The 56593-nt window shown below is 59.8% G+C and carries 52 protein-coding genes, 1 tRNA gene and 1 other RNA gene (2 of these 54 running past the window's edge); 21 read left to right on the top strand and 33 right to left on the bottom strand.

The features are described from left to right. Positions 1-852: the 5' portion of a 4-hydroxy-3-methylbut-2-enyl diphosphate reductase gene (gene ispH / locus GCM43_RS09320; protein WP_152243671.1), read on the bottom strand. Its footprint begins 102 nt before the window's first position; the window shows 852 of its 954 coding nt (coding positions 1-852); it begins with the start codon at positions 850-852; its stop codon lies off the left edge, out of view. Between the two features lie 22 nt (positions 853-874). Continuing rightward, on the bottom strand, positions 875-1330 hold the full coding sequence (locus tag GCM43_RS09315) for an FKBP-type peptidyl-prolyl cis-trans isomerase (protein ID WP_152243453.1): 456 nt from the start codon (positions 1328-1330) through the stop codon (positions 875-877). Positions 1331-1704: 374 nt separating this feature from the next. Between GCM43_RS09315 and radC the strand changes: the two genes are divergently transcribed. The 3 genes from radC (at position 1705) to rpmG (ending at position 3019) form a co-directional block, all read left to right on the top strand. Beyond that, entirely contained in the window at positions 1705-2379 is a 675-nt protein-coding gene (radC, locus tag GCM43_RS09310; protein WP_152243451.1) for a RadC family protein, read from the top strand. 213 nt (positions 2380-2592) lie between these two features. After that, positions 2593-2829 carry a 50S ribosomal protein L28 gene (gene rpmB / locus GCM43_RS09305; protein WP_026637479.1) on the top strand — a complete coding sequence of 79 codons (237 nt, stop codon included), beginning with the start codon at positions 2593-2595 and terminating at the stop codon, positions 2827-2829. A gap of 22 nt (positions 2830-2851) precedes the next feature. Continuing rightward, a complete protein-coding gene (rpmG, locus tag GCM43_RS09300; RefSeq protein ID WP_093384732.1) occupies positions 2852-3019 on the top strand; it encodes a 50S ribosomal protein L33 in 168 nt (55 codons plus the stop codon). Positions 3020-3221: 202 nt separating this feature from the next. Here the strand turns inward: rpmG and GCM43_RS09295 are convergent, their stop codons facing one another. The 5 genes from GCM43_RS09295 to GCM43_RS09275 form a co-directional block, all read right to left on the bottom strand. After that, entirely contained in the window at positions 3222-4430 is a 1209-nt protein-coding gene (locus GCM43_RS09295) for a DesA family fatty acid desaturase (protein WP_152243449.1), read from the bottom strand. Positions 4431-4566: 136 nt separating this feature from the next. Then, complete coding sequence (locus GCM43_RS09290; protein WP_152243447.1) at positions 4567-5919, bottom strand: mechanosensitive ion channel family protein; 1353 nt, start codon at positions 5917-5919, stop codon at positions 4567-4569. A 91-nt stretch (positions 5920-6010) separates the two neighbouring features. Further along, positions 6011-7327, bottom strand: coding sequence for an RsmB/NOP family class I SAM-dependent RNA methyltransferase (locus GCM43_RS09285; RefSeq protein WP_152243445.1), 1317 nt, complete (start codon positions 7325-7327; stop codon positions 6011-6013). Positions 7328-7345: 18 nt separating this feature from the next. Next, complete coding sequence (purN, locus tag GCM43_RS09280) at positions 7346-7954, bottom strand: phosphoribosylglycinamide formyltransferase (RefSeq protein WP_152243443.1); 609 nt, start codon at positions 7952-7954, stop codon at positions 7346-7348. A gap of 156 nt (positions 7955-8110) precedes the next feature. After that, on the bottom strand, positions 8111-8509 hold the full coding sequence (locus GCM43_RS09275) for a barstar family protein (RefSeq protein WP_152243669.1): 399 nt from the start codon (positions 8507-8509) through the stop codon (positions 8111-8113). A 388-nt stretch (positions 8510-8897) separates the two neighbouring features. Here GCM43_RS09275 and GCM43_RS09270 point away from each other — a divergent pair, with 388 nt between their 5' ends. The 5 genes from GCM43_RS09270 (at position 8898) to GCM43_RS09250 (ending at position 12808) form a co-directional block, all read left to right on the top strand. Then, a complete protein-coding gene (locus GCM43_RS09270; RefSeq protein ID WP_152243441.1) occupies positions 8898-9410 on the top strand; it encodes a glycine zipper 2TM domain-containing protein in 513 nt (170 codons plus the stop codon). 101 nt (positions 9411-9511) lie between these two features. Then, positions 9512-10300: a spermine/spermidine synthase domain-containing protein gene (locus GCM43_RS09265; RefSeq protein WP_152243439.1), complete on the top strand. Its 789-nt coding sequence runs from the start codon at positions 9512-9514 to the stop codon at positions 10298-10300. Between the two features lie 48 nt (positions 10301-10348). Continuing rightward, positions 10349-12130, top strand: a complete 1782-nt coding sequence (locus GCM43_RS09260; protein WP_152243437.1) for a GspE/PulE family protein — start codon at positions 10349-10351, stop codon at positions 12128-12130. 89 nt (positions 12131-12219) lie between these two features. Further along, positions 12220-12295: transfer RNA gene (locus GCM43_RS09255), tRNA-Lys, on the top strand. Between the two features lie 126 nt (positions 12296-12421). Then, positions 12422-12808, top strand: coding sequence for a hypothetical protein (locus tag GCM43_RS09250; RefSeq protein ID WP_152243435.1), 387 nt, complete (start codon positions 12422-12424; stop codon positions 12806-12808). A gap of 12 nt (positions 12809-12820) precedes the next feature. Here the strand turns inward: GCM43_RS09250 and GCM43_RS09245 are convergent, their stop codons facing one another. Continuing rightward, positions 12821-13324, bottom strand: coding sequence for a hypothetical protein (locus GCM43_RS09245; protein WP_152243433.1), 504 nt, complete (start codon positions 13322-13324; stop codon positions 12821-12823). Continuing rightward, on the bottom strand, positions 13324-14355 hold the full coding sequence (locus tag GCM43_RS09240; protein WP_193315578.1) for a lysozyme inhibitor LprI family protein: 1032 nt from the start codon (positions 14353-14355) through the stop codon (positions 13324-13326). The genes GCM43_RS09245 and GCM43_RS09240 overlap by 1 nt, the downstream gene beginning before the upstream one ends. Before the next feature lie 150 nt (positions 14356-14505). Here GCM43_RS09240 and GCM43_RS09235 point away from each other — a divergent pair, with 150 nt between their 5' ends. After that, positions 14506-16650 (top strand): dipeptidyl-peptidase 5, encoded by a 2145-nt coding sequence (locus tag GCM43_RS09235; RefSeq protein ID WP_152243429.1) that lies wholly within the window; start codon positions 14506-14508, stop codon positions 16648-16650. A gap of 221 nt (positions 16651-16871) precedes the next feature. On the opposite strand, the gene GCM43_RS09230 is transcribed toward GCM43_RS09235, so the two are convergent. The 7 genes from GCM43_RS09230 to GCM43_RS09200 all read right to left on the bottom strand — a co-directional run bounded on the left by GCM43_RS09230 (position 16872) and on the right by GCM43_RS09200 (position 26576). Continuing rightward, entirely contained in the window at positions 16872-17603 is a 732-nt protein-coding gene (locus GCM43_RS09230; RefSeq protein ID WP_152243427.1) for a BON domain-containing protein, read from the bottom strand. Between the two features lie 111 nt (positions 17604-17714). Then, positions 17715-18386, bottom strand: coding sequence for a hypothetical protein (locus GCM43_RS09225; RefSeq protein ID WP_152243425.1), 672 nt, complete (start codon positions 18384-18386; stop codon positions 17715-17717). 145 nt (positions 18387-18531) lie between these two features. Then, entirely contained in the window at positions 18532-20250 is a 1719-nt protein-coding gene (locus GCM43_RS09220) for a dipeptidyl-peptidase 3 family protein (RefSeq protein WP_152243423.1), read from the bottom strand. Positions 20251-20310: 60 nt separating this feature from the next. Beyond that, positions 20311-22050, bottom strand: a complete 1740-nt coding sequence (locus GCM43_RS09215; protein WP_152243421.1) for a methyl-accepting chemotaxis protein — start codon at positions 22048-22050, stop codon at positions 20311-20313. A 231-nt stretch (positions 22051-22281) separates the two neighbouring features. Further along, positions 22282-23742, bottom strand: a complete 1461-nt coding sequence (locus GCM43_RS09210) for an efflux transporter outer membrane subunit (protein ID WP_152243419.1) — start codon at positions 23740-23742, stop codon at positions 22282-22284. Between the two features lie 26 nt (positions 23743-23768). Then, entirely contained in the window at positions 23769-25367 is a 1599-nt protein-coding gene (locus tag GCM43_RS09205) for a DHA2 family efflux MFS transporter permease subunit (protein WP_152243417.1), read from the bottom strand. Positions 25368-25373: 6 nt separating this feature from the next. Next, positions 25374-26576 carry an HlyD family secretion protein gene (locus tag GCM43_RS09200; protein WP_226929414.1) on the bottom strand — a complete coding sequence of 401 codons (1203 nt, stop codon included), beginning with the start codon at positions 26574-26576 and terminating at the stop codon, positions 25374-25376. A gap of 134 nt (positions 26577-26710) precedes the next feature. Between GCM43_RS09200 and GCM43_RS09195 the strand changes: the two genes are divergently transcribed. Together GCM43_RS09195 and GCM43_RS09190 are read left to right on the top strand one after the other, a co-directional pair. Beyond that, the gene (locus GCM43_RS09195) at positions 26711-27445 is read left to right on the top strand and encodes a TetR/AcrR family transcriptional regulator (RefSeq protein WP_152243413.1); all 735 of its coding nucleotides are present in this window, start codon (positions 26711-26713) and stop codon (positions 27443-27445) included. A gap of 177 nt (positions 27446-27622) precedes the next feature. Further along, positions 27623-28267 (top strand): hypothetical protein, encoded by a 645-nt coding sequence (locus GCM43_RS09190; protein WP_152243411.1) that lies wholly within the window; start codon positions 27623-27625, stop codon positions 28265-28267. Positions 28268-28332: 65 nt separating this feature from the next. Here the strand turns inward: GCM43_RS09190 and lpdA are convergent, their stop codons facing one another. From lpdA to aceE, 3 genes are all read right to left on the bottom strand, one after another. Continuing rightward, positions 28333-30129 carry a dihydrolipoyl dehydrogenase gene (gene lpdA, locus GCM43_RS09185; protein ID WP_152243409.1) on the bottom strand — a complete coding sequence of 599 codons (1797 nt, stop codon included), beginning with the start codon at positions 30127-30129 and terminating at the stop codon, positions 28333-28335. Between the two features lie 9 nt (positions 30130-30138). Next, complete coding sequence (gene aceF / locus GCM43_RS09180) at positions 30139-31812, bottom strand: dihydrolipoyllysine-residue acetyltransferase (RefSeq protein WP_152243407.1); 1674 nt, start codon at positions 31810-31812, stop codon at positions 30139-30141. Between the two features lie 71 nt (positions 31813-31883). Next, the gene (aceE, locus tag GCM43_RS09175) at positions 31884-34580 is read right to left on the bottom strand and encodes a pyruvate dehydrogenase (acetyl-transferring), homodimeric type (protein WP_152243405.1); all 2697 of its coding nucleotides are present in this window, start codon (positions 34578-34580) and stop codon (positions 31884-31886) included. Positions 34581-34871: 291 nt separating this feature from the next. Here aceE and folD point away from each other — a divergent pair, with 291 nt between their 5' ends. From folD to GCM43_RS09155, 4 genes are all read left to right on the top strand, one after another. Continuing rightward, a complete protein-coding gene (gene folD / locus GCM43_RS09170; RefSeq protein ID WP_152243403.1) occupies positions 34872-35717 on the top strand; it encodes a bifunctional methylenetetrahydrofolate dehydrogenase/methenyltetrahydrofolate cyclohydrolase FolD in 846 nt (281 codons plus the stop codon). Positions 35718-35880: 163 nt separating this feature from the next. Next, a complete protein-coding gene (locus GCM43_RS09165) occupies positions 35881-37956 on the top strand; it encodes a M3 family metallopeptidase (RefSeq protein WP_152243401.1) in 2076 nt (691 codons plus the stop codon). Positions 37957-37973: 17 nt separating this feature from the next. After that, a complete protein-coding gene (locus GCM43_RS09160; RefSeq protein WP_152243667.1) occupies positions 37974-38399 on the top strand; it encodes a DNA polymerase III subunit chi in 426 nt (141 codons plus the stop codon). Beyond that, positions 38396-38863 (top strand): hypothetical protein, encoded by a 468-nt coding sequence (locus tag GCM43_RS09155; protein WP_152243399.1) that lies wholly within the window; start codon positions 38396-38398, stop codon positions 38861-38863. Before GCM43_RS09160 ends, GCM43_RS09155 begins: the two co-directional genes overlap by 4 nt. Before the next feature lie 6 nt (positions 38864-38869). Here the strand turns inward: GCM43_RS09155 and GCM43_RS09150 are convergent, their stop codons facing one another. The 6 genes from GCM43_RS09150 to GCM43_RS26380 all read right to left on the bottom strand — a co-directional run bounded on the left by GCM43_RS09150 (position 38870) and on the right by GCM43_RS26380 (position 44126). Continuing rightward, positions 38870-41005 carry a peptidase domain-containing ABC transporter gene (locus tag GCM43_RS09150; RefSeq protein WP_152243397.1) on the bottom strand — a complete coding sequence of 712 codons (2136 nt, stop codon included), beginning with the start codon at positions 41003-41005 and terminating at the stop codon, positions 38870-38872. Between the two features lie 31 nt (positions 41006-41036). Then, positions 41037-42215, bottom strand: a complete 1179-nt coding sequence (locus tag GCM43_RS09145; RefSeq protein WP_226929413.1) for an HlyD family secretion protein — start codon at positions 42213-42215, stop codon at positions 41037-41039. A 178-nt stretch (positions 42216-42393) separates the two neighbouring features. After that, a complete protein-coding gene (locus GCM43_RS09140) occupies positions 42394-42897 on the bottom strand; it encodes a hypothetical protein (protein WP_152243393.1) in 504 nt (167 codons plus the stop codon). 67 nt (positions 42898-42964) lie between these two features. Then, complete coding sequence (locus tag GCM43_RS09135) at positions 42965-43147, bottom strand: hypothetical protein (protein WP_152243391.1); 183 nt, start codon at positions 43145-43147, stop codon at positions 42965-42967. Positions 43148-43789: 642 nt separating this feature from the next. Further along, the gene (locus GCM43_RS09130) at positions 43790-43969 is read right to left on the bottom strand and encodes a hypothetical protein (protein WP_152243389.1); all 180 of its coding nucleotides are present in this window, start codon (positions 43967-43969) and stop codon (positions 43790-43792) included. 22 nt (positions 43970-43991) lie between these two features. Continuing rightward, entirely contained in the window at positions 43992-44126 is a 135-nt protein-coding gene (locus tag GCM43_RS26380; RefSeq protein ID WP_264372644.1) for a hypothetical protein, read from the bottom strand. Positions 44127-44532: 406 nt separating this feature from the next. Between GCM43_RS26380 and GCM43_RS09125 the strand changes: the two genes are divergently transcribed. Continuing rightward, on the top strand, positions 44533-45675 hold the full coding sequence (locus GCM43_RS09125) for a branched-chain amino acid ABC transporter substrate-binding protein (RefSeq protein ID WP_152243387.1): 1143 nt from the start codon (positions 44533-44535) through the stop codon (positions 45673-45675). Here the strand turns inward: GCM43_RS09125 and GCM43_RS09120 are convergent. Next, entirely contained in the window at positions 45668-46567 is a 900-nt protein-coding gene (locus tag GCM43_RS09120; RefSeq protein ID WP_152243385.1) for a LysR family transcriptional regulator, read from the bottom strand. The genes GCM43_RS09125 and GCM43_RS09120 overlap by 8 nt on opposite strands. A gap of 91 nt (positions 46568-46658) precedes the next feature. Between GCM43_RS09120 and GCM43_RS09115 the strand changes: the two genes are divergently transcribed. Then, positions 46659-47615 (top strand): NAD(P)H-binding protein, encoded by a 957-nt coding sequence (locus GCM43_RS09115; RefSeq protein ID WP_152243383.1) that lies wholly within the window; start codon positions 46659-46661, stop codon positions 47613-47615. A 57-nt stretch (positions 47616-47672) separates the two neighbouring features. Here GCM43_RS09115 and GCM43_RS09110 read toward each other — a convergent pair whose 3' ends face one another. Beyond that, positions 47673-47984: a c-type cytochrome gene (locus GCM43_RS09110; protein ID WP_152243381.1), complete on the bottom strand. Its 312-nt coding sequence runs from the start codon at positions 47982-47984 to the stop codon at positions 47673-47675. A gap of 214 nt (positions 47985-48198) precedes the next feature. Then, complete coding sequence (gene ilvD, locus GCM43_RS09105; RefSeq protein WP_152243379.1) at positions 48199-50064, bottom strand: dihydroxy-acid dehydratase; 1866 nt, start codon at positions 50062-50064, stop codon at positions 48199-48201. Between the two features lie 184 nt (positions 50065-50248). Between ilvD and GCM43_RS09100 the strand changes: the two genes are divergently transcribed. Continuing rightward, a complete protein-coding gene (locus tag GCM43_RS09100; RefSeq protein WP_226929412.1) occupies positions 50249-51151 on the top strand; it encodes a LysR family transcriptional regulator in 903 nt (300 codons plus the stop codon). A gap of 21 nt (positions 51152-51172) precedes the next feature. After that, positions 51173-51997 (top strand): prolipoprotein diacylglyceryl transferase, encoded by an 825-nt coding sequence (gene lgt, locus GCM43_RS09095; protein ID WP_152243377.1) that lies wholly within the window; start codon positions 51173-51175, stop codon positions 51995-51997. Between the two features lie 48 nt (positions 51998-52045). Here the strand turns inward: lgt and GCM43_RS09090 are convergent, their stop codons facing one another. The 5 genes from GCM43_RS09090 to GCM43_RS09070 all read right to left on the bottom strand — a co-directional run bounded on the left by GCM43_RS09090 (position 52046) and on the right by GCM43_RS09070 (position 54303). Next, entirely contained in the window at positions 52046-52513 is a 468-nt protein-coding gene (locus GCM43_RS09090) for an EVE domain-containing protein (protein ID WP_152243375.1), read from the bottom strand. A 77-nt stretch (positions 52514-52590) separates the two neighbouring features. Next, positions 52591-52768: non-coding RNA, 6S RNA (ssrS, locus tag GCM43_RS09085), on the bottom strand. 77 nt (positions 52769-52845) lie between these two features. Continuing rightward, positions 52846-53157 (bottom strand): cell division protein ZapA, encoded by a 312-nt coding sequence (locus GCM43_RS09080; protein ID WP_152243373.1) that lies wholly within the window; start codon positions 53155-53157, stop codon positions 52846-52848. Further along, positions 53157-53420 carry a DUF904 domain-containing protein gene (locus GCM43_RS09075; protein WP_152243371.1) on the bottom strand — a complete coding sequence of 88 codons (264 nt, stop codon included), beginning with the start codon at positions 53418-53420 and terminating at the stop codon, positions 53157-53159. The genes GCM43_RS09080 and GCM43_RS09075 overlap by 1 nt, the downstream gene beginning before the upstream one ends. A gap of 154 nt (positions 53421-53574) precedes the next feature. Beyond that, positions 53575-54303: a hypothetical protein gene (locus tag GCM43_RS09070; RefSeq protein WP_152243369.1), complete on the bottom strand. Its 729-nt coding sequence runs from the start codon at positions 54301-54303 to the stop codon at positions 53575-53577. A 536-nt stretch (positions 54304-54839) separates the two neighbouring features. Here GCM43_RS09070 and groES point away from each other — a divergent pair. Both groES and groL read left to right on the top strand, forming a co-directional pair. Continuing rightward, positions 54840-55130, top strand: a complete 291-nt coding sequence (gene groES, locus GCM43_RS09065; protein WP_065307519.1) for a co-chaperone GroES — start codon at positions 54840-54842, stop codon at positions 55128-55130. Positions 55131-55180: 50 nt separating this feature from the next. After that, positions 55181-56593, top strand: partial view of a chaperonin GroEL gene (groL, locus tag GCM43_RS09060; RefSeq protein WP_152243367.1) — the 5' portion only. 237 nt of this gene lie beyond the right edge of the window; only the first 1413 of its 1650 coding nucleotides appear in the window; its start codon is at positions 55181-55183; its stop codon lies off the right edge, out of view.

Here is a 56593-nt window from a genome sequence, read left to right as displayed (position 1 = left end):
GCACTCTTTTAGACGGTCGATCACGGCCTGCACCAGCACTTCAGGCGCCGAAGCGCCGGCGGTCACACCCACGCGCAGCTTGCCTTCCAGCCATGCCGGGTCGATCTGAGTGGCATTGTCGACCATATAGGCCGGCGTCCCCATCTTCTCGGCCACTTCGCGCAGGCGATTGGAGTTCGAGCTGTTCGGGCTGCCCACCACGATCACCAGTTCCACCTGTGGCGCCATGAATTTGACGGCTTCCTGGCGGTTGGTGGTGGCGTAGCAGATATCGCCCTTTTTCGGCTCCGAAATATTCGGGTATTTCTGCTTCAGTGCGGCGATAATGTCGCGCGTGTCGTCAACCGACAACGTAGTCTGTGAAACATAGGCCAGCCCATCGGGATTGACGACCTGCAGTGCAGCCACATCATCGAGCGTTTCCACCAGATGCATGCCCTGCTCGGCCTGGCCCATCGTGCCTTCCACTTCAGGATGGCCGTCGTGGCCAATCATGATGATCTCGAGCCCTTCGCGGCGCATCTTGGCCACTTCCATATGCACCTTGGTCACCAGCGGACAGGTGGCGTCATAGATGCTCAGGCCGCGCGCTTCGGCTTCGGCGCGCACCGCCTTCGATACGCCATGGGCAGAGAACACCAGCGTATTGCCAGCAGGTACATCGTCGAGCTCGTCGATAAAGATCGCGCCCTTGTTGCGCAGGTCGGCCACCACATAAGCGTTGTGCACGATTTCATGGCGCACATAGATGGGCGCGCCAAACTGCTGCAAGGCGCGCTCGACGATCTCGATGGCGCGGTCGACGCCGGCGCAAAAGCCGCGCGGCTGGGCCAGCAACAGTTCCTTGTCCATATTGTTATCCATGCGCTACTCCTTACAACACCGAGATCAGTTTGACTTCAAAGCGCAACGGCTGGCCTGCCAGCGGATGGTTGAAGTCGAACAGGGCGGAATCGTCGCGCATTTCGCGCAACACACCGGCAAAGCGCCCGCCGCCCGGGGCGGCAAAGTCGACCAGGTCGCCAACCTTGTAGTCGGCGCCAGGCACCGAGTTTTCATCGAGCGTGGCACGCGATACCGATTGCACCATATCCGGGTGGCGCTCGCCAAAGCCTTCGCCGGCAGCCAGCTCGAAAGTCGTGTGCGTGCCTTCGGGCAAGCCCAGCAGACGCTGCTCGAGGAACGGCGCCAGCTGCCCCTGCCCCAGCATCAAGGTGGCAGGATTGCCATTGAAGGTGGTCACGATATCGGTGCCGTCAAGCTTGGCAAGGCGATAGTGCAAAGTAAGGTAAGCCGCTTCGGTGACGACTGCTGGTTGCGCGTTAGACATAATGATTTTTCAGGTGGCCGATACAAAGCGATATTGTAAGCCACCCTGAGCTTGCGCGCCCCATCGCCCTGTCAAAGAAGCGGCAAGAGCGCGCAGTGCCTGCCATGCGCCTTAATTGGCGGCGACGGTCTCGGCTACATTGGGCAAGCTGTCCAGCAAGGCCAGCACATCCTCGCGCGTCTCGCTGGAAAAGCCCATCTGGGCGGTAACATTGATCTTGCCATTGGCCTCATAGGCGCTTTCAAACGAATCCTCAGATCACTTTTGTCAATTTGCTGTGCTTTTCTCGCCACTGTTTGCGCAAAACCGTACCGCTGCCCGGGCCTTGGCGATATGAAGAGCATAGAGATGACAAACGTCATGGAGGAGATGGCATGGCGATCAAGGACTGGCCCGAACGGGAGCGCCCGCGCGAACGGCTGATCGAAGACGGCGCGCAGTCGCTGTCGGACGCTGAACTGCTGGCCGTTTTCCTGCGCACCGGCGTGCGCGGCAAGAGCGCGGTGCAACTGGCGCGCGAGACCGTGGAACATTTTGGCTCGCTCAAGGGCTTGTTTGGCGCCAACCTCGATAGTTTCTCTGCCGTACATGGCATGGGCAGCGCCAAGTTTGCGCAGTTGCAAGCGGTGCTGGAGCTGGCGCGGCGCGCCATGGTGGAGGAATTGCAGACGGGCCAGGTGCTCAATTCGCCGCAGGCCGTCAAGGACTATCTGCGCCTGTGTCTGGCGCACCTGACGCATGAAGCCTTTCATGTCTTGTTTCTGGATGTCAAAAACCGTCTGATCTGCAGCGAAGAAATGTTTCGCGGCACCTTGACGCATACCAGCGTTTATCCGCGCGAAGTGGTCAAGCAGGCGCTGCAACACAATGCCGCCAGCATCATGCTGGCCCATAACCACCCTTCCGGCTCGCCCGAACCGAGCGACTCGGACCTGCTGCTGACGCGCGCACTGGCGCAGGCGCTGTCGCTGGTCGATATCCGCGTGCTCGATCATTTTGTGGTGGCAGGCCATCGGGTGCACTCTTTTGCCGAACATGGCCAGCTTTAAGGCTCCCCTCGTTCCAAAGTTAACCCATTGTAAACAAGGACATAGCGCAACTTCACCGACTCTGAAAATCATGTTTTTGCACTTGATATCCGAAATTGTTAAATTTTTTAAATACAACAAGAAACAATTGTTTTTCGCAAGTCATTGATAAACCTGATTTTTTTAGATATACTCTCGTTTTTCCAATTGTGGAATGTCTTTAAGGAGTGCGCCATGGCACGTGTTTGCCAAGTCACTGGGAAGAAGCCGATGGTCGGCAACAATGTTTCCCATGCAAACAACAAAACCAAACGTCGTTTTTTGCCTAACCTGCAAAATCGTCGTATTTTTGTTGAATCTGAAAACCGCTGGGTCTCCCTGCGTTTGTCCAACGCCGGTCTGCGCGTCATCGACAAAGTCGGCATCGACGCCGTATTGACCGATATGCGCGCTCGTGGCGAAAAAGTCTAATTAGCAGAACAAGGGAGCTATCATGGCAAAAACAGGCCGCGACAAAATCAAGTTGGAGTCGACTGCTGGTACGGGTCACTTTTACACGACTACCAAAAACAAGCGTACGACGCCTGCAAAAATGGAGATCATGAAATTTGATCCTAAAGCACGCAAGCACGTAACGTACAAAGAAACCAAGATCAAGTAATTGAGATTGTGTTTGCTTTAAAAAAAACCGCTCGATGAGCGGTTTTTTTTTTGGTCAAACCAAGCGGCAATGCCGCTAGTAGGTCGGATTAGCCGCGCAGCGGCGTAATCCGACAAGATCGGCTGCGCATTGTCGGATTACGCCTGGCTATGCCAGGCTAATCCGACCTACATGCCATGTTGACGAGCTCGTCTGAGCGCGCTTACGCGTAACTGCGCAAGCGCAGCGAAAACTCCTGCAGCGACTTGATACCCGACCCTTCGGCGCGGTTGCACCAGTCTTGCAGCTTGTGCAGCAGTTGCTCGCGTGTAAAGTGCGAACGCTCCCAGATGGCGCCCAGTTCCACGCGCATATGGTGCATGGTTTCGAGTGCCTTGCTGTGTTGGAACAATTCCGACAACTGTTCGTGATGGACCTCGGCCAGCTTGGCCGGTTCGCGCTGCAGGAGCTTGCGCGACGATTTGAGGAACGGCTTTTCCAGTTCGGCCTTGTGCTTCAGGTGTTCCAGCTCTTCCTTCCAGGCCAGCTTGATTGACTTGGCATATTTGGCCATCACATCATAGCGGTTGGCAATCACTGACTGCAGCGTCTCGAAATCGGCTTCCAGCTTGCCATCCAAGAACTTCGGTTCGGGCGCCAGTTTTTTCACCTTGGCCAGGCGCAGGATTTCCAAAGTGCGGATATAGCCCCAGCCAATATCGAACTCATACCATTTCGACGACAGCTTGGCCGACGTTGCATACGTATGATGGTTGTTATGGAGCTCTTCGCCGCCGATCAGGATACCGAAAGGGATGATGTTGGTGGCTGCGTCAGCGCAGTCATAGTTGCGGTAGCCCCAATAGTGACCGATACCGTTGATGATGCCGGCCGCAGTCAGCGGTATCCACACCATCTGGACAGCCCAGACCGAAATGCCGAGCACGCCAAACAGGGCAAAGTTCACGAACAACAGGATCACCACGCCCAACCAGCTGTATTTGGTGTACAGATGACGTTCGATCCAGTCGGTTGGCGTACCATGGCCGTATTTGGCCATGGTTTCCAGGTTTTTCGATTCGGCGCGATACAGTTCAGCGCCTTCCCAGAACACTTTCTTGATGCCGCGCGTGACCGGGCTGTGCGGATCTTCTTCGGTATCGCACTTGGCGTGATGCTTGCGGTGAATCGCGGCCCACTCCTTGGTCACCTGACCCGTGGTCAGCCACAGCCAGAAACGGAAGAAATGACTGGGAATGGCGTGTAACTCCAGCGCACGGTGCGCCTGGTGACGATGCAGGTAGATCGTGACACTGGCAATCGTGATATGCGTGACGATCATGGTGTAGAGGAAAATTTGCCAACCCGACAAATTCATCAAACCCGTATCCATAAACTGCAGAACGTCGTGTAAAACGGAACTCAAGGTCATTAATACTCCAGATAAGCGAGCCAGGCTCACAATTGCTCCAGCGCGGCTGAAGGCGGGGATTTGAATAATTCAAACGTCATTGTACCCCCTAAAAGGCAGGGGCCGCAAAGGTGAAGAAGTGGCGCGAAGGCCCGAATCAGGCGGGGTTGGCAGCTTGATCACTGTCTGCGACGGCTGCTAAAGCCGGCGACGCCGCGCCGACGATCCGCAATTCGCGCTGCGGGAACGGCACAGTGACTTTATGTTCCTGCAATGTACGCCAAATGGCCCGGTTCACATTCGATTTCACCCCGCCCGTGCCATTTTCCGGGTCGGCAATCCAGAAACCTATCTGCAGGTCCAGACCATCGGCGCCAAAGCGCACCAGCGTGGCCGACGGCGGCTTGCTCTGTACCACACGCGGCACGCTGGCCGCCGCCTGCTCCAGCAGCGGGAAGATAAAGTCGATATCGGTTTCATAGCCTACCGATACGGTCGTCGACAACCACACCATGCGATTCGACAACGACATGTTCTGCACGCCGCCGGAGATCAGCATCTCGTTGGGCACGATCGATTCCACGCCATCGCCGCCCAACAGCACGGTATAACGCGTATTGATCTGCGTGACCTTGCCGCTGAAGGCGCCAACCGTAATCATGTCGCCGATGGTCAGGCTGCGGTCGAGCAGGATAATGAAGCCGGAGACAAAGTTGGCGGCAATTTTCTGCAGGCCAAAACCCAGTGCCACGCCAAAGGCGCCGCCAAAGACGGACAGCACGGTCAGGTCGATGCCCACCAACGACAGGCTGACCAGCACCGACACCAGCACCAGCACGGCGCGGCCCATGCGCGACATCACCACCCGCAAGGATGAATGCAGGCCCTGCATTTTCATCAGGCGGTCATCGAGCGCCGTGCCGGCCCACATGGCCAGCACCATCAGCACGGCCACCGAAATGGCCGCCTGCAAAATGGTTGCCAGCGACACCTTGTTGCGCCCCAGCGGCACGATCACGCTTTCCAGGAATTCATGCAGCTCCGGCCACAAGCCCGTGATATACAAGGCCATGCCGAGCCAGACCACGATGGTAAACACCTTTTCCAGCATATGCATGGTCGGACTGACTTCGCCGTGCCGCGCAAAGATGCGGCGCAACACATAAAAGCCGAAGCGCACCAGCGCCATCGAAGTACACAGCGGAATGGCAATACTGATCAGGTTGACGCTTTGCCACTTGGCCAGGAAATGCTGCGACACGCCCAGCAGCAAAGCCGTCAGCACCGGCGTCAGGATGCGGATAAAGCTTTCGGTGCGAGCGCGCACTACGGCGCTGACCGGCGGCGTCGTCGTATCGGCCCGCTGCTTGAGTACGCTGCGCAGCTGGCGCACCATCAGCCAGCTCAGCACCAGGCAAGACACGATCACCAATGCCTGCCACAGAATGGCCGGCTGACGGAAGTCGTCGACAAAGTCGGTAATCAGATTGAGCAGCGGCGTTTCATTCATGGCGGTCGGGAGGGGTAGTAAAAACAAAGCCAGCCGCGAACGGGCTGGCTGGCAAGACAAACGGCCGCTTCAAGCGGCCGCTGGGAACAACTTACTCGGCGCTATCTTCAGCAGCTTCGGCCGGCTTGGCTTCGGCAAACACTTTTTTTGGCATCGGCTTGCGCTCGAAGACGGCAGCAAAGAAACCATCGGTCTGGTGCTGGTGCGGCAGCAGTTTCAGATAGTCGCCCATTTCCAGTTCGATCTTCTGCTCGGCCAGCACCTTGTTCATCGGCACCAGCACGAAGTCAGGATGCGCAGCCAGGAACTGCTCGGCGATCACATCGTTTTCTTCATTGAGGAAACTGCAGGTCGCATACACCAGGCGGCCGCCGCCCTTGACCAGACGCGCCGCGCCAGCCAGGATGCCGGCCTGCTTGGCCTGCAATTCGGCAATCGCGGTAGGCTGTTGGCGCCATTTCACGTCCGGATTGCGGCGCAGGGTACCCAGGCCGCTGCACGGTGCATCGACCAGCACGCGGTCGATCTTGCCGGCCAGACGCTTGATCTTGGCGTCGCGCTCATGCGCGATCTGCACCGGATGCACGTTCGACAGGCCGCTACGGGCCATGCGCGGCTTGAGCTTGGCCAGGCGTTTTTCCGATACATCAAACGCGTACAGGCGGCCGGTATTGCGCATCAGCGCGCCCAGTGCCAGCGTCTTGCCGCCGGCGCCGGCGCAGAAGTCCACCACCATCTCGCCGCGCTTGGCGCCGACGATCTGCGACAGGATCTGGCTGCCTTCATCCTGCACTTCGATGGCGCCGCTCTGGAACAGCGGCAAGTTTTGCAGCGACGGCTTTTTCACCACGCGCAGGCCCAGCGGGGCAAACGGTGTCGGCGTGCTCAGGATCGGTGCTTCGGCCAGCGCCAGCATCACGTCTTCACGCGTGGACTTGAGCGAATTGACACGCAGATCGAGCGGTGCCGGCGAATTGAGGGCGTTACACAGCAGCATGGTTTCTTCTTCGCCAAACTGCGCGATCAGCTTGTCGAACAGCCATTTCGGCACGTTGGCGCGCATGGCGGCCGGCATCAGGCTGCGGTCGATCTGCTTGATGCGTTCAAGCCATTCGGTTTCTTCTTCCGTCAGGCCGCCCAGCGAGTCGGCGCCCATCGCTTCGGCCAGACCCAGAATGGTCAGGCGGCGCATGGTCGGGCCGTTGCCCGCTTCGGCAAAGTCGGTAAAGAACGATTTGTTGCGCAGCACGGCATAAATGCCTTCGGCAACAGCACCGCGTTCGCGCGCACCGAGGCGCGGATGGTCGCGGAAATAGCGCGACAAGGTGGTATCGGCCGGGGCCGTGAATCGTAAAATTTCGCGCAATACTTCTTCAGCATTGGCAAGTATCGCTGGAGGCAATCTCATTGTTGTTCTTCCTGTAAATTATTGAGGGTCCACGCGGACCTGGCCATGCTCGATCAACAGTTTATCGTCGATAAACAGGCGGATGGCGCGCGGGTAAAGCAGATGTTCCTGTACCAGCACGCGCGCCGATAAGCTGTCTTCCGTATCGCCCGGCAGGACCGGCACCACCGCACTTGCCACGGCCGGGCCATGGTCGAGTTCGGCAGTAACGAAATGCACGGTGGCGCCATGTTCGCTGACGCCCGCTTCAAGTGCCTGGCGGTGGGTTGCCATGCCCGGGAACAGCGGCAGCAGCGACGGATGGATATTGAGCATGCGTCCGGCGTAATGCTCGACGAACGGCGCCGTCAGGATGCGCATGAAGCCGGCCAGCACCACCAGGTCGGGGGCAAAACCGTCGATCACTTCCTGCAGCGCGGCGTCGAACGCCTCGCGGCTGGCATAGTCCTTGTTGGCCACCACGGCGGTCGCTATTCCCTGTTCGGCAGCAAATACCAGCCCCTGGGCGTCGGCACGGTTGCTGATGACAGCGGCAATACGGGCAGGCCATTGTTCGGCTTGCGCGGCGCGCACGACCGCTTCCATATTGCTGCCGCGTCCGGAAATGAGAATAACGATATTTTTCATAGCGCGCATTGTACCCGCTATAACAGGTGGTACCAAGAAAGGCAGGCAGGATTGTTGCGTCGCAACATACGACCGGCAGCAGGTAGTTGGCCGGCGCGCCGCACTTCCAGCAGCCTTCAAGCCATGATTTCAGGCCATAACAGGCATAGCAAGCATTTACTCAAACGAATAGAAGACGCGGAAAGGCACTTTTTTCTCGGCCCAGTAGTCGGCAGCGTCGCGAAACACGTCGAGCAGGGTCTCGCGCGCTTCCTTGTCAAATTTCTGGGTATTGGGCAATTGCTCAAGCACCACCAGGAAACCGGTTTGCGTACCGGCCTTGAACATGGTGTCCGTCAGGCAAACGCGCAGCGCATCGAAATTCTTGGCCAGGCTTTTAGGAAACTGAAATGCTTCTGCGATAATACCGATGACTTGCTGTTTGGTGAGACCGGCGTTGCAGTGGGCGTATAAGAAATGCTGCCCGAGGCGACTCGCCTCTTCTTGTAACTCGGTCACGCGAAAGGCGCGAATGGACTGGACAAGGTTGGGCGGCACGGTTATTAACAAACTCATTTTTCCCTCAAATCGACCGGTTATGTATGGATCTGTTCTGACCAGCATTCTTATTACATCCTCGCACGCGGGTCAATGCGCACGCAGAGGCTCGATCTGCATTGTGATGCGATTACGATTTTATAAGCCATACGCGTATTAGGGTAACTTGTTGTCCTGCACGAATCAACCCGAATATGATATCGAACGCAAGATTTGTTACAAACGATGATCTTCCAGCCATTACATCATCTTGTATCGAATGCAAGCGCATGTTACAGGCTGAGGGGTAAAGGCCGCTGGCTGTTACATTTTGTTGCCACGCATTTTGCTTCGCTGGCGACAAGCGCATTACACTGGACTCACATTAAAGCAATACCCGCAAAGTCAACATCAACGAGGCGATAAAATGAACCTGCAAACCAAACTGATCATGTCTGCCCTGTGTCTCGGCGCGCTGCCAATGGCGCAAGCTACCGACTTTGAGGACTTCGGCAAGGTCGTGCGCGTAGTACCTCAGGTGGAGCAGATCAATCGCCCACGCCAGGAATGCCGCACGGAATATGTACAGGTTCAGGCGCCGCCACAGCAGCGCAGCGCCGGCGGCTCGATTGTCGGCGGCATCGCCGGCGCCCTGCTGGGCAGCCAGGTCGGTGGCGGTAACGGTCGCACGGCCGCCGCCGCAGCTGGCGCGATTGCCGGTGCCGTGGTCGGCGACCGCGTCGACAACCAGAACAATTACCAGGGCGGCGTGCAGGAACAGGCCGTCAAGCAATGCCGCCAGGTCGATCACTGGGAGTCGCGCAACAATGGCTACCAGGTCACGTATGATTACCGCGGCCGCAATTACACGAGCCTCATGTCCTACGATCCGGGCGAACGCATCCGTTTGCGCGTTTCCATCGAGCCGGCACAGCAATAAGCTGCCGCGCAATCAGACCATGCCAGCCTTCGGGCTGGCTTTTTTATGGCGTCTTGCCTGGTTGGGCAAGCTATAATGCGGCACTCTTTCCAGGCCGTGCCATGCTGATCAAACGTAAATCCATCGAACAAGTCGAATCGTCGCGCCCGGCGCGCAAACCCCGTTACGCTCCCGTGACCCTGTCTGAAATGGATGGCGTGCGCTATCTGCATTTCGGTACTGAATGGGTACAGGGCGCCATGCGCATCCGCAAGCCGGACTGGCCTGAACTGGAATATGCGCAGCAGATGATGGCCTGGATGCTGTGGATCAAACAGCCGCAACGCGTGGCGCAGCTGGGCCTGGGCACGGCCGCGCTGACCAAGTTCTGCTACCGCCAGTTTCCGCAGGCACAGGTCGAGGCCATCGAGCTGAATCCGGCCGTGATCACCATCTGCGCCTCGATGTTCAAGCTGCCGCCCAACGACGAGCGCCTGCAGGTGCAGGAAATGGACGCGCTCGACTACGTCAACAACCAAGCCAACCACGGTACGCTCGATGCGCTGCAGGTCGACCTGTACGACGCCACCGCGCGCGGTCCGGTACTCGACAGCGCCGAATTCTATACGGCCTGCTGCGCCTGCCTGGCGCCGCACGGCATCATGACCGTCAACCTGTTCGGCGACCATCCGAGCTATGCCAAAAACCTCAAGGCCATGAAGTTTGCGTTTGAACAGGTAATCTGCCTGCCTGAAGTCCATGATGGGAACGTGGTGGCGATCGCCTTTAAAAAGAAGGTCGCGCTCGATGCCGAAGCGCAAGCTGTCCTGCTCGACCGCGCCAAAGAAATCGTGACCGACACCAAGTTGCCGGCCAAGTCCTGGCTCAAGGGCATCCAGAGCACACTGTAACCGCCGCCTCCCCTTCCCTGCTGCCGGCGGCCATGAAAGGCGCCGGCCATGCCTGTTTCCGATGCTGCTCCGCTCGATCTGCAGGAACTGATTTCCTGGCTGCTGGCCGATGGCTGGCTGTCGCAGCAGGACGCGGCTGCCATCCGCACCCGCGCGCAGCTCATCTTGCAGCAGAGCCAGGCAGTCCATCCGCTCTGCGCGATTGCCGCCTGCCAGCTGCGCTCGAACCTGGCGCCGCATGCGCCGCTCGACCTCGACAGCCTGTGCGCCTGGCTGGCCGCCCGCGCCCAGCTGCCCTATTTGCGCATCGATCCGCTGTCCATCGACTTCAGCCAGGTGGCCGACGTGATGACGGCCAGCTATGCGGCGCGCTTCAATATCCTGCCGGTGGAAAGCACGTTTGAACGCATCGTGATTGCCACCGCCCAGCCCTATGCGCTGGGCTGGCAGGCCGGCATGGGTCCGCTGGCGCCGCGCAAGCTCTGCCTGGTGATCGCCAACCCGCAGCATATTGCCGATTATATTACCCAGTTCTTCAGCCTGGCCGGCTCGGTCAGGGTGGCGCGCCAGTCGACGGCGCAGGACTTGTCGCTGCGCCATAACTTCGAGCAACTGGTGGAACTGGGCCGCCAGAAAAGCAGCCTCGACGCCAACGACCAGCATGTGGTGCGCATCGTCGACTGGCTGTGGCAGTATGCGTTTTCCCAGCGCGCCTCCGATATCCACCTGGAGCCGAAGCGCGATTGCGCCCTGGTGCGCCTGCGCATCGACGGCCTGCTGCACCAGGCCTACCAGGTGCCGCCGGTAGTCATGCTGGCCATGACGGCCCGCATCAAGCTGCTCGGCCGCATGGACGTCATCGAAAAGCGCCGCCCGCAGGACGGACGCATCAAGACACGCAATGCACAGGGCCAGGAAATCGAGCTGCGCCTGTCCACGCTGCCGACAGCGTTTGGCGAAAAACTGGTGATGCGCATTTTCGATCCCGAAGTGGCCGTCAAGAGCCTGGCCGAACTGGGCTTTCCGCCCCTGGAGGCCGAACGCTGGCGCCAGCTGACCGCGCACACGCACGGCATCGTGCTCGTTACCGGGCCGACCGGCTCGGGCAAGACCACCACCCTGTACAGCACGCTGAAGGCGCTCGCTGGCAGCACAGTCAATGTCTGCACGGTGGAAGACCCGATCGAAATGGTCGAGCCAGCCTTCAACCAGATGCAGGTGCAAAGCCAGGCCGGGCTGGAACTGACTTTTGCCGACGGCATACGTGCGCTGCTGCGCCAGGACCCGGACATTATCATGGTCGGTGAAATCCGCGACCTGGCCACCGCCGACATGGCCGTCCAGGCCGCCCTGACCGGCCACCTGGTGCTGTCGACGCTGCATACCAATGACGCGCCGTCGGCCGTGATGCGCCTCTTGGAGCTGGGCGTGCCCGGCTATTTGCTCGAGGCGAGCCTGATCGGCGTGCTGGCGCAGCGATTGCTGCGCTGCCTGTGCGCCGATTGCAAACAGCAAGGCGTAGCGCCCGACCCGCGCCAGTGGCACGCCCTGACCGGCGGACAATTGCCCTGCCCACCGGCGCTGTGGACGGCGGTCGGTTGCCCCGCTTGCCGCCACAGCGGCTATCGCGGCCGCGCCGGCATCGTTGAACTGCTGTGCGTCACCGACGCTTTTCGCGAGCTGATACGCTCTAGCGCCCCATTGCAGGCACTGCACCGCCAGAGCATCGCCGACGGCATGACGCCGCTGCGCCTGGCCGGTGCAAACAAGGTTGCCGAGGGCGCCAGCACCATCGACGAAGTGCTGCGGATGACGGCGGCGCTGCATTGACGCGGCGGCATGCAGCAACCAATGCCAAAACACGGCTGACAGACAGGGTTTGCATTCTTTCCAAAGTCATATATAATGCGGCCTCTTTCGGGTCGTTAGCTCAGCTGGTAGAGCAGCGGACTTTTAATCCGTTGGTCGCAGGTTCGAATCCCGCACGGCCTACCACGAATGCGCAGCACAAAAAAGCCCATCCTCACGGACGGGCTTTTTTCGTTAACCAGGCGCTGCGATGGCGCCCGGTGCTACCATGCGCCTTCACTTATCCGCATCAAAAGCCTTATGAACCTTGCCATGATTGTGCTGCTCGGCAGCGCCCAGCTCTACAGCCAGGCACCGGCCACTATAACGCTGGACGGCCAGTACAGCTTGCGCACGGACGAGATGAGCCTCGACGTTATCGGCCCGCAGGTCTGCTTCGCACCGGACAAGGCGCAATGGACTCGCCTGCCGCGCCCGGCAAGCGGGCATGACGCATGGTTCTGCTTTTCCAACGATGAGCAGGCGCGCGGTTTGCTGCACGTGCCTGCACCCAAGGCCAAGCACTGCGGCTGGCAGGCGCGCGCCACGATTACGGTCGATACCTACCGGCCGTATGTCGAACAGGGCGACGGCAACGACATGGCGCGCCTGGCATCGGTCATCAAGGCAGAACCGCCCCAGGCGATTGCCTGCGAGTAAGGTCAAGCGCACTTAGTCCAGCTCGTACTCCTGCAAATAACGCGCAAACAGCGCGCGCTCTGCCAGCGGACACGCCAGACCCGCATTCCAGTCGGCCAGCAGCAACTGCTCGCGTTGCGGCAGCAGCTGTAACGCCGCCATGCCGTCGCTGCACCACATCTCCACCACCACGCCATCGTCATTGATAGCGGCAAACAGCGTTTCAGTATCCTCGCCGCCAAACGCCAGCACGTTCTCGCACGCAACCCGATAGCTGCCGTAGCCGGTAAATACCGCATCGTACGGCGGCAGCACTGCGCCGAGCGCCTGCTGCAATTGCGCGGCCGTGATGCCCAGCGCGCTCAAGGGCGACGGCGGTGCGCTGCGCACATACATGTCGGTCCAGCCGGCGCCGCTGGCATGCGTGTCGGCAAAGACCTGCTGCTCACCCATTTGCTGCAGGCAATGCTGCAAATTATCGACCGGCAGCAGTTCGATCTGGCAGTAATCGTCTTCGTGGAAATAAGCTTCGGGCATCAGTTCTCCAGCAAGGCGTTCAATTGCGCATTGCGCCGCGCCGTCAGCATGGCGGTCCAGGCATCGGCGGAGACCGATGGATAGCGCGCCGCGCCAAAGGCCACCCACGCGTCGCGATATTTGAGCCACAAACGCTGGGTATCGCGGATGCCATCCTTCTCGACTGCGCCCGCGTAATCGGGCTTGGGCTGCTTCATCAGCTTGCCGTAGATCAGGTTCAGCTGCTTGTCCTGCGCCTGGGCCTGCGCCGGCGTGGCTGCAGGCGGCAGCTTGCCCGCTTCGTACTGCTTGATGTCCTGCGCCAGCAGGTCCAGTTCCGCCGTGCGCGCAGCAATGCTCATGGCCGCGCGCGCCGTACCGCTGAGATCAGTTTCCTTGCCGGCGCGGGCCTCGGCGAAATTATTTGTCGCCGCTTCGAGCTTCTTGTACGACGCCTGCACCGCTACAGGCCACGCTTCGGCAGTCTTGCCGCTGGCCTGGCTGCGCACGTGCTGCTTCTGGCGCGCTTCGATGGCCGAGCACACGCCCATCATGTAGCCGCTGGTAATATCATCGCACTGGTCGATATTGCCGCCAGCCTGCAGTTTTTGCAGGTGTTCAACGCGTCCGCTCATCTCGGCTGGCGCCGCATCCATGCTGCATGCGTATTTGAACGCCAGCGCCGGATTTTTCTGCACCCCGCTGCCATTCTGATACAGCATCATCAGCACGGCGCTGTCGTCCTGCGCCACGGCGCAGTGTCGCACCTTACGCCAGTCCTCCAGGGATGGCGCCGGCATGGCTTTGGTGTCGTAATACAGGTCCGATGCCTTGCACTGCGACAGGCCGGCTACGGCCTTGGGCGACGGCAGGTCGGCTGGCGGCGGCGCCACTTTGGCCACTTTCATGCAGGCCGCGTACCAGGCCGTGCTTTCCGCATGGCCCACGCCCATGGCGCTGGTATTGGGATAGATGGCGGGGGCGGCAGCCAGTGCCTGGCCTGCCACCAGGCTGGCCGCCAGCGCGGCAACTTTCAGTAAGGATTTTTTCATAAAGCGGTGCGTCAGCATAAGCAAAACACAAGTTTAACTGATCAGTCTTACAGGGCGCCGTCCGGCATGGCAGTGCCTGCCTTGGCACCAGCAAGTTGATGGGCAATAATATTGCCCGCAATACTCTTTCAACTTTACGGACCCAGCCTCATGACCCTCCCCCGTCTTCGCCGTGCCCTGCTGCCGCTGCTGATCGCAGCGGCCTGCATGCCACTTGCTCACGCTGCCGATACTGTAGCGCCTGTCAATGCCAACGTCAGCCAGACTGCAAGGCATGCCATTACCCACGAAGACGTGTGGCTGATGAAACGCGTCGGCGCGCCGGTGGCCAGCCCTGACGGCCGCTGGGCCGTCTTCTCGGTGGTCGAGTCCGCCTACGAGAGCAAAGATCAATGGTCGGACCTGTGGATCAAGTCGCTGACCGATGATGCGCCGGCGCGCCGGCTGACGTCATCCAAGGGCGGCGAAAGCGCGGTGGCCTGGTCGCCCGACAGCCGCCAGCTGGTGTTTGTTGCCAAGCGCGATGGTGACGAGGCCGGCCAGCTCTACCGTCTTGACGTGGCCGCCGGCGGCGAAGCGCAGCGCCTGACCACGCTGACCATGGGCGCGCGTTCGCCGAAATGGAGTCCGGACGGCAAGCAGCTGCTGTTTGTCAGCGACATCTATCCTGGCAACAAGACCGAAAGCGACGTCAAGCAAAGCGCGAAAGAACGCAAGGAGCGCAAATACAGCGCACGCGCGTACGACACTACGGCGCCACGCTATTTCGACAAATGGCTGACCGACAAGCAAGTGCGCCTGTTCGTGGTCGACGCGCAAGCCGACAGCGTACCGCGCAATATCCTGGCCGACACACAACTGGTGGCCCTGCCCGGCTTTGGCGGCAGCCAGGGCGATGAAGGCCAGTCGCTCGACGCCATCTGGACGCCGGACGGCAAAGGCGTGGTGTTCAATGCCGCTACCAACCGCGATGCGTTCCAGCGCGCGGCCGTGCCGGCGCAGCTGTATCTGGTCGGCACCGCCGGCGGCGAACCGCAGCGCCTGACGCAGGATGCGCACAGCTATGGCGCGCTGAAATTTGCTGCCGACGGCAAGACCCTGTTTGCGCTGTCGGACGCCGAAACGCCGGGCAAGGTCTACGATGTGAAGCGCCTGGCCAGCTTTTCCTGGCCGCTGGTCAACCCGGCGCCAACTATCCTGACGGCCAAGCTGGACCGTTCGATCTCGCGCTATGTGCTGCCGGAGAACGGCAAGCGCGTGATCTTCAGCTACGAACACGCGGGCCTGGAAAAACTGTACTCGATCGATGTCAAAGGCGGTGAAGTGCGCGATGAACCGTCCCTGCCGACCGGCAGCATCAATTCGCTCAGCAGTGGCGGCAAGGCCGTGGTGGGCGTGTGGGAGTCCAGCATCAATCCACCGGAAGTCTATGCCTTCAATGGCAAGGCACCGAAGCGCCTGACCGACTTCAATACCGACAAGGCCAGCAAGATCGACTGGCAGGCGCCCGAGCATTTCTGGTTCACCAGCACCGATGGCCGCCAGATCCACAATATGATCGTCAAGCCGGCCAATTTTGATCCGAACAAGAAGTACCCGCTGTTTACCGTCATCCACGGCGGCGCGGCCAGCATGTGGCGCGACCAGTTCGTGCTGCGCTGGAACTACCATCTGCTGGCCAAGCCCGGCTATATCGTGCTGCTGACCGACTACAAGGGCTCGACCGGCTATGGCGAAGAGTTCTCGCGCGCGATCCAGTTCGACCCGTTGAAAGGCCCGGCCGACGAGCTGAACGAAGGCGTCGATGAAGCCATCAAGAAATATCCGTTTATCGACGCCAGCAAGCTGGCGGCCGGCGGCGCCAGCTACGGCGGCCACCTGGCCAACTGGCTGCAGGCGACCACCACCCGCTACAAGGCGATCGTCTCGCACGCCGGTGAAATGGATCTGATCATGCAATGGGGCACCAGCGATGGTGGCTTCGGGCGCGAAGTCAATGCCGGCGGCCCGGTCTGGTCGAACCTGCCCGTATGGCGCGATCAAAGCCCGATCATGCAAGCTGGCAACCATGAAAAAGGCACCGGCTTCGTCACGCCGATACTGATCAGTGTGGGCGAACTCGACTACCGCGTGCCGGCCAACAATGCGCTGATGAACTTTGCCGTGCAACAGCGCCTGAACGTGCCTGCCAAGCTGCTGGTATTCCCGGACGAGAACCACTGGATCATGAAGGGCGAAAACAGCCGCTACTTCTACAGCGAAGTGGAAGGCTGGCTGGCGAAGTACCTGAAATAAAAAATACCTGAAATATTGGCTGCGGGCCCGGCTGGCCGCATATGTCGGATCAGCCGCATATGTCGCATCAGCCGCGTAGGTCGGATTAGCCGCGCAGCGGCGTAATCCGACAACACCGCGTAATCCAACAATATTGTCGGATTACGCCGGGCCTAGCCCCGCTAATCCGACCTACCGGCAATGCCGTGCAATGCCGGGCCAATGGTATTCGAAGAAAGTGTTTACTTCACTTTCAAGCCATTTTTCACTTCTGTTACGCCTTCCACGCCACGGGCCAAGTCAGCTGCTTTGTCGATCTGGGCTTGAGAAGGCACGAAGCCGCTCAGCATGACCACGCCGTTGGTGGTTTCCACATGCACGTCCATGGCTTTCAGGTCATTGTCCTTGACCAGGTCGGCCTTGATTTTGGTCGTAATGACGGTGTCGGCCACCACGTTTTTGGTGGTGCCGGCGGCGTTGCGCGACATGCAGGCGGCTTTGTCGGTCGCTTCCATGCCGTCACAGCTCTCGGTTTTGGCCGGCATCAGATTTTGCGCCACATTGGTGCCGGCCTTGGCGCCCATCTTCGCGTCGGCAATCGCGGCTTTCTGCTGGGCCTTGGCATCGTTCATGCAGCTGGTCTTGGCCGCGCCGCTGCGCTCGCCGCACTGGGCCTTGGCCAGGTCATATTCGGCATCGGCCACATCCTTGCGGGCCTTGGCCAGTTCGCGCGGCGTATTGCGGTGCTGGGCCACGGCGTCGGAGTCCGCCTTGGCTCGCGCGACCTTGGCTTGTTCCACGCAAACTTTTTTTGCATTGCCGGACTGGCTGTCGCAGGCATCCTTGGCCTGCTTGTAGGTGGTGGCAGCCTGGTCGGTCAGGCTTTTGTACGAGGTATCCTGAGCATAAGCAGGTGCAGTGGCAAGCAAGGCACTGGCGCTGGCGGCCAGCACCAGTTTGAGCATGTTGTTCATGATGGGTCCTCCTGGTGGAATAAGAAGTCGAGGCCCCGATTAAACGCCTGTCGGGCTGCACGCACTGTGCGACAACACACACCCAATGCCGATCCACCGGCAAGCAATCACTTACTTTCCTTGACGCAAGCCCTGCTGCCACAGCTTCTGCGCCTGCTCAAATGGCGTGTCGGCATCGTCAAAAACAGCTGGTACGGCAGCCAGCGCCAGCCACGGTGCTGTGTCGTGCGAACCGCTGGCCATGCTGGCGCGCACCGAACCCATCCAGTCCAGTACGGCGCGATAGTTGGCAAGATGATGCTGGTGCATCCAGGCCAGCGCCACCAGGTCGGCATAGCCTTCCTCGCGCCGGGTGGCGGCCAGTTCCTGCGCCAGCGTCGGCATGCGCCTGGTGCGCGGCTCGACAAAACCGGCCGGCATCTGATGCCAGTCCCCTTGCGCATAGCGCTGGCAGTGGCCGATCTCGTGCGCCGTCATCGCTTCGATCATCAGGCTCTTCTGATCTGCCCGCACGCTAGCGAGCACCGCTTCGGCCTGGGCGTTGCCGCGCATCGACAGCACCAGCTTGCAGCGCCCGTTCGCAAAGCCCAGCGCCAACGGTACGGCGTCGGGCGTCGTTTGCGGCTGTACCACGATATCGAGCGGCAGGCCCTGTGCGCGCGCATAGGCGATCACGGGCGCGCCGGCCTTGAGCCAGCGCGTTTCAAGCGCGGTCAGTGCAGAAGAAGCCAGGACGGGAAAAGAAGGTAAAAACAGGCTGAACAACAATAGCAATCTGGACATGTATACCGCAGCAGGTAAAGGGCAGGATACTGCAGGGTAGTCCAGAGAGATGTTTCCGCAAGGAAAAATCGACAACTTTTACCGAATAAATCAGCAAGCGTCGGATGTGGCCCACCGGGCCGTAATCCGACGCAAAATCAAAGGTCTATTTGACACCAACAGGGTCAAGCGCACGCGCCGTCACGAACGCCGGACGGATATCGTTCGGGATCGACTTCATTTTGTCGAGCGCGACCTGCACTTCCGGACGGATCACCACGTACTTGTCCATCAGGGCCTTGGCGCGCGTGTAGTCGCCGGTTGCCTCAATGGTCAGGAACTCGCGGTCGAGGTCGATCACGGCCTGTTTGATCTTGCCGAAATCAACGCCAAAGCGGCCGTCGCCCAGCGACACGAAACCGCCCTTGTCGAGGATGTAGTTGAGCTGGATCGCCATGCCGCGCGCGTGCGAATCGGTCAGGCCGAAATGCAGGGTACGGAAAGCCGACGCGAGGAAGGTGTTGTACAGCTTGCGCTCTGCCACCTCGCCACGGCCCAGCGTGCCATCCAACTGACCCTTGTCCATCATGTAGCGCAGCGCGTACAGGCCGGTGATGTCAGCCTTGGCTTCCTCGATGGTGGAATAGGTTTCCTTCAGATCCTGGCGCGGCGTGGAGGGCTTGCCATCGACGGTGGTGGCATGCGGGCCCAGACCATGCATGATTTCATGCGCGAGGATATGCGTGAAGAAGGAATTGAAGTCCACGTCCTGCTGCGCATCAGGCGCCAGCACCAGCTTCGAGATGGGCGTGAGCGTCGCGGCAAACTTGGCTTCCTGCACGTTTTTGAGCATCACGCGCTTCGAGCCGCGCTGGCTGATAATGCGCTCGTCATTGGGCAGGTTGTAGGCCGCCGTCTGCACGGCCATATTGCCGTCGCCGGCGCCATACACCTGGTTGACCACCACCATCGGCGCCAGCGCACCCACTTTCGGGTTGCGATACTGCGCGTCGAGCGGCAGGTTGTCTTCCAGCTCCTGCATATGCTTGGCAAAGAAGTCGAGCTTTTGCGTTTCGGCCTGGTCGCGGATATTCACATAGGCCTCGAACGCGGCCTTGTAGCCGAACAGTTCGTCGTTATAGGTCTCGTACGGGCCGATAGTCACGTCGACGGGCGAATCGAGGTCCATCCAGGCAAAATCGGACGGCAGGTAGTCGTTATCGAGGAATGCCTTGGCGCGCAGGCTCAGGAATTTTTTCAACGAGGCATTGTCGGTGGCCGCTGCGGCCTCGTTGAGCAGCCTGGCCAGCTGCGTCAGCTCCTTTTTGTATTCATCCGAATACTTGACCGTGCGGTACTGGCCATCTTTGCCGGCGCGAATGGTGGTAAAGAACCATTGCGCCTGCTGCTTGTCCTGCGGCGCCAGGCCGTTCATCCACTGCTCAAGGCTGGCCTTGGTAGCGCCGGCCGGATAGAAGTTGCCCGCTTCGGGTTTCTTTGCAGGAATGGTTATGCCGGCATAACTGGCCGGCATGAACGAGCCATGGCCGTCGAGCACCGACCACGGTCCCTTGTTGATCCAGAAATAATTGAGGCGCGCCTGGCCCAGCGCGGACTGGTCTTTTTTCAGCGCCGCCCACAGCGCTTCATTGCCGGACCAGCGCTGCCGCAGCTGCAGTACGTCAACCAGCTTGGCCGCTTCGATCAGCTTGGCGATGGCCTTGCGGTCGCCGCTCGACAAGTGTGAGGTATCGGCTTTGAGCTCGACAGGCGCATAGCGTGCGCTCATGGCCGTCAGTTGTTCGGCGGTGGCTGGCGCGCCGGTGGCGGCGCAGGCGCTGCCGACGGCCGCAGCCATCAGCAGGGGAAACAGGAATTTTTTCATGGGGTCTGGCTCTTGAGCCTCGAAACATCGACAAGAGCCAGATTGTACGCCAGCGGCGGCTTAAAATTCTTCCCAGGAATCATCGGCCACTTTGGCCGGCGCCAGCTTTTTGGCTGGCAACTGGCGCTGCGGCCTGGCGCTAACTGCCTTGGCCGGCGCAGGCTTGCGCGCTGGTGCTGGCGCTGCTGCTGCTTTGAACGGCGCCGGCGCTGGCGCCGCCTTGAATGCGTGCTCGTCCGCGCCCAGCTTGAACACGCTGACCAGTTGCGCCAGGCTGCCGGCCTGCTCGTCGAGTGAAGCGGCGGCCGAGGCCGACTGCTCGACCAGCGCCGCGTTCTGCTGCACCACCTGGTCCATCATGCCGATGGCCTGGTTCACCTGTTCGATACCGGACGACTGCTCGCGCGTGGCAACACTGATTTCACTCATGATGTCGGTCACGCGCTTGACGCTGGCCACGATGTCCTGCATGGTCGCGCCCGCCTCGTCGACCAGGCGTGCACCGGCATCGACGCGTTCAACCGAATCGTCGATCAGCCCCTTGATTTCTTTCGCTGCCTGGCTCGAACGCTGCGCCAGGTTGCGCACTTCGGTCGCCACCACCGCAAAGCCACGGCCCTGCTCGCCGGCGCGCGCCGCCTCGACGGCCGCATTCAAGGCCAGGATATTGGTCTGGAAGGCAATGCTGTCGATCACGCCGATAATATCGACGATCTTGCGCGAGGAATCGTTGATCGAGGCCATCGTGTCGACCACCTGCGCCACCACCGCGCCACCCTTGACGGCCACGCTGGAGGCCGATTGCGCCAGTTCGTTGGCCTGCACGGCGTGCTCGGCATTCTGCTTGACGGTGCCGGTCAGCTGCTCCATCGAGCTGGCCGTCTCTTCGATCGAGCCGGCTTGCTGCTCGGTGCGGTTCGACAGATCCTGGTTGCCGGCGGAAATCTCGCGCGCATTAGTGGCGATGGTCTGCGTACCGGCGCGCACCTGGCCGACGATGGCGACCAGGCTGTCGCGCATGCCGCGCATGGCGAACAGCAGGCTGCTCTTGTCGCCAGGGCGCGTATCGATGGTCACGGCCAGGTTGCCGGCCGCGATATCGCCAACGATGGCGGCCGCATAATCGGGCTCGCCACCGAGCTGGCGCAGCAGGCCATGGCTGATGCGCCAGGCGGCCGTCATGCCGATGGCAATCGCACCCACGCACAGCACCACCATGAAAAAGAAGAAGCTGCGCGCCACGGTGGTGGCGCTGGCCGCCTGCTCGCGGCTCATTTTTTCTTCCAGGTCGATCAGCTTGTTGACGGCCGCCAGCCAGTCGACAAACGCCACGGCGCCCTGCTGCTGCAGCAGTGTGGACGCTTCGGCGACATTGTCGGCCTGGCGCAGCGCGATGACTTTGGCAATGACCGGCTGGGCCTTGGCTTCGGCCGCCTTGATGCCGGCCAGCGCATCGCGCTCGTCCTGTGTGACGCCCTTGCCACTGCCGATGATCTGTTCAAGCGGTGTGGCCGCCTGCGCATAGTTGTCGGCCAGCTTGCCGATCTGCGCCACGTGCTGGCTGACTGCCGGCTGGTCGCCCGCCAACACCACATCGCGCAAGGCAATCGCGCGGTCGTGCACGCTGCCGCGGAAATTGATCGCGTGACGCTGCTTGACGTTATTGACCTCGCTGATATTGGTCAGGATGGTGTCGATCTTTTGTACGCGGTTGATGCCGAGTGCTGTAACGATAATCAGCAGTAACAGTACCAGGCCAAATCCTGTGTACAAGCGTGTGCTGATGCTGGTGCTTTGCATATCCGTCCCTGTTATTATAAAAGTTGCCAAAATCAAATATTGAATTGTGGAAACGATAAATTAACACGGATGCCGCATTTGCGTTGGACTTGCTGCTTTTTATGCCGTCAGCGCCGCTGCTGGAACGCTAAGGCCCGGCCACAACGCGCTTTGGTTTGAGGTATATCTGTAACGCTACGGGCCGGCGGCGACACCGCCGCCGGCCACGCTCACGTAATCATTGCACTTGCCTTAGCGCGCTGCTGCCAGCTTGGCCAGTTCGCCCTGCGGCTGCCAGCCGGCGCCCAGCGAGCGGGCCACGGCCACCGTTGCCAGCAGGCGCTGGGTCTTGATCTGCACGGCGGCGCGGTCGGCTGCCAGCGAGCTGCGTTGGGCGTCGGTCACGTCGAGGTAATTCGACACGCCGCGCTCGTAGCGGGTGCGCGCCACCAGATAGGCGCGCGCCGCCGCTTCCTGCGACAGCGCTTGCGCATCGCCCTGCAACTGGCGCTGCTGCACGTCCGACAGGGCGTCTTCCACTTCGCGCAGGGCCGTCAGCAGCTTGGTCTCGTGATTGGCCAGCGCCTCGCCGTAGCGCGCTTTCGACAAGTCCAGATTGGCCTGGTTGCGACCGCCGTCAAAGATCGGCAGCGACAGCGCCAGTGGCCCCACGCTGAACTGGCGCGAGCCGCCCTGCGCCAGGTCGCGCAGCTTTTCCGAGGCGTAGCCAAAGTTGCCGGTCAGCTGCAGCGATGGATAGAATGCGCCTTCGGCCACGCCCACCTGGGCATTGGCCGCGCGCAGGCTGGCCACGCTCGACACCAGGTCAGGACGGTGCGCCAGCAAACTGGCTGGCAGGCCGACCGGAATGGCCGGCGGCTGCGGCAACGCCACGTTCGAGCTGGCTGCCAGTTGCAGCGCCGACGGCGCCTTGCCGGTCAGCGTGGCCAGGCTGTTTTCCAGCTGATTGCGCTGGCGCTGCACTTCATGCAGATCGGCCTGGGCGTTTTGCAATTCTACTTTGGCGCGCGCCAGGTCGAGCTCATTGGTCAGGCCCGCATTGAAGCGTGCCTCGACCAGCTGCGCCGATTCGCGGCGGGTGTCGAGTGCGCCGTTCAGGATCGCCAGTTCGGCATCCAGCCCGCGCAACTGCCAGTAGGTACTGGCCACCTGCGACGACAGCATCAGCAATACGCCGTCGCGGTCGGCTTCGGCCGCCAATGCCTGGGCGTCGGATGCTTCGACCAGGCGCTTGACGCGGCCCATCAGGTCGATTTCATACGACAGCGAACCGCCCACCGAGAAGTTGTTGCCGCTGATCGAGCGGTTGCCCAACGCCAGGCCCTGCGAGGTATTGGCCGAGGTGCGCGAATTGGAAATGCCGGTATTGACGCTCACATTGACGCCCTGGTTGGCGCGCGCCGTGCCGCTTTGCGCCAGCGCCTGCAGCAGCCGTTCGCCGGCCGCCTTCACGCTTGGATTGTCCTGCAGCGCGCTTTGCTCGAGCTGGTCAAGGGCGGCGTCGCCAAACACGCGCCACCACTGGGCCGGCAGTTGCGCTGCGTCCGGCGCACCGGCGCCGTGGCGGAACGTGCTGCCGTCAACGCCAGCCACATTCGCAGGCGCCTTGAAATCCTGGCCGACGGTACCGCAGGCGGCCAGCGCCACGGCCAGCGAGGCTGCTGCGGCGATTTTGGTCAATACTGTTTTCATGATGTACCTTTTATTCTGATGGACGGTCAATGACCGCCGCCACCGCCACCGGGGGCTTTGAGTTTGTCGGCCAGCCACAGCGGCACGATGCAGCCGATCAAAATGGCGCCAACGAGGAAGAAGCCGTCGTTGTAGGCCATTACATACGCTTCGCGGCGCACGATGCCGTCAATCGCCTGCAAAGCCTGGTTGCCGGCCGTGACCGGATCGAAACCCTTGCCGACAAACGACGCCGTCAGCTGGTCGATGCGCAGTTGGGTCGCGCTGGAAAAGGCGTTGATCGATTCACCGAGGCGCTGCGAATGAAAATGCTCGCGGGTGCTGAGCGCCGTGGCCAGCAGGGCAATGCCGATCGAGCCGCCCAGATTGCGGGTCATATTGAACAGGCTCGATGCCGAGGCCATGTCCTTGGGCGCGATGCCCTTCATAGCAAAGTTCGACAGCGTCAGCATCACGAACGGCTGGCCCAGCGCACGCACCACTTGCGACCACAGCAGTTGGTCGTAGCCGGTCGACGCATCCATATAGGCATTCATCAGGCACGAGCCACCGAACAGCAGCAGGCCGAACGAACACAGGATGCGGTTATCGACCACCGCGGACAGCTTGGCCACGAACGGCATAATGAACAGCTGCGGCAGGCCGACCCACATGATCACTTCACCGATCTGCATCGGCGAATAGCCGGCGATCTGGCCCAGGAACAGTGGCAGCAGGAAGGCCGAGCCATACAAGCCCATGCCGGTCACGGCCGACAGCAAGGTCGCCACCAGGAAGTTGCGCTGGCCATACAGCGCCAGGTTGACGAACGGTTCGGCGCGCGTGGCGCTGGTCACGACCCAGCCCAACAGGCCAGCCAATGCCAGTGCTGCAAAGGTGATGATAAAGGTCGAATCGAACCAGTCTTTCGAGTTGCCTTCTTCGAGGAAAATGGTCAGGCAGCCAAGGCCCAGCGCCATAAAGAAGATACCGAGCCAGTCGGCCTTCCAGAACAGCTTGAGATTGACCGGCTCCTTGTCGAGGCCATAGATCATGCCGACGATCAGCAGCACGCCCGGCACCCAGTTGATATAGAAAATCGAAGGCCAGCCATACAGCTCGGACAGATAGCCGCCCAGGGTCGGGCCCATGGCCGGCGCCAGCGTGGCGGTCAGGCCGAAAATGGCCATGCCGGTGGCGCGCTTCGACGGCGGCAGCTTGAGCATCACCAGCGTGAAGGCCATCGGGATCAGCGCGCCACCGGTAAAGCCTTGCAGCATGCGAAACACGATCATGCTTTCCAGATTCCAGGCGGTACCGCACAAGGTCGAGAACAGCAGGAAGAACGAGGTGGTGCCAATCATGTAGCCGCGCAGGCTGAATACGCGCGCCAGCAAGGCGGTCAGCGGAATGACGATAATTTCCGCCACCAGGTAGGCGGTGGAGATCCACGAGCCTTCTTCCTGGGTGGCCGACAGCGAACCGAGGATGTCCTTGAGCGACGAGTTCGTGATCTGGATGTCGAGCACCGCCATAAAGGCGCCCAGCATGCCGGCGGCCACGGCCAGCCAGGTACGCCCGGAGACTTTATCGTCCAGCACGGGGAACGCTGGCGGCCTGGCCAGGGTGGTTGAGGGGCTGCTCATGACAGATTAGCGAGCGGCAGTGGCAGCGGTGGCGGCTGGCGCAGCAGCGTGCTGTGCGGCCGGCTCGGAAACAGGCTCCTTGATATTGACTTCGGCAATCACCGACATGCCCGGCACAAGGCGGCCGTTCATGGCCTTGATGTCTTCCGGCTTGAACACGATCTTGACCGGTACGCGCTGGACGATCTTGGTGAAGTTGCCGGTGGCGTTATCGGCTGGCAGCAGTGCAAACTGCGCGCCCGAAGCCGGTGCAAAACTGTCGACGGTACCGACCAGTTCCTTGCCGGGCATGGCGTCGACCGACACATGCACCTTCTGGCCGCGATGCAGATTGGCCAGCTGGGTTTCCTTGAAGTTGGCAGTCACCCACACATCATCCTGCACGATGGCCGTCAGCTGCTGGCCAGGCTGCACGCGCATGCCTGTTTCCACGTTGCGCTTGCCGATGCGGCCGGCAACCGGCGCCAGGATGCGGTTGTATTGCAGCTGCTGTTCGGCGTCTTTCAACTGCACGCGCAGCACGGCAACCTGGGCCTTGGCCACATCGCGCGCAGCCTGGGCGGCACCGATCTGCGCCTTGGCGGCAGCGGCGCTGTCGCGGCGGGCAGCGAGGTCAGCGGTCGCGCCGGAACGGGCGGCGTTGGCAGCGTCCACTTCGGCTTTCGAGACAGCCTTCATCTGGCTGGTATAGAGCTGGCCAAAGCGCTCGGCATCCTGTTTGGCGCGCAACAATTGCGCATCGGCCTGGGCCACCTGCGCCTGGGCAGCGCTAGCCTGTGCCTGTACCTGGGCGATCTGCGCATCGGCCTGCAGCACCTGCTGCTCGGCGCTGGCGATCTGGGCGGCGATCTGTTCGGTCTTGACGCGCTGGTCAAACGGATCGAGTTCGGCAATCACGTCGCCCTCTTTCACCATCTGGTTGTCATCGATAAACACCTTGGTGACGACGCCGGAAATGCGCGCCGATACCGGATGCACGTGGCCAGCCACATAGGCGTTTTCGGTCTCGACAAAATTATGGCTGCGGTACCACATGCGGCCACCGGCGCCCAGCGCGGCCAGCACGATCAGGCCAGCGATAATTTTGACGCGGTTGTTGGGCCCGGCCGGCGCGGCCGCCGCTGGAGCTGCAGGCGTAATGCGTACAGGGGCTGGGCCTGCTGGGGAAACACTGGCAGGCTGATCGGCCTGGCTGGACTGAGTGGACATACTGCGCTCCAAAATGAAATGATTTAAGTTCATTATTGGACAAACAAAGTCCAAAGTCAAGAAATGAAACGATTGCATTTCATTTTATTTTGCACTACAGTGTCAGCATCGATCACTAACCAGAGACCCCGACCATGTCCGATCCCGGCCTCAACGACGTGTTGCCAAACGACAACGTCGATTCTGAAAACAACGCGCCTGACTTCATGTGCTGCGGCAAGTCCGCCGGCCGCCCGCGCGCGGCCGACAAGGAAGCGCGCATGGAAAACCTGCTGCATACGGCAGGCATGCTGTTCCTGGACAAGGGTTATGGCAAGGTCAGCCTGGAGATGATTGCGCGCGAAGCGCATGTAGCCGTCCGCACCATTTATGTGAAGTTCGGCGGCAAGGCCGGCTTGTTTACAGCGGTGGTCGAGCAGAAGCGTCAAGCGTATTTTTCCAGCATGCCGGCGCTCGAAGACGACATGCGCCCGCTAAAAGACATCCTGGCCGGCTTTGGCCTGCTGTTCATGCAGCTGGTGACGTTTCCGAGCGCGATAAGGCTGAACCGCATGGTCATTGCCGAAGCGGCTGCCCACCCGGAACTGGCCGAATCGTTCTACAAGATCGGCCCCGGCGCCACGCGCGAGACGCTGACGCGCTTTTTCAGCCGCCCCGATATCGCCGTGCTGTTTCGCGACGGCCTGGCGCCGCAGGAACTGGGCTCGCACCTGCTGAACTGCCTGATGGGCGACCAGATGTCGCGCCTGCTGTTCCTGCCCCAGTCACAGCCCGATGTGGCGCAGCTGCGCCGGCTGGTCGAGCAGCGGCTCGATCTGTTTTTGCGCGCGACGTTGAAAGCACCGCACCAAACAGGTAGGTCGGATTAGGCGCAGAGCGCCGTAATCCGACAACATTGTTGGCCGTGACTTGTCAATCGCGCTCGTGGTGGTGTCGGATTACGGCCCGCAGGGCCTAATCCGACCTACGCTCATTTCACCTGCATCGATGTGTGAACAGTACATAGGTGTATAGTTGCTGACTCTTCAATATTGCCTGAGCTATTTATGATCCTCGATACCATAGGAATTCCCGCCAGCCGGCCGGGACGCAAGATCGCCATATGGGCGGTGTCGCTGGTGCTGATGTCGATAGCCTGCTGGATCGGTTTCCAGTCCGATCCGCATCTGGCCGATGAAAACCATCTGATGGAAAATGCCCAGGCTGCCGCCCTGCTGCTGGCCTGCCTGATCCATGGCTGGCGCGCCAGCAAGCTCGAACGCGGCAGCGTGGCCTTCCTGCTGCACAGCGGCCTGTCGCTGCTGATGTACTCGTTTTTCCTGCGCGAGCTGGAAATTCGCGAACTCGATGCGCCGGGCCAGCATTTCTGGGCCTGGACCGAACACACGGTGCGCGCCATCGGCTGGAGCCTGTGGGTGGTCTACCTGGTCTACTTTGCCAAGCATATCCGGCGCGTATGGGCGGCACGCCGCGCGCTGCTGGCCACGCCAGTGATTCTGTGCGCCCTGTGCGCGGCCGTCTTCATGGCAGCCGGCTGGCCGTTCGACAAGGAGAAATTTGCCTCGGTGTCGCCCGCGAACTCGGCCTTTATGGAAGAAATCCTGGAACTGAACGGCTACCTGATCCTGCTGGCCGGTTCGGCTTCGGCGTCGCTGGAGGAAGGGGAAAACAAAAAGCGCCGGCGTGCATGAGTGGTAGCCAGCCATAAAAAAACCCGCAATCGCTTGCGGGTTTTTTGTTGTCTACAAAACCGGCATCAACGCTTGCGCGGTGGTGGCAGGTCGGTGCAGACGCCTTCATACACTTCAGCAGCCATGCCGATCGACTCGCCCAGCGTCGGGTGAGGATGGATGGTCTTGCCAATGTCGGTGCCGTCGCAGCCCATTTCGATGGCCAGCGCGATTTCACCGATCATGTCGCCGGCATGCGTGCCGACAATGGTGCCGCCGATGATACGGTGCGTTTCAGCATCGAACAGCAGCTTGGTAAAACCTTCGGCGCGGCCATTGGCCACGGCGCGGCCGGAAGCTGCCCACGGGAAGTGGCCCTTCTCGACCTTGATGCCCTTGGCCTTGGCTTCGTCTTCGGTAATGCCGGCCCATGCCACTTCCGGATCGGTGTAAGCCACCGATGGAATCACCTTGACGTCGAAGTGCGATTTCTGGCCTGCGGCTGCCTCGGCAGCCACATGGCCTTCATGCACGGCCTTGTGCGCCAGCATCGGCTGGCCCACCAGATCGCCAATGGCGAAGATGTTCGGCACGTTGGTGCGCATCTGGCTGTCGACGTTGATAAAGCCACGGTCGGTCACCTGCACGCCAGCCTTGTCGGCAGCGATCTTCTTGCCGTTCGGGCTGCGACCGACGGCCACCAGCACCAGGTCGTACACTTGCGGCGCAGGCGCGGCAGCACCGGCTTCGGCCGCTTCAAACGTGACCTTGATGCCTTCGGGCAGCGCTTCCACGCCGACCGTTTTGGTCTTGGTCATGATGTTGTCGAAGCGCTTCTCGTTGTACTTCTGCCAGACCTTGACCGCATCGCGGTCGGCGCCCTGCATCAGGCCGTCCATCATCTCGACCACATCGATGCGCGCACCGAAGGTCGAATAGACGGTAGCCATTTCCAGGCCGATAATGCCGCCGCCGATGACCAGCATGCGCTTTGGAATCTGGCGCAGTTCCAGTGCACCGGTCGAGTCGACGATGCGCGGATCTTCCGGCACGAACGGCAGCTTGACCACCGACGAGCCGGCAGCGATGATTGCCTGCTTGAACTGCACCACTTTCTTGCTGCCGTCTTTTGCCGTCACTTCAATATGGTTGGCCGACAGGAACTGGCCGACGCCGTTGACCACTTGCGTCTTGCGTGCCTTGGCCATGCCGGCCAGGCCGCCGGTCATGTTCTTGATCACGCCTTCCTTGTAGCTGCGGACCTGGTCGATATCGATGGTCGGCTTGGCAAACGTCACGCCGGTATTGCCCATGTGCGACGTTTCATCGATCACCGACGCCACGTGCAGCAGCGCTTTGGACGGAATGCAGCCGACGTTCAGGCATACGCCGCCCAGCGTCTCGTAGCGCTCGACGATGACCGTGTTCAGGCCCAGGTCGGCTGCGCGGAACGCTGCCGAATAGCCGCCAGGACCACCGCCCAGCACCATCATGTCGCAATCGACATCGACATGACCGCTGTAGTTGCCAGCCGGGACGATGGCAGCCGGTGCTGCCGGCGCGGCAGCAGGGGCAGCAGGTGCGGCCGCCGCCGGGGCTGCTGCAGGAGCAGCGGCCGGTGCCGCAGGAGCGGCCGCAGCGGCGCCTTCCGACGCCTCCACTACCAGCAGCGCGCTGCCTTCGGCGATCTTGTCGCCGACCTTGACCTTGACTTCCTTGACCACGCCAGCGTGGGTCGACGGAATTTCCATGCTGGCCTTGTCGGATTCCACCGTGATCAGCGACTGGTCGACCTTGATGGTGTCACCCACCTTGACCATCACTTCGATCACTTCGACTTCCTTGAAGTCGCCAATATTCGGTACCTTTACCTCTGTGCTCATAGTGGCTCCTTACAGCAGAATTTTGCGCATGTCGGCCAGCACTTCGCCGAGGTAGACCGAGAATCGCGCGCCCATGGCGCCATCGACCACGCGGTGATCGTAGGACAGCGAGGTGCCCATCATCAGACGCGGCTGGAAGGCCTTGCCATCCCATACCGGCTTGATCGAGGCTTTCGACAGACCCAGGATGGCCACTTCCGGTGCATTGACGATCGGCGTGAAATGCGTGCCGCCGATGCCGCCCAGCGACGAAATGGTAAAGCTGGCGCCCTGCATGTCGGCCGGTTTCAGCTTGCCTTCACGTGCCTGCAGCGACAGTTCGGTCATCTCGCGGGCGATCTGCGAGACCGATTTCTGGTCGGCGTTCTTGATCACCGGTACCACCAGGCCATTCGGCGTGTCGGCTGCAAAGCCGATGTTGTAGTACTGCTTGAGGATCAGGTTTTCGCCCTTGGCGTCGAGCGACGAATTGAACGCCGGGAATTTCTTCAGCGCGGCAACCGATGCCTTGATCACGAAGGCCAGCATGGTCAGCTTGGCGGCATCCTTGTTCTTGGCGTTGGCAGCGTTGGTATCGACGCGGAATGCTTCCAGGTCGGTCACGTCGGCTTCGTCGAACTGCGTCACGTGCGGGATCATCACCCAGTTGCGGTGCAGGTTCGGACCCGAGATTTTCTTGATGCGCGACAGCGGCAGCAGTTCGGTGGCGCCGAACTTGGCAAAGTCCAGCGACGGCCATGGCAGCAGGTCCAGGCCAACACCCGAACCGCCCTTGGCGGCCGGTGCACTGGCTGCGCCCGGCGAAGCGATGGAACCGGACATCACGCCCTTGACGAAGTTCTGCACGTCCTGCTGGGTGATGCGGCCTTTCGGACCGGACCCACCGACACCGGCCAGCTCCACGCCCAGTTCGCGCGCAAATTTGCGGATCGATGGCGAAGCGTGGGCCAGCTTGCCGCTGACGGCAGGGGCAGCAGCGGCTGGAGCTGCCGCAGGGGCCGCTGCAGGCGCGGGTGCCGACGCGGTCGCCGCAGCCGGAGCTGCCGCAGCTTGCGCTGGGGCGGCTGCCGGTGCAGCGGCAGGCGCAGCAGCGCCGCCCGTGCTTTCCACGATCAGCACCAGGCTGCCCTTGGCTACCTTGTCGCCGACCTTGACCTTGATTTCTTTGACCACACCGGCATGGCTCGATGGGATTTCCATGCTGGCCTTGTCCGATTCGACCGTCAGCAGCGACTGGTCGACCTTGATGGTGTCGCCTACCTTGACCATCAGCTCGATGACTTCGACTTCCTTGAAGTCGCCGATATCGGGTACGGTCACTTCGACCGGGCCGGCGGCAGCAGCCGGGGCTGCCGGGACTGCAGCTGCAGGGGCCGCAGCAGGTGCGGCAGGTGCAGCAGTGGCGGCGGCTGGCGCAGCGTCAGCCGCTGGCGCAGCAGCGTCGCCGGCCGTTTCCAGCACCAGTACCAGCGAGCCTTCGGCGATCTTGTCGCCGACGTTCACTTTCAGTTCCTTGACCACGCCGGCGTGGCTCGATGGAATTTCCATGCTGGCCTTGTCGGACTCAACCGTGATCAGCGACTGGTCGACCTTGACCGTGTCGCCAACCTTGACCATCAGTTCAATAATCTCGACTTCCTTGAAATCGCCGATATCCGGGACTTTGACTTCCACAATGCTCATAGCTTGCTCCGTTATTTTATATGTCGGATGGACCCCGGCCAGGGCCGGGATCCATCAACGATGACTGATGATTACTGGGTCACCGGATTCGGTTTGTTGGCGTCGATGCCGTACTTGACGATCGCCTGCTCGACGATGGACACGTCGATCTTGCCTTCGTCAGCCAGCGATTTCAACGCGGCCACGGTGACGTAATAACGGTTCACTTCGAAGAACTCGCGCAGCTTGGCGCGGCTGTCCGAGCGGCCAAAGCCATCGGTGCCCAGCACTTTGTAGGTGCGGCCCTTCGGCATGAAGGCGCGGATCTGTTCTGCAAACGCGCGCATGTAGTCGGTGGTGGCGACGATCGGGCCATCGGTGTCCTGCAGCAGCGACGTCACGTATGGCACGCGCTGTTCCTGGGTCGGGTTGACCATGTTCCAGCGCTCTGCATCCTGGCCATCGCGGGCCACCAGCGTCAACGAAGGGGCCGACCAGACGTCAGCGGCCACGCCCCAGTCGTTCTGGAGCAATTCGGCGGCAAAAATCGATTCGCGCAGGATGGTGCCGCAACCGATCAGCTGCACGCGCAGCTTGGCGTCCGCCGAACCTTCCTGCAGCTTGTACATGCCTTTCAGGATGCCCTCTTCCGTGCCCGGGATCAGGCCTGGCTGGGCGTAGTTCTCGTTCATGATCGTGATGTAGTAGAACACATCTTCCTGGTTGGCGATCATGCGGCGCAGGCCGTCCTGGATAATCACGGCAACTTCATGGCTGAAGGTCGGATCGTACGGCATGCAGGTCGGGATGGTGGCGGCAAAAATATGGCTGTGGCCATCTTCGTGCTGCAGGCCTTCGCCGTTAAGCGTGGTACGGCCGGCGGTGCCGCCCATCAGGAAGCCGCGTGCGCGCATGTCGGCCGAAGCCCACACCTGGTCGCCGATGCGCTGGAAGCCGAACATCGAGTAGAAGGTGTAGAACGGGATCATGATGCGATCGTTGGTCGAGTACGACGTTGCCGCCGCAATCCACGAGCTCATGCCGCCTGCTTCGTTGATGCCCTCTTGCAGGATCTGGCCGGCCTTGTCTTCGCGGTAGTACATCACCTGGTCCTTGTCGACTGGCTCGTAGAGCTGGCCGCGCGGATTGTAGATACCGATCTGGCGGAACAGGCCTTCCATGCCGAAGGTACGCGATTCATCAACCAGGATAGGCACCACGCGCTGGCCCAGGTTCGGGTCTTTCAGCAGCGTCGAGATCACGCGAACAAACGCCTGCGTGGTCGAGATTTCACGGCCTTCAGGGGTTGCGTCAAGCACGTTCTTGAACACGTCCAGTGCTGGCACCGGCAGGGTTTCTTCGGCCTTCTGGCGGCGCGACGGCAGGTAGCCACCCAGGGCCTTGCGGCGCTCTTGCAGGTAGATCATTTCCGGCGCGTCGTCGGCTGGCTTGAAGAATGGAATATCGGCCAGTTTGTCGTCGGCAATCGGCAGCGAGAAGCGGTCGCGCATTTCCTTGATCGCTTCGTCGTCGAGCTTTTTGGTCTGGTGAGCGGTGTTGCGCGCTTCACCCGATTTGCCCATGCCGTAGCCCTTGACGGTTTTCACCAGCAGCACGGTCGGCTGGCCTTTGGTTTCCTGCGCAACCTTGAACGCTGCGTAGATTTTGTGCGGATCGTGGCCGCCACGGGTCAGGCGCCAGATGTCGTCGTCGCTCATGTTGGCGACCATTTCGAGCAGCTTCGGATGCTTGCCGAAGAAGTGCTTGCGCACGTAGGCGCCGTCCTTGGCTTTGTAGTTCTGGTATTCGCCGTCGACGGTTTCCATCATTACCTGTTGCAGGATGCCGTCCTTGTCCTGTGCCAGCAGGGCGTCCCAGCCCGGGCCCCAGATGACTTTGACCACGTTCCAGCCGGCGCCACGGAATTCGCCTTCCAGCTCCTGGATGATCTTGGTGTTGCCGCGTACCGGGCCGTCCAGGCGCTGCAGGTTGCAGTTGACCACGATCACCAGGTTGTCGAGCATGTCGCGTGCGGCCAGGCCGATCGCGCCCAGCGACTCCGGCTCGTCCATCTCGCCGTCGCCACAGAAGGCCCAGACCTTGCGGTTGTCGGTCTTGGCAATGCCGCGTGCGTGCAGGTATTTCAGGAAGCGCGCCTGGTAGATTGCCATGTGCGGGCCCAGGCCCATCGACACGGTCGGGAACTGCCAGAAGTCCGGCATCAGCTTCGGATGCGGGTACGACGACAGGCCCTTGCCATCGACTTCCTTGCGGAAGTTCAGCATCTGCTCTTCCGACAGGCGACCTTCCAGGAACGCGCGCGCGTAGACGCCTGGCGAGGAGTGACCTTGGATGTACAGCAGGTCGCCGCCATGGTCGGCGGTCGGTGCGTGCCAGAAATGGTTGAAGCCAATGCCCAGCATGTTGGCCAGCGAGGCGAACGAGGACAAGTGGCCACCTAGGTCACCGTCGGCGCGGTTGGCCTTGACCACCATGGCCATGGCGTTCCAGCGCATCCACGAGCGCAGGCGCTCTTCGTATTCCAGGTTGCCCGGGCAGTGTGCTTCTTGTTTGGTAGGAATGGTGTTGACGTAGGCGGTGGTGCTGGAGAACGGAATCTGGGCGCCACGGCGGCGTGCCAGGTCAACCAGTCGTTCCATCAGGTAATGCGCGCGTTCCGGACCTTCATTTTCCAGTACGGCTTCGAGTGCGTCCAGCCACTCCTTGGTTTCCTGCATATCCGGATCGGCAGCGATCTGGGTCGTTACCGGGTTCAGTTGATCTGACATCTGTTGAGTCTCCTTAGTGAGCGCCCCACGCCGATTTTCCGGATCGCTGTCGGACGGTATTTCGCTGATTATTTACTATTAAGGTCAATTTGTGTGGAGATTCTAACAGCGTTTCAGTCTTTTTCAAACTATGATATAGCATTTCATATTATGAAATTACCCTATGAAAATTATGCTGCACTGCCGCAAATTCCATTAAGAAATTAAGGCTGGCAGAAGCGCAAAATCGCCGGCTTTGGCCTTGCGGCTTTATAATCTGGCTTTTCCCTCTACCAGCTTCCAGCTCCCACCATGCCAGCACAACTAATCGACGGAATCGCCCTCTCCCAAAAACTGCGCAGCGAGATCGCCGCACGCGCCGCCGCCCTGACCGCCAAGGGCACCCAGCCCGGTCTGGCCGTGATACTGGTCGGGGAAGATCCGGCCAGCCAGGTGTATGTGCGCAACAAGGTCAAGGCGTGCGGTGACGTGGGCTTTCATTCGGTGCTGGAAAAATACGAAGCCGACCTGTCGGAAGCGGACCTGCTGGCACGCATTGCCAGCCTCAATGCCGATCCGGCCATCCACGGCATCCTGGTACAGATGCCGTTGCCGAAACATATCAATCCAGCCAAGGTGATCGAGGCAATCGCCACCACCAAGGACGTCGATGGCTACTCGGTGCTGAGCGCCGGCGAACTGATGACCGGCCTGCCGGGCTTTCGCCCTTGCACGCCGTATGGCTGCATGAAACTGATCGAAAGCACGGGTGTGGACCTGCGCGGCAAGCATGCGGTGGTGATCGGCCGCAGCAATACCGTCGGCAAGCCGATGGCGCTTTTGCTCTTGCAAGCGAACGCTACCGTCACCATCTGTCATAGTGCGACACCGGACCTGGGCCTCTATACGCGCCAGGCCGATGTGGTGGTCGCCGCCGTGGGCCGTCGCAATACACTGACAGCCGACATGGTCAAGCCGGGCGCGATCGTGATCGACGTGGGCATGAACCGCGACGACAACAACAAGCTGTGCGGCGACGTGGACTTCGAGGCCATCAAGGAAGTGGCGTCGCATATTACGCCGGTGCCGGGCGGTGTCGGTCCGATGACCATCACGATGCTGCTGATGAATACAGTTGAAGCGGCCGAACGCATCTAAAAGAGCACCTGAGAAATCGTGGAGCGCCTGCGCGTCCATGGCTGCGTTGCATCCGCCTCGCCGTACTCATAGTACAGTCTAGTACTGTCTTCGTCGATGCGCCTTGCCCTGAACGTTTTTCAGGCACTCTGAAATGAAATATTATCAATAAGGAATCTCGCTGATGACAAGCAACAATCCCCTGCTGGACTTTTCCGCACTGCCACGCTTCGATGCGATTACTGCCGAGCATGTCACGCCGGCCATCGATACCCTGCTGGCCCAGGCGCGCGCGACGGTAGCGCAGCTGGCTGCGCCGGAAACGCCGGTCAGCTGGGATAGTTTTGTTGCGCCGCAAGATGAAATCAGCGAGACCCTGGGCCGCGCCTGGAGCATTGTCGGGCACCTCAGCAGTGTGGTCGACACCCCCGAGTTGCGCGCCGCCTTTAACGAGAATCAACCCAAGGTCACCGAATTCTGGACCGAACTGGGCCAGAACGAGGCACTGTTCGGCAAGTTCAAGCAGTTACGCGCCAGCGACGAATTTGCCGCCCTGTCGCCAGAACGCAAGACCATTATCGAACACGCACTGCGCGGCTTTCGCCTGGGCGGCGCCGAGCTGCCCGACGACAAGAAAGAGCGCTTCGGCGCGATCCAGGAAGAACAGGCGGCCGTCTCCACGCGCTTTTCCGAAAACGTGCTTGACGCCACCAATGATTACAAGCTGCTGGTGACCGACGAGCTGGAACTGGCCGGCCTGCCCGACGACGTCAAACAGGCCGCGCGCAACAGCGCGGAAAAGGACGGCAAAGAAGGCTACCAGTTCTCGCTGCACTTCCCGTCCTTTTACCCGATCCTGCAGTTTGCCGACAACCGCCAGCTGCGTGAAAAAGTCTACCACGCCAACGTCACCAAGGCGTCCGAACTGGGCGCCGGCTTCAGCAAGAAGGATGAATGGGACAACAGCGCCAATATCGTCAAGTTGCTCGCGCTGCGCCATGAGGAAGCGGTCCTGCTCGGCTACCGCAACTACGCGGAAGTGTCGCTGGTGCCGAAGATGGCGCAAAGCCCGGAACAGGTGATCGGTTTTCTGGAGGACCTGGCGCGCCGCGCCCGTCCTTACGCCGAACAGGACCTGGCCGAACTGCGCGCGTTTGCCAAAGAGGAACTGGGCCTGGACGAACTCAAGGCCTGGGATGTGCCCTACGCGTCGGAAAAACTGCAGGAACGCCGCTATGCGTTCTCGGCGCAGGAAGTCAAACAGTATTTCCCTGAACACAAGGTCATTGACGGCCTGTTCCGCCTGGTGCAGCAGCTGTTCTCGGTGTCCATCACACCAGACACCGCCAGCACCTGGCATCCGGACGTACGCTTCTACCGCATCGAGCGCGACGGCGAACTGGTCGGCCAGTTCTATCTGGACCTGTATGCGCGTACCGGCAAGCGCGGCGGCGCCTGGATGGACGATGCACGTGGACGCCGCCGTCACCAGGGCCAGCTGCAAACGCCGGTAGCCTATCTGACCTGCAACTTCACCGAGCCAGCCGTAGTCGATGGCCAGAAGCAGCCGGCGTTGTTTACCCACGACGAAGTCATTACCCTTTTCCATGAATTCGGCCACGGCCTGCACCATATGCTGACGCAGGTGGACGAAATCAGCGTGTCGGGCATTGCCGGCGTGGAATGGGATGCGGTCGAACTGCCATCGCAGTTTATGGAAAACTTCTGCTGGGAATGGGATGTGCTGCAGCATATGACGGCGCATGCCGTCACCGGCGAGCCGCTGCCGCGCGCGCTGTACGACAAGATGCTGGCCGCCAAGAACTTTCAGTCCGGCATGCAGACGCTGCGCCAGGTGGAGTTTTCGCTGCTCGACATGCATCTGCATTACGACTACGACCCTGCCGGCACGCAAAGCGTGCAGCAACTGATCGACGACGTACGGAGCCAGTTTGCCGTGCTGACGCCACCGGCCTACAACCGCTTTCAGAACTCGTTTGGCCATATCTTTGCCGGCGGCTATGCGGCCGGCTACTACAGCTACAAATGGGCCGAAGTGCTGTCGGCCGACGCCTATGCCGCCTTCGAGGAGGCAGCAGCGATGAGCGGTGGCACGATTTCGGCCGAAACAGGCAAGCGCTTCCAGCAGGAAATCCTGGCCATGGGTGGTTCACGCCCGGCACTCGAGTCCTTTACCGCCTTCCGTGGCCGCGAACCGTCGATTGACGCCCTGCTGCGCCACAGCGGCATGGCCGCCTGAAAGCCGGCATGACTGACATGACGCGCGTCGACTTTCATACCAATGTGCCCGACAAGCTGGCCTACGCCTGCCGTCTGGCGCGCAAGGCCTATATGGCTGGCAACAAGGTGGTGCTGCTGGCGGCAGACAGCGCCCAGCTCGACGCGCTCAATGCCGCCCTGTGGACGCTGTCGCCGACCGACTTCGTGCCCCACGTGCTGGCCGGCGACCCGCTGGCCGCGCATACGCCGGTCATCCTGACCCACAGCGAAGACAGCGCACTGCCGCATCACGATATCCTGGTTAACCTGTCGCTGGCCATGCCGGCCAACTACGACCAGTTCCAGCGCGTATTTGAAATCGTCTCGCAGGATGAAGCCGACGCCCAGGCCGGCCGCCAGCGCTTTATCCATTACCGCCAGGCCAAGCTGGCGCCGACGCACTTTGTAGTAGGCAAAGCATGACGACACAGCCGTTCGACCATGGCATACCGCTGCTGACCGAGGTGCTGTCGGAACGGGAGGAGCTGGCCGCAGAAATACCTGCGTCGAAGCCTGATACCACCAAGCCCGGCATGTTTCAGATCCAACCCGACGGCGAAATGCCGGGGTCGGACCCTGAGGGTCCACCCTCAGGGTTTGCAGTCGGGGTAGAAACAAACACTCACCCCGCGCCATCGCCGGTTGCCATCGAGCCCGACTGGGAGGCCATCGAAGCGCGCCTGACCCAGCGCATCCTGCACCAGGTACAGGGCAAGATCGACCATCTGCTCGAAGAGCGCATTGCCCACGTTTTGCAAACAGCTCTGCAAAACGCCCTGATCGGCATGCGGGGAGCACTGCGCGAGGACCTGCAACAATCGCTCGAGCAGATCGTGGCGCATGCGGTCAGCCATGAACTGGGGCATTTGCATCCGCCGCAACACTGATCCAGGCTAAGCAGCTTCCTTTACTTCCTGCATTACATCCTGTACCACCTTGCCCTGGTGCAGCACTACCACCCGCTGCGCCATGGCGATGGTTTCCGGACGATGCGCGACAATCACGCGCGTCAGCTGGATCTTTTGAATCGCCGCATTCACCGCCTGCTCGTTCCATACATCCAAGTGACTGGTCGCTTCGTCCAGTACCAGCAGTTTCGGATTGCAGTACAGCGCACGGGCCAGCAGGATGCGCTGTTTCTGGCCACCCGACAGGCCGCTGCCGATATCGCCCACCAGGGTATTGAAACCCATCGGCATGGCGGCAATTTCCACGTGCACGGCCGCCAGTTGCGCGCAGGCCTGCACTTGCTGCTGGTTCGGCGACGGCGCAAAGAAGCTGATATTGTCGGCGATCGAGCCGGCGAACAGACCGTCTTCCTGCATCACGGTGCCGAGCAGTTGCCGATAGTTCTTCATACCCAGATTAGCCAGGGTCACGCCACCGATCAGGATCTCGCCTTCGGTCGGCTCCAGCAAACCCAGCAGCAGTTTCATCAGGGTGGTCTTGCCGCAGCCGGACGGGCCGGTCACAGCAATACCCTGGCCGGCCGGTATCGTGAGGTTCAATCCGCTCAGCACATATGGTTCGCTGTCGGCGTAGCGGAACGCCAGGTTGCGGATCTCGATTGAGGGCGAAATATGCTCGACGTCGATTTCCACATCGTTGCTGTCTTCTTCAGCGCGGGTCAACACGATATCGGCCACCCGTTCGCCATACAGGCGCAGCATGCGCAACTCAAACAATTTGTCGACCAGGCTGGCCATGCGCTGGCTGAACTGGTCCTTGTAGCTGATAAACGCGAACAGCATGCCGACCGAAAAACGGTTGTCGAGCACTGCCAGCGCGGCCATCCAGATAATGATGACACGTTCGGCGCTGAATAAAAATGTATTGGCAGTCTGGTACGACACCGACAAACGGGCGATGCGCAGGTCGGCGTTGAACTGGTCGGCCAGCGCATTCATCCAACTGGCGCGGCGTTCTTCATTGCGGCCGAACAGGCGGATGCTCTGGATGCCCCGCACCGATTCCAGGAAGTGTGTCTGCTGCTTGGCCGCGTGGATAATCTGTTCGGCGGTCGCTTCGCGCAGCGCCTTGAAGATGGCCCAGCGCAGCAACACATACAGCACCACGGCGATACAGGCCACGCCGGCCAGCAGTGGGCTGTAGATCAGCATCATGCCCAAGGTGGCCAGCACCAGCACGCCGTCGATCGCGCCTTCGACAAATTGCGTCGTCATGCTGCGCTGCATGGTCTGGATCGAATTGAAGCGCGAGACGATGTCGCCCGTGTGGCGCTTCTCGAAGTACGGCAGCGGCAACTTTAAAAGGTGCGCAAACGCGTTTCCCAGCCATTGCAGGTTTAAATTCGTCGCCAGCACGGTGGTGATCCACGAGCGCACGGCACCAATCGCTGTCTGTATCAGCACCAGCAGCAAAAAGCCGCAACCGAGCACCGTAATCAGGTCGCGGTCGGCCGCCAGCAGCGCTTCATCGACCAACCACTGCATATAAAACGGCGCCACCAGCGCGCACACTTGCAGGGCCAGGCCCAGCACCAGCAGTTGCAGCAGCCCGCGCTTCAGGCCCACCACCCGGCCCATCAGCGACAGCAGGGAGAACTGCTGCTTTTCCTCGACCCTCTTGAATGCGGCGGTCGGCGTCAGTTCCAGCGCCACGCCAGTAAAATGCTTCGCCACCTCCGCCAGTGGGAGGCGACGCTCGCCAACGGCCGGATCGTGGATCACAGCATGGCTGCCGGAGACCGAGCGTAGCACCACGAAATGGTTCAGGTCCCAGTGCAAAATCGCCGGCAGTTTCAGCTCGGGCAGATGCTGCATGTCGAGTTTCAGCGGCCGCGTATGCAGCGCCAGGCCCTGTGCCATCGCCATCAGGCCTTTCAGGGTCACGCCTTTCAACGACACCGAAAAGCGCCGGCGCATGCTGGAAATATCAATCTGGTGGCCCCAGTAACTGGCCACCATGCACAAGCTGGCCAGGCCGCATTCGGCCGCTTCCGTTTGCAGCAGCACGGGCAGGCGATTGCTGCGCCAGAAGGACAAATGGGCAAGAGAAGGTAGATTCATCAGGCGCAACCAAAAAAGGAGAATGAAAGGCTTACAGGCGTCCGGAAATACTGAACAGCGGTTCAAGCACCCATTCATACAGGCGGCGCTGTTCCAGCAGCACGCTGGCGTCGACCAGCATGCCGGACTTCAAAGGCAGCGTTTCGCCATAGGCCTGCACGCTCTGGCGCTGCAGGCGCAGGCGAATGCGGTACAGAGGTTCGCCATTGGTGCCGCTGACGGCACCCGGCACGGCCAGGTCTTCCGGCCGCAGCGAGGTGCTGGCTACTTCGCGCACCTGCGCTGGATACTGGCCGAATTTCTGGTACGGATACGCCTGGTAGCGCAGCAGCACCTGCATGCCCGGCTTGATAAAGCCGACCGAGCGCGATGGCGCATAGATTTCCGCTTCCAATTCGGCACCCATCGGCAATACCGAGGCCAGTACGCTGTTGGCCGCCACCGTCTGGCCGATTTCGGTAGTGATTGCGGTGATCTTGCCGTTCTGCGCCGCGCGCACCAGTATCTCGCGGCGCGCCTCGTTTTCCGTCAGATCCTGTTCGATGGCCGATACATTGCGCTGCAGGTTTTCCGCGTCGCGCTGGGCCTGCACCTGCAGGTCGCGCACATCGGCCTCGGCGGTGGCCAGGTCGCGCCCGCTGGCCGACTTGATACGTTGCAGTTCAGCCAGACGCTGATGCTGGTCCAGCAGCTCAGCCTGCTTGTCCTGCAATTGGGCCGACGAAATGTAATTGGTGGCATGCAGGTCGCTATAGCGCTTATACGATTGTTCAGCTAGGGTAATGCGGCGCTGCTGCAGCACGATCTGGTCGTCCATGCGGGCAATCTCGGTTATGAGGTCGCTGGCACGGCGCTGCCCAGCCGCCATGCGCTGGCGCGATTGCAGGCTCGATTGTTTCAGCTCCGCGTCATAACTGTCGCGCCGGCTTTTCAGCAAGGTCGACACCACTTGCTGCGGCGCACCGGCATTGGCGCTGCTGCGCTCACCCGACAGCACGAACAGCACCTCTCCGGCGCGTACGGTCTGGCCTTCTTTTACGCGCGTTTGGGTAATTACCCCGGATTGGCCCGGTATGACGCGAATCACGCCGCTGGTCGGCAGCAGCACGCCTTGCGACTGCGCTTTGCGAGTGGTGCTGAAAAGAATAAAGAAAGCAATGATGGCCAGCGCGATGCCCAAGAACAGCAGGGTCAGGAACACATGGCTCATAGAGCGTGTCAGTATCACAGTTCCGTACTGTCTATCACCCATAAAATCAACTACTTGCTTTCGAAACAAAAGTCGAGAGGATTGAATAGGAATATTCCGTGAATTCATAAAATTTTTAACTTAATAATTTAATTTTACAGAAAAGTAATTTAAATCCAAAAATTTTTATTTCACAAAACTATCCAATACTCAGTAGACTTTTTCTAAGTTTTCTTATCGAAATATATGCCCCATTTAAAATTAAAATATTTCCATCTTTTTTTATTTCAACATTTCCCTCATCCCAACGTAGAAGCCTGGGTAAATTTTGCCTGTATATTATTTTTTTATCAAATCTCTCTTGTTCAACATAGTTCATTTTCAAAAGACGAACTTCAATTTCACTTAAAACAGCCAAGCCATTGTCTACAACAATAAATTTTGCCGGAAAAACAGCCATTAATGAAAAAGTTGACCCTATCAAAGCTCCTGATAATAACCCGCCGAGAGGAGCTTTTGAACCAGTATCCAAGGAGGACAAATAACTTATAAGGACCAGGCAGAAAAGTAATGTGACCGTCCATGATATCGTCTGAGCTACAGATTGAAAAAGAATAAAATAACGCCATTTTTTTAAAGGAAAAGAAATATTAGAAATATTACCTCTAATTTTTTCCATTCTATCTTTTTCAAACTTACTCATAGCTTCTCCGTTTTATAGATTAATTTCATGACACCGTATTCGGCGTCATGATTGCCTCTAAAATCTATTACATATTGAAGTAACCATAGCAAATACCTGCACCAAGCATTGCCCCAGCAACCCCACCAATTGGACCACCAAGGGAGAATCCTATCGCAGCGAAGCCTGAAATAGTCCCGGCAGTAGAGACCGTTTGGGCAAATCCAGCACCGGACACTTCATCAATTTCGGAAAAAGTCAAAGTTTCCATATCTATCTCCAAAGTTAAGATTGAAATTTACGTTCAATACATGGTAGAACGTGAATCTATTTTTCTTTAAAAATAAGATTAAGAAATTGATATTAATCATGTTTTGAATTGCTGATTAATGTGAAATACCGTTCTCTCAAACAGATTGGATTGATGCCATATCGCATCCCGACCTTACACCCATTTGATCACATGGAAATAGATCTCGCTTTCCCAACGCGTCCGGCACCGGGGAATCCAAAAAATATTATAAAATCACCCATGAGTTTACTCATAAAGAAATTTATTCAACCACTTTCTCCAGATCATAAAAGAAATCCAAAAATCTCTGGAACACCAATGTAAATACAACACTATATGAAATACACTCAAAAATACTTGAATTCATCATTACCCTGGCAGATATGCCAATTACCAAGGAAATTACCACAGTATTAATGATCATATTGATTCTTCTTATCTGAAATTTTTTTTTGCAAATTTTGCAAATTCCATACCCTTTATAAATAACAACCGAACATTCTTTAGCAGTGATATTTTCACCGCAATTTGGGCACTTTTTAGCGGGAATCAAATGCATAATAATTACCTTATTAAATTTCAATGGCACTTACGAAAGTGCCATTGTTCCTTTTCCCAAAATTATGATGTAGCGTACTCATAACCAAAAATACCTGCCGAAGTGCTAGCTGCCGCATAAATACCAAGTCTGATATACGGAGCAACCATTACCGCACCACGATATGCGATCATTACTGTCCACGGATTAATTAACACTCCCCCATTGACAGCATCAATTTCAAATTCATTCAGCTCTTCCATTTTATTATCCAATCAATAATTATTATCTCAACATCTTAATGATTTTCCCAGTTAAATAACCTGCACCGAAAGAAAAAACGACAGTTACTGCCAAGCCAGGCAAAAACAAAATACCACCAGAAATCTCGACAATGTCATTATTATTTAATTCCTCCATGTTTCCTCCACAATATAATTAAATAAAAATTAAAATTAAAATTTCTCATTAGGCACAAACAATATTAAAATATTCAAAAATTATATTATTGATTATTATCAAAATCCGTTTCAATATTTTTTTGCAAGCAAAAGCATAAAATTTAAAATTTTACTTATTGTTAATATTTTGACGTTCGATGAAGACAGCAACTCTGCACGCTCTCTGAAAAACGCCATTCTCTGGTGCGTCTGTCACTACAACCCTCGCGCATCGCGCCCTCGTTTGGTGCTTGTTACGACAAAATGCAACAAGTCCCAAACGCAGCTTTGCGCGGTCTGTTTTTTGTTGTACCTTTCTCCACACGTACCGCCTCACGAAGCGGTTTTCACGAGATGCCGCTGTACCTATTCATTGGAGAATGTTTATGCTGCTCAAGACCAAAGTCCTGCCACTGGCCCTGGCCATCGCTTTTGCCGGCCACGCTGGCGCACAGGAAATCATCAAGATAGGCCATGTGGCGCCGGTCTCGGGGGCCAGCTCCCATCTGGGCAAGGACAATGAAAACGCGGCCAGGATGGCGATCGAGGACTTGAACGCCAAGCCCTTCAAGATCGACGGCAAGCCAGTCAAATTCGTGCTGGTGCCGGAAGACGATGCCGGCGACCCGAAACAGGGTACGGCCGTGGCGCAAAAGCTGGTCGACGCCAAGGTCAATGGCGTGATCGGCCACCTGAACTCCGGCACCACCATCCCTGCTTCGCGTATTTACTTCAATGCCGGCATTCCACAGATTTCGCCGGCTGCCACCAACCCCACCTATACCCAGCAGAAATTCAATACCGCGTTTCGCGTGGTGGCCAATGACAACAAGCTGGGCGGCACCCTGGGTGCGTATGCCGTGGGCAAGCTGGGCGCCAAGAAAATCGCCGTGATCGACGACCGTACCGCTTATGGCCAGGGCGTGGCCGAACAGTTCGTCAAGGGCGCGAAAAAAGCGCTGCCGGGCGTGCAGATCGTCGGCAAGGAATTTACCAATGCGAATGCGACCGACTTCAACGCAATTCTCACCAGCATCAAGGCCAAGAATCCCGACCTGGTATTCTTCGGCGGCATGGATTCGGTGGGCGGCCCGATGCTGCGCCAGATGAAGGCGCTGGGCATCAAGGCCAAATTCATGGGCGGCGACGGCCTGTGCACCGAGCCGCTGGGCAAGCTGGCCGGCGACGCCATCGGCGAAAACCTGGTCACCTGCGCCGAAGCCGGCGGCGTGACGGGCGAGCAGCAAAAAGGCATGGACGACTTCCGCGCACGCTACAAGCAGAAATACAATATGGAAGTGCAGCTGTATGCACCGTATGTGTACGACGCGGTGATGACCATGGCTACCGCCATGGCCGACGCCAAATCGTCCAAGCCTTCGGTCTACCTGCCGTTCCTGGCCAAGGTCAAATACCAGGGCGTGACCGGTCCGATCACCTTCGATGCCAACGGCGATATCAAGGATGGCGCGCTGACCTTGTTTACCTACCGCGATGGCAAGAAAACCAAGATGGAAGTGGTCAAGTAAGCGTTCCAGCGGTATAGCTTTGTAGTCCTTCGACCAGCGCATCGAAGGCCTCGCGGCAGCCCAGGCTGCTGCGCAGGTCTTCATGCATGGTGACCCAGGTTTCCAGCGGCAAGGTCAATGCCTGCGGCAGCACGCGCTGCAAGGCGCTATCCCTTGCCGCCAGCAGCACCTGGCAGCCGCCAATGCCGGCGCCGGCACGGATCAGGGCCATCTGGGCCAGGTCGCTGTCGCAGCACAGGGAAAAGCGCTCGCGCGCATAGGCCTGCCACGCGCCGCTGGCGCTGCGCACCACCGGGCCCGGTACGTCGTAACCGATCAGCGCATGGCTTGCCAGATCCGCCACCTCGTGCGGCTCGCCATGGCGCGCCAGATAGTCGCGATGGGCAAACAGCCCTACATCGATCACGCCCACCTTGCGCATGACCAGTCGCTCCTGGCGCGGCGGCACCATGCGCACGGCAATATCGGCTTCGCGCAGCAACAGATCCTGCACCCGGTTGCTCAATACCAGCTCCACCACCAGCGCCGGATGGCGCTCGCGCAGCCGTGCCAGTATGGGCGGCAGCACTTCCACACCCACCACTTCACTGGCCGAGATGCGCACCACGCCAGCCACACCGTCTCCCGCATTACCGGCGGCGCGCGCCATCAGGCTGGCCGTATGCGCCATCGCCTGCGCATGCGGCTGCAAGGCCAGCGCCACCTCGGTGGGCAGCAAGCCCTGCTGCGAACGCGTAAATAGCGCCACGCCGAGCTCTTGCTCCAGTGCAGCAATATGGCGGCCCACGGTGGGCTGCGTGATGTCCAGTGCGCGTGCGGCCGCCGATAGCGAACCGTGCATCAGCACGGCCAGCAGCGAACGGTAATACTCCCAGGCGATATTTTTGATCATGCATAAATGTATAGCCAGTAAGCGATGTTCGTCAATTTCCAAATAGCTTGGCAAGCTCGATACTGGGTGCATCAACCACAGGGAGAACGACATGAACAACACGGCATTGATACTGGGCGCAACAGGCGGAATCGGCGGCGAAATGGCGCGCCAGTTGCTGGCGGCGGGCTGGCAGGTGCGCGCCCTGCGCCGCGGCGCGCCACCGTCACCAGGGAGCGATAACATCACCTGGCTGCGCGGCGACGCCATGGTACGCGCCGACGTGCTGGCGGCGGCCAGTGGCTGCTCCGTGATTGTGCACGCCGTCAACCCGCCCGGCTACCGCAACTGGAACAAGCTGGTGCTGCCGATGATCGACAACACGATCGCCGCAGCGCAAGCGTCTGGCGCGACCATCGTGCTGCCCGGCACCGTCTACAACTACGGCGCCGACGCCTTTCCCGTGCTGCAGGAAGACTCGCCGCAGCACCCGGCCACACGCAAGGGCGCCATCCGGGTGGAACTCGAAGCGCGGCTCGAGCGCAGCGTTGCTGGTGGCGCACGCGTGCTGATCGTGCGCGCCGGCGACTTCTTCGGCCCTCAGGCTGGCAACAGCTGGTTTGCGCAGGGGCTGGTCAAACCAGGCGAGCCGGTGCGTACGATACAGTCCCCGGGCGCGCCCGGTGTCGGCCATCAATGGTCTTACCTGCCCGATGTGGCGCGCACCATGGTCGAACTGCTGGCAATGCGCAGCAGCCTGGCGCCATTTGCCCGCTTTCATCTGGCCGGACACTGGGATCACGATGGCAGGCAGATGGCGAACGCGATCGCAAGCGTGGTGCTGCAGGCCACAGGTCATGCGCCGAAGGTCAAGGCCTTTCCATGGTGGCTGATGAGCATGGCGGCGCCTTTTGTTGCGACCTTGCGCGAGCTGCGCGAAATGCGCTACCTGTGGAAGACGCCGGTGCGCATGGACAACGCCAGGCTGCTGGCAGTGCTGGGGCATGAGCCGCATACGCCGCTGGAACTGGCAGTCAAGGCCACCCTGGAAGGCATGGGTAGTGTCTAAAAAAAACGCGCCGGGAAAGCCGGCGCGCTCATTGCGTTACTGCTGTGTCGGCACAGATTATTTCTGTGCCAGGATCCATTTGACCAGCGTGCGCGCTTCCGCTTCGCTCACTTGCGGATTGGCTGGCATCGGGATTGCGCCCCAGGTGCCCGAGCCGCCCTTCATGACCTTGGCGACCAGCTTGTTTTCTGCGTCTTTTTGACCGGCATATTTCGCTGCCACGTCTTTGTACGCAGGACCGACCAGCTTGCTGCCGATGGCGTGGCAAGCCATGCAATTTTTTGCTTTCGCCAGATCCGGATTGGCCATCGCCACTTGCGAGCTCAACGCCGATACAGCCAGTACAGCTACCAACATGGAACGTTTCATTATCTTTTCTCCAAAGTTACTTGCTGCAACATTTTACCGTGTTTCCGCAGCTGTACTACGAGCCCAGATCAAGCGTTCCAAAAAAGCAAACGCATGGGGCAGTTGTATTGTGCCGTATCCAGGCGTTCATTCCCATGTTGTTTGTAAGGCCTTGTAACGACAAGGGCGCATGCCCCGCAAGACATGCGCCCCGTATCAGTCACGCCACAGGCGATCAGCGTTTCTTCAACTGTGACAGATCACGCACGGCGCCACGGTCGGCCGAGGTGGTCAGGGCCGCATACGCCTGCAGCGCCTGCGACACCACGCGTTCGCGGTTCGCTGGCAACCAGGCTGCATCGCCCTTCGCTTCCATGGCGGCGCGGCGCGCAGCCAGTTCGGCCGGCGTGACGCGCAGGTTGATGGTGCGCTCGGGGATATCGATATCGATCATGTCGCCCTCTTCCACCAGGCCGATGGCGCCGCCTTCGGCCGCTTCCGGCGAGGCGTGGCCGATCACCAGGCCCGACGAACCGCCCGAGAAACGGCCATCGGTAAACAAGGCGCACGCCTTGCCCAGGCCTTTGGATTTGATATACGACGTCGGGTACAGCATTTCCTGCATGCCGGGACCGCCTTTCGGGCCTTCGTAGCGGATGATGACCACGTCGCCTTCATGCACGGTATCGGCCAGGATCGCTTCGACGGCCGAGTCCTGGCTTTCAAACACGCGTGCCTTGCCCGAAAATTTCAGGATGCTTTCATCGACGCCAGCGGTCTTGACGATGCAGCCCTTCTCGGCCAGGTTACCGTACAGCACGGCCAGGCCGCCATCCTGCGAATAGGCGTGCGCCTTGTCGCGGATGCAGCCGGTGGCACGGTCGGTGTCGAGGCTGGCAAAGCGTTCGGACTGCGAGAACGCGGTCTGGGTCGGCACGCCGCCGGGGGCTGCGCGGAACAGTTCATGCACAGCCGCATCATCGGTGCATTTGATGTCGTTGCGGGCAATGGCGTCAGCCATGGTCGGCGCATGGATGGTTGGCAAGGTGGTGTTGAGCAGGCCGGCACGCGCCAGTTCGCCCAAAATCCCCACGATGCCGCCGGCGCGGTGCACGTCTTCGATATGGTATTTGTCGGTCATCGGCGCCACCTTGCACAGGCACGGCACTTTGCGCGAGATACGGTCGATATCGGCCATGGTAAATTCCACTTCGGCCTCGTGCGCCGCTGCCAGCAGATGCAGCACGGTATTGGTCGAGCCGCCCATCGAGACGTCAAGCGCCATGGCGTTTTCAAACGCGGCCTTGGTGGCGATCGAGCGCGGCAGCACCGAGTAATCGTCCTGTTCGTAGTGACGCTTGGCCAGTTCCACGATCAGGCGCCCGGCGCGCAGGAACAATTGCTGGCGGTCGGCATGGGTCGCCAGGATGGTGCCGTTGCCGGGCAAGGCCAGGCCCAGCGCTTCGGTCAGGCAATTCATCGAGTTGGCGGTAAACATGCCCGAGCACGAACCGCAGGTCGGACAGGCCGAGCGTTCGATCTCGGCCACGTCGGCGTCGGACACGGTGCTGTCGCCAGCCTTGATCATGGCGTCGACCAGGTCGAGCTTGATGATTTTCTGGTTGCCGTTGACCACTTTGACGACCTTGCCCGCTTCCATCGGGCCACCGGAAATGAACACCACCGGAATATTGATGCGCATGGCCGCCATCAGCATGCCTGGCGTGATCTTGTCGCAGTTCGAGATGCACACCATGGCGTCGGCGCAATGCGCATTGACCATGTATTCGACCGAATCGGCGATCAGGTCGCGCGATGGCAACGAGTACAGCATGCCGCCGTGGCCCATGGCGATGCCGTCATCGACGGCAATGGTATTGAATTCCTTGGCCACGCCGCCGGCCGCCTCAATCTCGCGCGCCACCATCTGGCCCAGGTCTTTCAAATGCACGTGACCCGGCACGAACTGGGTGAACGAATTGACGACGGCAATAATCGGCTTGTCGAAGTCGCCGTCCTTCATGCCGGTGGCGCGCCACAGGGCGCGCGCACCTGCCATATTGCGGCCATGGGTGGTAGTACGGGAACGGTATTGCGGCATGATGCACTCTCGAAAAATGGTTGCCTGGCTGACGCGGCATAGGATACAAGACGGTGCAAGACCCTGCGCGCAGTGGGGATACGCCAGATTGCCTTGCGCGTGGCAGACTGTCAAATATATGATGCACAGGTCTGTGAGTGGTTTTTCATATCACAGCAATAATTCGGCATGGAAAACCATATCAATGACCCATCTGGAACTGCGCCAGTTGCGCTACTTCGTGACCGTAGCCGAAGAGCTGCATTTCGGCCGCGCCGCGCTGCGCCTGCATATGACCCAGCCGCCCTTGTCGCAAACCATTATGGCGCTCGAAGAACTGCTGGGCGCGCCACTGTTCGTGCGCACGCGCCGCGAGGTGCAGCTGACGCCAGCCGGCAGCGCACTGCTGCCCGAAGCGCGCCGGCTGCTGGCGCAGGCCCAGGAGCTGCCGGCACTGGTGCAGCGCGCCGCGCTGGGCGAGGCAGGCCGGCTGAGCCTGGCGTTTGTCTCGTCAGCCGACTACAGCGTACTGCCGCCGCTGCTGCGCGCCTACCAGCGCGCCTATCCGCAGGTGCAGATGGTGCTGCAGGAAGCCACGTCGGACCTGCAGCTCGATGAACTGCTGGCCGGACGCATCGACGCTGGCCTCTTGATCCCGCCGCTGCCCGACAAGGCCAGGCTGGCGCTCGACTACCTGCCGGTACTGGCCGAACCGCTGGTGCTGGCAGTACCAGCCGGCCTGGCGGCACTGGCCCGGCCGGGCCCGGTGCGCTTGCAGCAGCTGCCGGCGCTGCCGCTGATTATTTTCCCGCGCGCCATCTCGCCGGCGCTGCATGACGCCATCCTTGGCGTTTTTGCCGCCGCCGGCATGACGCCGCAGATTGGCCAGCAAGCAATCCAGATGCAAACCATCGTCAGCCTGGTATCGGCTGGCATGGGCTACGCGCTTGTGCCACAATCGGTGTCGAATCTGATGCGCCCCGGCGTAGAATACAGGCCGCTGCAAGACCCGACCCCGCTGGTGGAAACCGGTCTTGCCTGGCGGCGCGACAATACTTCGCCGGTGCTGCAGGGCTTCCTGGCCCTGCTGCGCGGCACCCTGCAATAACTATTTTTAGAAAGAGTACCGATGCTGATCCACCCGATGCCCGACCCGGTCGCCATCCATATCGGCCCGCTGGCCGTCCACTGGTATGGCCTGATGTATGTGCTGGCCTTTGCCCTGTTTATCGCGCTGGGCCGCGTGCGCATCCGGCAGCCGCATATCGCCGCGCTGGGCTGGAAGAAGGAAGACCTCGACGACATGCTGTTCTACGGCATGCTGGGGGTGGTGATAGGCGGGCGCCTGGGCGAAGTGCTGTTTTACCGCCCCGCCTACTTCCTGCAAAACCCGCTGGAGATCTTTATGCTCTGGCATGGCGGCATGTCGTTCCACGGCGGCTTTCTGGGCGTAATCCTGGCCATGTATTTGTGGAGCCGCAAGGCCGGGCGCAACCTGTTCGACGTGCTCGACTTTATCGCGCCGCTGGTGCCGCTCGGCTACGCCTGCGGCCGCCTGGGCAACTTCATCAATGCCGAACTGCCGGGCCGCGTGGCATCCGCAGACTTGCCATGGGCCATGCAGTGGCCAGGCATTCCCTATCCGGTCCATCCATCGCCGCTGTACCAGATGCTGGTCGACGGCATCCTGGTGTTCATTATCCTGTGGCTGTTTGCGCGCAAACCGCATCCGCGCGTGGCTGTCGGCGCGATGTTTACGCTGCTGTACGGCTGCGCGCGTTTCTTTACCGAATACTTCCGTACGCCCGACTGGGAAGTGGTGTGGTTTGGCGTACCGATCACCTCGGGCCAGATGCTGTCGCTGCCGATGATTATTGTCGCCATCGGTCTGCTGATCTGGACCTACAGGACCCGCACCATGGCCACGCCGCCGAGCAAGGCGCGCGCCAGCTGAATTATCTGAATTGCCATTACGCGGCTGCCGATCAATAGCGGCAGCCGCTTACGCTGGCTGCAGCAACGCCGTGATCGCCTGCCACTGCTCAAGCGTAACCGGCGTAATCGACAGCCGGCTGCCTTTTTTAAGCAGCAGCATGTCTTCCAGCGCCGCCATCTGGCGCATCTCGGACAGCGGCAGCAAGGCGGTCTTTTTCAAGCCATGCACGTCGACGCTGACCCAGCGCGGCTGCTCCTGCGTGGCCTTGGCGTCAAAGTACTTGCCGCCGTCCTCGAACTGGCTGTGATCGGGGTAAGGCGTACTGGCCACCTCGGCAATGCCGGCCACGCCCGGCTGGGCGCAGCTCGAATGATAGAACAGCACGCCGTCGCCGACCTGCATGGCGTCGCGCATGAAGTTGCGCGCCTGGTAATTGCGCACGCCAAACCACGGCAGCGTCTGTTTGGGCGCGGCCATCAGGTCGTCGATACTGACCTCGTCCGGCTCGGACTTCATCAACCAGTATTTTTTCATCAGGTATCCCGCAAAAAAAAGTGACAGGCGTAAAAAAACGGCTGCGCAGGTGAATGCAAGCAACCGTTCTTTCGTATTTAGGCCCCGCCTGTGCCGCTATGCCGGCATCCCGAACCAAACGGTTCAAGGTGGTCACGTTAGTTCAATTTCGGGTTCGTCGAACGAGCGACGCTCACTCCCATCAAACAAAATTCGCAACCGATGCGCATAAATGGTTCAAGGAATATATGGCAATCGCGAACACCGCAGGGTAGGCCAGAGTTTACTCCTTCCGGCCGCCCATCGCCAAGACAATTCGTAGCGGACGCGGCAAAAATCGCCTTAGAAAACGCTTAAAAAAGATTTTCCTGGGGCGTCAGCGCGCTGTCGAGCACCGTGTGCATCGCCGAAATCTTTTGTTTGACTTCGAGGATGGTCAGGTCCGACAACGGCCCTTGCGGCGACTTGACGGACAAAAATTCAGCGGCCACGCCCAGCGCCGCCAGCACGGCGATGCGGTCGTTGCCCTTGACCTTGCCCGCGTCACGGATGACTTTCATTTTGCTATCGAGATAAATGGCCGCTTCGCGCAGCGCACGCTCTTCGCCATCGCGGCATAGCATGCTATACGACTGGCCCATGATATTGACATCAACACGCGACATCAGACTTCCTTCTCATTCTCGGCAACATGGCTGGCCGCTTCAAGGGCAGCCTGCTCCAGGCCTGCCTGCACCAGCTCGGGGATTTTTTCCAGCAAAGCCTCGACGCGCTCCTGCGCTTCGCGCATGCGTTGCACATACTGCGCGTTGTCGGCGGCCAGGGCGATATTGTCCTTGCGCAGTTGCGCGTTTTCACGGCGCAGCGCATGGGTCATCTCGGCCAGCAGGCTGATTTTATCGGATAATTCGTTGAATTCGGAAATCATCCCGCCACTATAGGGCTGGCCTCCATAGGCGTCAATCGAATCCCGAGGCTGTCACACATATTTACAGTATTGCAGACCAGTTACAGGGAAATGCCGGCACTTTAGCACCGCAATCGCACTGTGTGACATGTTTCAGCCGCGCTTTACACACGTGTTATTTGTCTTCCACGTAGTCCGCTTCAATATCAAGATTGTGATAACGGTCCTCGCAGATGCGCCGCGTCAGCGTCTGCTGGCCACGCTGGCCATCGAGCTGCATGGCCAGGTCGCGGCAGGTACGGTAGGTGCCGGGCTTGGCATCGGTGCCCGACACCGTCAGGCGCACCTGCAGCGCGGCCGGATTGCCCAGGCCGCGATTGCTCCAGGTGCGCGTGGCGCCCTCTTCGTCATCGCTCACGGCGCGCACCGCTGCCTCGAGCAGGCTTTTCTTTTCAGCCGCATTCAGGTTTGCTACCGTTACATCCGACAGGAACGGCGGATAAGTAGCCGGCGGCGCATCCTTGCCCTGGATATCCCAGCGCCCCGACGACTGCGAACAGGTGCGACGGCTCAGGTCCTGCGTCTTGCCCGCGGTCGACACTTTCAGTTTCAGGTCGCGGCACACATGCGCCTTCAGGCTATGTTCGGTCATGCCGGAATTGGTGAAGTGATAAGTGACGGTCACGCGCCCGGCCTGATCGGCGCCGTTGTTCCAGACATGCGCTTCCTGGTCGTCGTCGTCCTTGTTCAGGTCGTTGAACAGATCATTGAGCAGCGTTTCTTTTTCCAGCGGCGTCAGGGTGGCAATGGTGACCTCGTCAAGCAGGGTCGGCGCAGCAGCGTGCGCAATATTCAAGCCAGCCATGCCAAGCAAGGCGGCAACAAACATGGAACGTGGTGACATGGTGATCCTTGATCAGATAAAAATTACAAATGAGAAATGTTATTTATTTTATCCGACCTGCCCGCTGAAAGCCTTTCCTGCACGCACATGGTGCACAGCACACCGGCTGCCATGCTAGAGTCCCGCCTGCTGTAAAAGGGAAAACCTGCCCAAGCCATCCCGGCTGATTGCTTGCGCTAGCGCAAAAGCGTGTGCGACTGCAGTTTGCAAGGAAGGCATGAGCATATGTTTCTCTTGAATATGCCCCACTGCGTCCCTATAATTAGCAGGCGTTAGCACTCGTCAACCGAGAGTGCTAACAAAGCTTTCCTGGCCATTCAGTCAAGATTGCATTGCCGGAACGATCATGACAGACCAGTGCCAACGGTGGGCGACGCCGTAGTGCACGACTGTCCTGGCAACTGGCAGCAAGACTGGCGGGATGGCAAGACCGTTGCGGGCAGCCTTCACACGGCAGTCATCGAAGCGGACCTGGCATGCGTGCCGGGGACGTTTTGAACGGCAACACCTATCCATTGAACTTTAAGGAGTTTTGCATGAATCTGCGCCCATTGAACGATCGCGTTATCGTCAAACGCCTCGACCAGGAAACCAAAACTGCGTCCGGCCTCATCATTCCTGATGCAGCTGCTGAAAAACCGGATCAAGGCGAAGTCCTTGCCGTAGGCAATGGCAAGATTCTCGACGACGGCAAAGTCCGTCCTCTGGATGTCAAAGTGGGCGACCGCGTGCTGTTCGGCAAATACGCCGGCCAAACGGTCAAAGTTGACGGTCAGGAACTGATGGTCATGCGTGAAGAAGACATCATGGCGATCGTCGTTCAGTAATCGTTCCCACGTTTCAATAGAATCATCCCGAAATTTCTGGAGAATTAAACATGGCAGCTAAAGAAGTAGTATTCGGCGACGCAGCGCGCGCCAAGATGGTCGAAGGCGTCAACGTCCTGGCCAATGCAGTCAAAGTGACCTTGGGTCCTAAAGGCCGCAACGTTGTTCTGGAGCGCTCGTTCGGCGCCCCGACCGTGACCAAGGATGGTGTATCGGTTGCAAAAGAAGTCGAACTGAAAGACAAGCTCATGAACATGGGCGCGCAAATGGTCAAGGAAGTTGCTTCCCGCACCAGCGACAACGCCGGTGACGGCACCACCACCGCCACCGTGCTGGCACAAGCGATCGTGCGCGAAGGCATGAAATTCGTGGCCGCCGGCATGAACCCGATGGATCTGAAGCGCGGTATCGACAAGGCTGTGGCCGCAACCGTGGAAGAGCTGGTGAAAATCGCCCGTCCATGCGACACCACCAAGGAAATCGCTCAAGTTGGTTCGATCTCGGCCAACTCCGACACCTCGATCGGCGAGCGTATCGCTGAAGCGATGGAAAAAGTCGGCAAGGAAGGCGTCATCACCGTTGAAGACGGCAAATCGCTGAACGACGAACTCGACATCGTTGAAGGTATGCAGTTCGACCGCGGCTACCTGTCGCCATACTTCATCAACAACCAAGAGAAGCAAGTTGCGATCCTGGACAATCCATTTGTCCTGCTGTGCGACAAGAAAATCTCGAACATCCGTGACCTGCTGCCAGTACTGGAGCAAGTTGCCAAGGCCGGCCGTCCACTGCTGATCATCGCAGAAGACATCGAAGGCGAAGCACTGGCAACCCTGGTTGTCAACAACATCCGTGGCATCCTGAAAACCTGCGCAGTCAAGGCGCCAGGCTTCGGCGACCGCCGCAAAGCCATGCTGGAAGACATCGCTGTCCTGACCGGCGGCCAGGTCATCGCTGAAGAAGTTGGCCTGACCCTGGAAAAAGTCACGCTCGAAGAGCTGGGCCAAGCCAAGCGCATCGAAGTGGGCAAGGAAAACACCATCGTGATCGACGGTGCTGGCCAGGCTGCTGCCATCGAAGCACGCGTCAAGCAAGTGCGCGTACAGATCGAAGAAGCAACTTCGGACTACGACCGTGAAAAACTGCAAGAGCGCGTAGCCAAACTGGCTGGCGGCGTTGCCGTGATCAAGGTTGGCGCTGCCACCGAAGTCGAAATGAAGGAAAAGAAAGCCCGCGTTGAAGATGCACTGCACGCAACCCGCGCTGCCGTGGAAGAAGGCATTGTGCCAGGCGGCGGCGTAGCCCTGCTGCGCGCACGCGCCAACATCACGGTCAAAGGCGACAATCCTGACCAGGACGCCGGCATCAAGATCGTGCTGCGCGCGATGGAAGAGCCACTGCGCATGATCGTGCAAAACGCTGGCGAAGAAGCATCGGTCGTCGTGGCAGCCGTACTGGCTGGC

It is taken from the genome of Janthinobacterium aquaticum (assembly GCF_009208565.1).
Lineage (GTDB): Bacteria > Pseudomonadota > Gammaproteobacteria > Burkholderiales > Burkholderiaceae_D > Janthinobacterium.
This window is presented reverse-complemented; position numbering and strand designations above follow the sequence as displayed.

Excerpts from the sequence above, each read along its gene's own strand:
- GCM43_RS09315 (WP_152243453.1), bottom strand. The coding sequence starts at position 1,330 with ATGTCTAACGCGCAACCAGCAGTCGTCACCGAAGCGGCTTACCTTACT.
- radC (WP_152243451.1), top strand. The coding sequence starts at position 1,705 with ATGGCGATCAAGGACTGGCCCGAACGGGAGCGCCCGCGCGAACGGCTG.
- rpmB (WP_026637479.1), top strand. The coding sequence starts at position 2,593 with ATGGCACGTGTTTGCCAAGTCACTGGGAAGAAGCCGATGGTCGGCAAC.
- rpmG (WP_093384732.1), top strand. The coding sequence starts at position 2,852 with ATGGCAAAAACAGGCCGCGACAAAATCAAGTTGGAGTCGACTGCTGGT.
- GCM43_RS09295 (WP_152243449.1), bottom strand. The coding sequence starts at position 4,430 with ATGACCTTGAGTTCCGTTTTACACGACGTTCTGCAGTTTATGGATACG.
- GCM43_RS09290 (WP_152243447.1), bottom strand. The coding sequence starts at position 5,919 with ATGAATGAAACGCCGCTGCTCAATCTGATTACCGACTTTGTCGACGAC.
- GCM43_RS09285 (WP_152243445.1), bottom strand. The coding sequence starts at position 7,327 with ATGAGATTGCCTCCAGCGATACTTGCCAATGCTGAAGAAGTATTGCGC.
- purN (WP_152243443.1), bottom strand. The coding sequence starts at position 7,954 with ATGAAAAATATCGTTATTCTCATTTCCGGACGCGGCAGCAATATGGAA.
- GCM43_RS09275 (WP_152243669.1), bottom strand. The coding sequence starts at position 8,509 with ATGAGTTTGTTAATAACCGTGCCGCCCAACCTTGTCCAGTCCATTCGC.
- GCM43_RS09270 (WP_152243441.1), top strand. The coding sequence starts at position 8,898 with ATGAACCTGCAAACCAAACTGATCATGTCTGCCCTGTGTCTCGGCGCG.
- GCM43_RS09265 (WP_152243439.1), top strand. The coding sequence starts at position 9,512 with ATGCTGATCAAACGTAAATCCATCGAACAAGTCGAATCGTCGCGCCCG.
- GCM43_RS09260 (WP_152243437.1), top strand. The coding sequence starts at position 10,349 with ATGCCTGTTTCCGATGCTGCTCCGCTCGATCTGCAGGAACTGATTTCC.
- GCM43_RS09250 (WP_152243435.1), top strand. The coding sequence starts at position 12,422 with ATGATTGTGCTGCTCGGCAGCGCCCAGCTCTACAGCCAGGCACCGGCC.
- GCM43_RS09245 (WP_152243433.1), bottom strand. The coding sequence starts at position 13,324 with ATGCCCGAAGCTTATTTCCACGAAGACGATTACTGCCAGATCGAACTG.
- GCM43_RS09240 (WP_193315578.1), bottom strand. The coding sequence starts at position 14,355 with ATGAAAAAATCCTTACTGAAAGTTGCCGCGCTGGCGGCCAGCCTGGTG.
- GCM43_RS09235 (WP_152243429.1), top strand. The coding sequence starts at position 14,506 with ATGACCCTCCCCCGTCTTCGCCGTGCCCTGCTGCCGCTGCTGATCGCA.
- GCM43_RS09230 (WP_152243427.1), bottom strand. The coding sequence starts at position 17,603 with ATGAACAACATGCTCAAACTGGTGCTGGCCGCCAGCGCCAGTGCCTTG.
- GCM43_RS09225 (WP_152243425.1), bottom strand. The coding sequence starts at position 18,386 with ATGTCCAGATTGCTATTGTTGTTCAGCCTGTTTTTACCTTCTTTTCCC.
- GCM43_RS09220 (WP_152243423.1), bottom strand. The coding sequence starts at position 20,250 with ATGAAAAAATTCCTGTTTCCCCTGCTGATGGCTGCGGCCGTCGGCAGC.
- GCM43_RS09215 (WP_152243421.1), bottom strand. The coding sequence starts at position 22,050 with ATGCAAAGCACCAGCATCAGCACACGCTTGTACACAGGATTTGGCCTG.
- GCM43_RS09210 (WP_152243419.1), bottom strand. The coding sequence starts at position 23,742 with ATGAAAACAGTATTGACCAAAATCGCCGCAGCAGCCTCGCTGGCCGTG.
- GCM43_RS09205 (WP_152243417.1), bottom strand. The coding sequence starts at position 25,367 with ATGAGCAGCCCCTCAACCACCCTGGCCAGGCCGCCAGCGTTCCCCGTG.
- GCM43_RS09200 (WP_226929414.1), bottom strand. The coding sequence starts at position 26,576 with ATGTCCACTCAGTCCAGCCAGGCCGATCAGCCTGCCAGTGTTTCCCCA.
- GCM43_RS09195 (WP_152243413.1), top strand. The coding sequence starts at position 26,711 with ATGTCCGATCCCGGCCTCAACGACGTGTTGCCAAACGACAACGTCGAT.
- GCM43_RS09190 (WP_152243411.1), top strand. The coding sequence starts at position 27,623 with ATGATCCTCGATACCATAGGAATTCCCGCCAGCCGGCCGGGACGCAAG.
- lpdA (WP_152243409.1), bottom strand. The coding sequence starts at position 30,129 with ATGAGCACAGAGGTAAAGGTACCGAATATTGGCGACTTCAAGGAAGTC.
- aceF (WP_152243407.1), bottom strand. The coding sequence starts at position 31,812 with ATGAGCATTGTGGAAGTCAAAGTCCCGGATATCGGCGATTTCAAGGAA.
- aceE (WP_152243405.1), bottom strand. The coding sequence starts at position 34,580 with ATGTCAGATCAACTGAACCCGGTAACGACCCAGATCGCTGCCGATCCG.
- folD (WP_152243403.1), top strand. The coding sequence starts at position 34,872 with ATGCCAGCACAACTAATCGACGGAATCGCCCTCTCCCAAAAACTGCGC.
- GCM43_RS09165 (WP_152243401.1), top strand. The coding sequence starts at position 35,881 with ATGACAAGCAACAATCCCCTGCTGGACTTTTCCGCACTGCCACGCTTC.
- GCM43_RS09160 (WP_152243667.1), top strand. The coding sequence starts at position 37,974 with ATGACGCGCGTCGACTTTCATACCAATGTGCCCGACAAGCTGGCCTAC.
- GCM43_RS09155 (WP_152243399.1), top strand. The coding sequence starts at position 38,396 with ATGACGACACAGCCGTTCGACCATGGCATACCGCTGCTGACCGAGGTG.
- GCM43_RS09150 (WP_152243397.1), bottom strand. The coding sequence starts at position 41,005 with ATGAATCTACCTTCTCTTGCCCATTTGTCCTTCTGGCGCAGCAATCGC.
- GCM43_RS09145 (WP_226929413.1), bottom strand. The coding sequence starts at position 42,215 with ATGAGCCATGTGTTCCTGACCCTGCTGTTCTTGGGCATCGCGCTGGCC.
- GCM43_RS09140 (WP_152243393.1), bottom strand. The coding sequence starts at position 42,897 with ATGAGTAAGTTTGAAAAAGATAGAATGGAAAAAATTAGAGGTAATATT.
- GCM43_RS09135 (WP_152243391.1), bottom strand. The coding sequence starts at position 43,147 with ATGGAAACTTTGACTTTTTCCGAAATTGATGAAGTGTCCGGTGCTGGA.
- GCM43_RS09130 (WP_152243389.1), bottom strand. The coding sequence starts at position 43,969 with ATGGAAGAGCTGAATGAATTTGAAATTGATGCTGTCAATGGGGGAGTG.
- GCM43_RS26380 (WP_264372644.1), bottom strand. The coding sequence starts at position 44,126 with ATGGAGGAATTAAATAATAATGACATTGTCGAGATTTCTGGTGGTATT.
- GCM43_RS09125 (WP_152243387.1), top strand. The coding sequence starts at position 44,533 with ATGCTGCTCAAGACCAAAGTCCTGCCACTGGCCCTGGCCATCGCTTTT.
- GCM43_RS09120 (WP_152243385.1), bottom strand. The coding sequence starts at position 46,567 with ATGATCAAAAATATCGCCTGGGAGTATTACCGTTCGCTGCTGGCCGTG.
- GCM43_RS09115 (WP_152243383.1), top strand. The coding sequence starts at position 46,659 with ATGAACAACACGGCATTGATACTGGGCGCAACAGGCGGAATCGGCGGC.
- GCM43_RS09110 (WP_152243381.1), bottom strand. The coding sequence starts at position 47,984 with ATGAAACGTTCCATGTTGGTAGCTGTACTGGCTGTATCGGCGTTGAGC.
- ilvD (WP_152243379.1), bottom strand. The coding sequence starts at position 50,064 with ATGCCGCAATACCGTTCCCGTACTACCACCCATGGCCGCAATATGGCA.
- GCM43_RS09100 (WP_226929412.1), top strand. The coding sequence starts at position 50,249 with ATGACCCATCTGGAACTGCGCCAGTTGCGCTACTTCGTGACCGTAGCC.
- lgt (WP_152243377.1), top strand. The coding sequence starts at position 51,173 with ATGCTGATCCACCCGATGCCCGACCCGGTCGCCATCCATATCGGCCCG.
- GCM43_RS09090 (WP_152243375.1), bottom strand. The coding sequence starts at position 52,513 with ATGAAAAAATACTGGTTGATGAAGTCCGAGCCGGACGAGGTCAGTATC.
- GCM43_RS09080 (WP_152243373.1), bottom strand. The coding sequence starts at position 53,157 with ATGTCGCGTGTTGATGTCAATATCATGGGCCAGTCGTATAGCATGCTA.
- GCM43_RS09075 (WP_152243371.1), bottom strand. The coding sequence starts at position 53,420 with ATGATTTCCGAATTCAACGAATTATCCGATAAAATCAGCCTGCTGGCC.
- GCM43_RS09070 (WP_152243369.1), bottom strand. The coding sequence starts at position 54,303 with ATGTCACCACGTTCCATGTTTGTTGCCGCCTTGCTTGGCATGGCTGGC.
- groES (WP_065307519.1), top strand. The coding sequence starts at position 54,840 with ATGAATCTGCGCCCATTGAACGATCGCGTTATCGTCAAACGCCTCGAC.